A 44,004-nucleotide genomic window follows, 5' to 3' on the forward strand; every position below is an offset into this window, starting at 1 on the left:
CTCTTGCTCCTGTTGGGGCTGCGTCCGCAGCCGTTCGTGGGGGCAAGGCTACCACTTATCCTCCTGTCTGAATTTCCGGGGCCACCTCTCTTTTACAACTGTAGTACAGTGCCTGATTACAACTTTGCCCCCTTCCCCCCCAAACTTATCCCGAACAGACGTTAATTTACCCTGTCCAGTACCCCAAGCCTACTGTCACCCCTTGCATTTTCGTGATAATCTGTATGGAGATACAGTTCCAACAATGGAAGGCCACAGCCATGCTCAAAGTTTCACCACTTACCCCGCGACAGAGGGAAATACTCGACTTTATCCGCGATACACTGGAGAACCTTGGTGCGCCGCCGACGCGGGCCGAGATTGCCCATGCCTTTGGCTTTGCCTCGCATAATGCGGCTGAAGAACACCTCAGGGCGCTCGCCAAGAAAGGCATCATCATGCTTGAGTCGGGCTCGGCGCGAGGCATTCGGCTGGTCGAACAACTTGGACTGCCATTGATCGGCAGTGTGGCTGCCGGCAGTCCGATACTGGCCATAGAAAACATTCAACGTCGTTATACTATTGATTCCGCCCTGTTCAGCCCGCGTGCCGATTTTCTTTTGCGCGTCCGCGGCATGTCGATGCAAAACGCCGGGATTATGGATGGTGACCTACTCGCCGTGCACCGCAGCAGTGAAGCGCACCACGGCCAGATTGTCGTGGCTAGGTTGGATGACGAGGTGACGGTGAAGCGTTTCCACCAACAGGGCGACATCATCCAACTGATCGCCGAGCATCCCGATTTTGCACCGATCACCGTCAGCACGGGCGCCCGTACACTGGCCATCGAAGGCGTGGTGGTCGGCCTGATCCGCGGCGGTTAATCGATCTGAGTGCAGCCTGTTTAGGCTTCAGTCTGCTTAAGAAAATGCTGATTTGTCTGGAATTGTTCGCACTCTTTTTTTATACTGTATCGAGAGAATAGTTGACCCTTTCCTGGAGAGCCTGTTGTGATGGAGATCAATTCTACCGGTTTGCTCCCGGAGGCCTTAGTGATCGATCTCCCGGAAATTGATGCACAGCACGAAGAGATCTTTCAGCGAATTGAATCACTCAAGGGAGCGTGCTTCGGAACCGAACCGGTTCGTTTCTCTACGTTCGACAGCCTGCTTGATTATCTGGAGCACCATTTCACCACCGAAAAGCGCATTGCCCGGGAAGTCGGCATAGACTTCCTCGATCACGATGCCGTGCACCGAGAGAATCTGCAGTCGCTGCGCAAAGCCTTCGACGAAGTACGCAATGGTGCGCGCGATGTCCATTCCTTCCTGCGCTATGCCGAGTACTGGTTCGAACGCCATATCTCCGAGGAAGACAAACCCTTCGCAGCCAGCGTGCGCAGCCGCAAGGCGAGGCCTGCCAATGGCATTCCTGCCGTAGCGCCTATCATCTGAATCCCTTTTGGCCGTTCCCAGTGCGCGCCGATGATCCGGCCAGCATCCCGTCAACAGAGCCCATAGTGACCAGCAAGGGTCAAACTCGCCAGGGAAAGTCTCGCCAGGTGTTTCGCAAAGTCCGTCCATCATTCTTTTTTGCGTTCTTCCGAGCATTCTGGCAAGCTGATAACCGGAACGGCATATCCTGTCATATTTCCTCTCCCCCCTCCACGGGCCGTTAATTACCGGCCTGATCACTCCTCCATGAGCTTCCATCGACCATGAACATCACCGCCTCAGCCTCCTGGAAGGCTATCGAAGCGCACCGGCTTTCGCTCTCTCCGGTGCATCTCAGACAATTTTTTGCCAACGATCCTGGGCGTGTGGCATCACTCTCGCTGAGCTACGACGGCATCTATTACGATTTCTCGAAGCAACGCATCGATTCGACAACGCTTGCCCTGCTGGTCGCACTGGCCCACGAAGCCCGACTTGACGAATTGACGTCCCGCATGTTCAGTGGGGAAAAAATCAATGCCAGCGAAGATCGATCGGTCCTGCATGTTGCCCTGCGGCGATCGATCAGTCCCTTCCCCAGCACCGATCTAGACGTAATGCCCGAGGTTATCGCCACGCGCCAGCGGATGGCTGCCTTTGCCGACCGTATTCGCTCCGGGCAAGCACTTGGTTTCACGGGCATGCCGATCCGGCATGTCGTCAATATCGGCATCGGTGGGTCTGACCTCGGACCGAAGATGCTCGATTACGCCTTACGTTCCATCTCGCATCCGGCACTTGGCGTACATTACGTCTCTAATCTCGATGGGGCTCAACTGGCGCCGCTCCTGCAAACGCTCGACCCACGCACGACCTTGTTCCTGGTTGCCAGCAAGACTTTCACCACGCAGGAAACCATGCTCAATGCACAGACGGCACGCGACTGGCTGGTGGCCAACCTCGGCGATGCTGCTGCCGTATCCCGTCACTTTGCGGCACTGACGGCCAAACCCGAGCGTGCGGTCAAATTCGGAATCATGGCAGATGCCGTATTTCCCCTCTGGGACTGGGTAGGTGGACGTTTCTCATTGTGGTCGGCGGTTGGGCTGGCACTGATGATCGCCATTGGTCCGCACGCTTTCGCCGATCTGCTGGCGGGTGCTGAACGCATGGATGAACATTTCCGCAGCACGCCCTACGAGCGCAACCTGCCGGTGGTGATGGCTCTGATCGGCATCTGGAACACCAATTTCCTGGGTGCAACGAGCAATGCGGTGTTGCCCTATAACGAGTCGTTGAAATATTTCCCGTCGTTCCTGCAACAACTCGAAATGGAAAGCAATGGCAAGTCGGTCGGTAGCGACGGGCAGCCACTTGCCTGTGCATCGAACCCCATCGTCTGGGGTGAACTGGGCAATAATGGCCAGCATGCCTTCTTTCAGCTGCTGCACCAGGGCGGACGACTGGTACCCTGTGATTTCATCGCTGCCGTACGCTCTGACTACCCTCTCCCAGGTCATCAGGAAGCTTTGCTTGCCAACTGTTTTGCACAAAGCGCGGCCCTGGCGTTCGGCAAGACAGCCGAAGAGGCACGTAGCGAATTGCAGGGCACGATGCCGGCCACGGCGCTTGAGTCCCTCTTGCCGCACAAGGTGTTTGCCGGCAATCAGCCATCATCGACACTGCTGCTTTCCCGCCTTGATCCGCAAACACTTGGCGCGCTGATCGCACTGTACGAGCACAAGGTATTTGTACAAGGCGCCATCTGGGGGCTCAACTCTTTCGACCAGTGGGGCGTCGAGCTTGGCAAGGCCGTTGCCAGCAGCATCCTGCCGGCAATTGCCAATCCGCCCCTGGCAGAGAAGTTCGACGCATCGACGCAGGGACTGTTGGCGTTCAGCCGGCAGCATCTGGCATGAATCCGGGTCTCTCCAGCAGTGATTCAAGGTTTTCATATTAGTGACTAGTGACGAGGCATGAAATGACTATGCAGGTGATCAGCGTTCCCAGTACACCTTTCTCCGGTCAGAAGCCGGGAACATCCGGACTGCGAAAGAAAGTGACCGTATTTCGGCAAGCGCGCTATCTCGAGAATTTCGTACAAGCCATCTTCGATACCTTGTCTGGCCAGCAGGGCCAGACGCTGGTCCTTGGGGGCGATGGCCGCTATTACAACGATGTCGCCATCCAAACCATCCTGCGCATGGCTGCGGCGACCGGTTTTGGTCGCGTACTGGTGGGTCGCAACGGCATACTATCCACCCCGGCGGCCAGCGCCGTCATCCGCAAATGGCAGGCTTTTGGCGGTATCATCCTGTCGGCCAGTCACAACTCGGGCGGTCCGGACGGGGATTTCGGCATCAAGTACAACCTTGGCAATGGCGGACCCGCCAACGAAAGTTTTACCGATGCCGTTTATTTGCGCACCCAGGAAATCAGGGCCTATGATACCGTCGAGTCCCCGGATATCGACCTGAGCAAGGTTGGCGAGACGTGCATCGGTGACATGGTCGTCAGCATCATCGATCCGGTAGCCGACTACGCTGAACTCCTCGAATCCCTGTTCGACTTCGATCGCATTGCTCGTCTGCTGGCTCGCCCGGACTTTCGCATGCGTTTCGACGCCATGCACGCAGTGACTGGCCCCTATGCGCTTGAAATTCTCGAGAATCGTCTAGGTGCCCCCCCCGGTACGGTAGTCAACTGCATACCGCTACCCGATTTCGCAGGTGGCCACCCCGACCCTAACCCGGTATATGCTGCTGATCTGGTCGCGGCACTAGCCGACAGCCGTTCGGGCCTATCCTTTGGCGCAGCCTCTGATGGGGACGGCGACCGCAATATGATCGTCGGCCGGAATTTCGTGGTGAGTCCAAGCGATAGTCTGGCCGTTCTCGCCGCCAACCATGCGCTGGTTCCGGCTTACGCCAGCGGCCTGGCGGGTGTCGCACGCTCAATGCCGACGAGTTGTGCCGTCGACCGCGTCGCCGAGGCTCTCGGAATTCCTTGCTATGAAACACCGACCGGCTGGAAGTACTTCGGGTCACTGCTGGATGCTGGCCGGTGCACCCTGTGCGGCGAAGAGAGCGCGGGTACCGGCTCCAATCATGTGCGCGAGAAGGATGGCCTGTGGGCGGTACTCTACTGGCTCAACATTCTGGCCGTGCGCGACCTGCCTGCCGACGTGATTGTTCGTGAACACTGGCGACGCTTTGGGCGCAATGTCTACTCCCGCCACGATTACGAAGGCATCGAGATTGCACAAGGTGATCGCCTGATGAATGATTTGCGGGCTCGTCTCTCGCAACTACCGGGTTCGGAGTACGGAGGCCTACGCATCGCGACGGCCGATGATTTCGCCTATGTCGATCCAGTGGATGGCTCACGTTCTGAGCGTCAGGGTATCCGCATCCTGCTAGATGATGGTTCGCGGGCAGTATTTCGTTTGTCGGGTACAGGTACCGAGGGAGCCACCTTGCGCGTCTATCTCGAACGTTTTATCGCCGACCCCGGCCAACACGAAATTCCCACACAGGAAGCATTGGCGCCACTGGTTGGCTTGGCCGATGCGGTGGCACGGATTGCCGCGATCACGGGCAGAAAAGTGCCGAATGTGATCAGTTAGTTCATGTGAAAGTCGAGTCAGCGACTCACGAATCTCCCCTCCCCATGCAGAGGAGGGTTTGGAAAGAAGGAAACGGTCACGACTTTCATGATTGTGGGTGTACCCGGAAAAGTCATGACCGTTAGGACCGGCTACGCAACAAAGAATGGGTGACGAGCGCCACCTGATGCGATGAATCAATTTCAGAAGGGGATAGCAAAATGGTTGATAGAAAGACATTCCAGTTGCCGCGCAAGGCGATTGCCCTGGTCCTTGCTGGCGGACGCGGCAGCCGGTTGCACGAACTGACGGATCGCCGCGCCAAGCCGGCGGTCCACTTCGGGGGCAAGTTCCGGATTATTGACTTCGCCTTGTCCAACTGCGTCAACTCGCAGATCAGGCGAATTGGCGTGGTCACCCAATACAAGTCACACAGCCTCTTGCGCCACCTGCAGCGCGGCTGGAACTTCCTGCATGGTGAGGTTAACGAGTTCGTCGACCTGCTTCCGGCACAACAGCGTATCGACGAAGAGTCCTGGTATCGGGGGACGGCCGACGCCGTATACCAGAACATCGACATTCTCGAGACCTATCGGCCCAAACCAGAGTTCGTCGTGATCCTGGCGGGCGACCATGTTTACAAAATGAACTACGCCGTGATGCTGGTTGACCACGTCGAGAGCGGTGCCGAATGTACGGTGGCCTGTATCGAAGTCCCGCGTCACGAAGCCAGTGGCTTCGGAGTCATGGACGTCGATGAAAACGGCATGATCACCGATTTCATCGAAAAACCTGCCGACCCACCGGCGATGCCGGGCAAGCCAAATATGTCGTTGTGTAGCATGGGGGTTTACGTATTCAACGCACAATACCTGTATGCCGAGCTGGCGCGCGACATCAACGATCCAGCCTCTGATCACGATTTCGGGAAGAACATCATTCCGCATGCCGTAAAAAACCGCGTGGCCGCAGCGCACTCCTTCTCACGCAGTTGCATCGTCGCACCGGACGAGCAGTTCAGAGAGTATTATTGGCGTGACGCAGGAACGATTGATTCCTACTGGGATGCGAATATCGATCTGACGGCGACGGTACCGGCACTAAATCTCTACGACCGCAACTGGCCAGTGTGGACTTACCAACAACAATTCCCCCCCGCCAAGTTCGTGCATAACCATCTCGACCGGCGCGGTAATGCCATCGAGTCTTCGGTCTCCAGCGGCTGTATCGTTTCCGGGGAAGTCAACAGATCGCTGCTTTTCTCCGGTTGTCGTGTTCATTCCTATTCACGGGTCAATCTATCGGTTATCCTCCCTGATTCGACGATCGGCAGCCGAGCCCGCCTCAGCCACTGCGTCGTAGACAGCGATTGCAATATCCCAGCGAACATGGTCATTGGAGAAGACCCCGCTGAAGATGCGCGTCGCTTCCGCCGTACCGAGAATGGCATCACGCTGGTTACCCGGAAAATGCTCGAACAGCTCACCTGACAAGGAAATATAGTACCTCTTGCGCATCCTGCACGTTGCCGCCGAAATCTTTCCGCTGGTCAAGACCGGCGGCCTTGCTGACGTCGTCGCTGCCTTGCCCGTCGCGCTTGCTGCACGCGGTCTGGATGTCCGCGTGCTGCTGCCCGGAATGCCGGCGATTCTCAACGGCGTCAGGGACCAAAAGCCACTGATCCGCCTCGGACCAGCGTTCGGGGCGGCGGTCATCACGCTCCAACTGGGTCGACTTCCAGACAACGGCCTGCTAGCCTATGTCATCGACGCCCCCTTCCTATACCGGCGTGACGGCGATCCGTATCTTGGGCCAGACGGTCGCGACTGGAATGACAATCATCGGCGCTATGCCCTCCTCGGCTGGATTGCAGCGCATCTGGCTGCCGGCGAGCTCGACGAAACCTGGCAGCCGGAGGTGGTTCATGCGCACGACTGGCACGCCGGACTGGCGCCCGCCTATATTGCACAAAACCCTGCGCTGAATACCGCAACGGTGTTCACGATTCACAATCTCGCATTCCGTGGGCTGTTTCCTCTCGACCACCATACGGACCTCGGCTTACTGATTTCCGGTGCCGATCAAAGCGCACTCGAATTTTACGGACACCTGTCGTTCATGAAATCGGCGCTCGTGCACGCCAAGCGAGTAAACACGGTCAGCCCAACCTATGCCCATGAGATCTGCACGCCAAAGCACGGCTGGGGGCTGGATGGGTTGCTACGTGATCGTGGCGACCATCTGTCTGGTATTCTCAACGGAGTGGATTATTCGGTATGGGATCCGACCAGAGATCCGGCACTACCCAAGGGCTACAGCGCCGACAAGCTGCGTGGCAAAAAGGTTTGCAAGCTCAAACTGCAAGCTGAAATGGGCTTTGCGGTCCGGGGGAAAACACCCCTGTTCGCCGTGGTCAGTCGACTGACATCGCAGAAAGGCATGGATCTGGTTCTCGCGTGCCTGCACGAACTGCGAACCGAGGGAGGACAACTGGTCGTGATCGGCAGTGGCGAAGCGGAAATCGAAGCGGGTTTCAGGGCCGCAGCGGCGGCACATCCCCATACCGTATCGGTATATCTCGGCTATGATGAAGCGCTGGCGCATCGCATCATCGCCGCTGCCGACGTCCTTCTGGTTCCCTCGCGTTTCGAGCCGTGCGGCCTGACCCAGTTGTATGCCCTGCGCTATGGCACCTTGCCGCTGGTGCGGCGGGTTGGCGGCCTGGCCGATACCGTCACGGATGCCACGCCGGGCAACCTCAAGGACGGCACAGCCAACGGATTCGTCTTTGATGATCCCAGCAGTCGGGCCCTGGCTACTCGCCTGAGCGAGGCCTGTGCGCTCTACCGAGACCACCAGTCGACGTGGCACCAATTGCAACGGCGCGGCATGGCGCAGGATTTCTCCTGGGCCGATTCGGCGGCGCGCTATGAGGCGCTGTACCGGAGTATCTGAACAACCCCGGGTATCCGAGCGTCTTCGACTGACCGGCGCCATGCCCTGTGCGATGGGCAAGCCGGTCACTTCCAGAAACAAGCTCCCACAGGAGAATCTCGTGTCCCTTGATCATTGCCTGATTCGACCCTTCGCCGGCCTACGTCCGCGCCGCACAGACGCTGCCGCAGTCGCTGCGCCGCCTTATGATGTTCTCTCCAGTGCAGAGGCCCGGCAGGCGGTGATCGGCAAACCGCTGTCCTTTCTGCATGTCTCCAGAGCGGAAATCGACCTGCCACCAGAGGTCGATCAGTATTCACCAGCGGTATATGCCAGGTCAGCCGAAAATTTTCAGCGGATGATCGCTGATGGAGTTCTTTGCCGTGACCCGCACGCCTGTTATTACGCCTATCGACTGGTCATGGGCGAGCACGTTCAGACCGGGCTGGTCGCCGCCGCGTCGGTCGCCGCCTACGACAGTCACCGTATCCGCAGACACGAGTTTACGAGGCCGGACAAGGAGGATGACCGGGTACGCCAGATCGAGGCCCTGAATGCACAGACCGGACCGGTGCTGCTCGTGCACCCGGACAGCGTGAAGGCAGAGCAGCTGCTCGCGCTCGCTACCGACAGCCCACCGAGCATCGATTTGATCGCCGACGATGGCATCAGGCATACGCTGTGGACAATCCATGACCCGGCAAGCATTGCACAGATCAGTGCGGTGTTTGGTGCCATGCCCAATCTCTACATCGCCGATGGTCACCATCGCTCGGCAGCTGCCGCGCGGGTTGCCGCGACTCGGCGTCAACAGAACCATGCGGCTGACAGTGCAGAGTTCTTTCTCTCGGTCATCTTCCCGGCTTCACAGATGCTGATCATGGATTACAACCGAATGGTGCGGGACCTCAACGGTCTGACCGAGGAAGCCTTCCTGGCAGAGGTCAGCAAATGCTACACCGTCGGCGCGTCCACCACGCCGGTCAAACCGGAACGTCGCGGCGTTTGCGGCATGTACCTTGGCAACCGGTGGTATCGGCTGGAGATTCTGTCCGGACAGGTTCCAGTCTCGGACCCGGTGCGCCAGCTCGATGTCTCGGTACTTGCCGAGCAACTTCTCGGTCCGTTGCTCGGGATCACCGACCTGCGCCGAGACACCCGCATCGACTTCGTCGGCGGCATGCGTGGCCTGTCGGAACTCGAACGGCGGGTGAACAGCGGCGAAATGGCCGTCGCTTTTGCCATGTATCCGACGCAGATGGCCGATCTGATCGCCGTTGCCGACACCGGCCAGGTCATGCCCCCCAAGTCGACCTGGTTTGAACCCAAGCTCGCTGACGGACTGGTATCGTACCTCCTCGATCCGGATTAGCCCAACCGGCCGTCAGGGCCCCAATGCCTTGCAACCGGAGAATATGTCCCCCTGCTGAAATTCGAGAAGGCTCCTCCATGTTGATGCAGCACTATCTGACCTCACTGTTCGAACCCAAATCGGTCGCCGTTATCGGCGCGTCAGATCGGGAGAAATCGGTTGGCAACATCATATTCAAGAACATCCTGCATTCGCGCTACCGGGGACAGGTCTACGCGGTCAATCCCCAGCACGAGTTGATTCAGGGGCAGCCTGCATACAAATCGGTCGAACGGATCGGTGGCCGAATCGACTTGGCGATCATCGCCACCCGACCACAGACCGTCCCCCGCATCATGGAGCAATGTGGGCGCTGCGGCGTACGTAATACGATCGTCATCGCCTCCGGCTTTTCCGAAGCCGGCAGCAGCGGCGCGGCCTTGGAGCGAAAGGTGGTGGAAATCGCGCACACCTACAACGTGCGGGTCCTGGGACCGAACTGCCTAGGAATCATTCGCCCCGACATCGGTCTGAACGCAACCTTTACCAAGGTGAGCGCCGAACCTGGCGATCTGGCTCTGGTTGCACAGTCCGGCGCCATGTGTTCAGCGGTCCTTGATTGGGCCGAGACGAGTCGGATCGGATTCTCTTCGGTGATTTCCCTGGGCGTGACCGTGGACGTCGATTTTGGCGAGATTCTCGATTATCTGATCTATGACGACAAAACGCGTTACATCCTGATGTACGTCGAAGGTATCCGCAATGCCCGACGTTTCATGAGCGCTCTACGCTCGGCAGCGCGGATCAAGCCGATCATCCTCCTGAAAGCGGGACGGCACGAACTGGGAGCGCAGGCAGCGGTCGCGCATTCCGGAATGGCCGCGGTTCCCGACACTGTATTCGACGCAGCGCTGCGCCGTACAGGGGCGGTGCGCGTGCAAAATATCGGACAGTTGTTCTATGCGGCTAAGGCCCTGTCGTCGAAGTTCCATCCTCGCGGCGACCGTCTGGCCATCGTCACCAACGGCGGCGGTCCAGGGGCCGTCGCGGCCGACCGTGCCGGCGATCTGGGCATTCCTCTCGCCAGCCTGTCGCCTGAGACCTGCAACAAGCTGAAACAGATCCTGCCCGCCGATTGCTCATACCTCAACCCGATCGACATCGGTGGCGACGCCACACCCGAGCGCTATCGTGAAACGATTCTGGCGGTGGCTGTCGACGAGAATGTGGACAGCACACTGGTCATGCTCTCGCCACAGGCGATGACCGAGCCGATGGAGGTCGCCCAGGCAATAATTGATGTCGCCGAAGAAGTGAGCCTGACCATTTCCTGCTGCTGGATGGGTGGCCGGCAGGTTGCCAAAGCCCGCCGACTGCTGGAAGAGGCAGGGATTCCAGTATTCCGTACGCCAGAAACGGTGATCGAACTGTTCCACACGATTTCCAAGTACTTCCGTAACCAGAAATTGCTCCTGCAGACGCCCGGCCCGACCCGTCAGTCCGGGCTGACCGGCGAGCGCGGCGGCCGCATGCTGATCGAAACTCTGTTGGGCGAGCGCCGCAAGGTCTTGTCAGAGATGGAATCGAAAGCCATTCTGCGTACTTTCAACGTCCCCGTCGCACAAACGATGATGGCACGCAGTGCCAGTGAAGCGCTCTTTGTTGCCGAGCAAATCGGCTTTCCAGTCGCCATGAAGATCGATTCTCCAGATCTGACGCGAAAATCGGAAGCCGGTGGCGTGCGCCTGAACATTGCCAATACCCAAGCCGTTTGGAACGCGTACCACGACATCGTCAACACGGTGCAACTGCGTTACCCGGAGGCGGCGGTGAATGGAGTCTCGATCGAACCTTACCTTTCGCGGCCACATGGTCGTGAATTGATGATCGGGGTATTTCGTGATCCGCTTTTCGGTCCGCTGATCTGTTTTGGCGCAGGTGGCTTCGATGCAGAGATCTTCAACGAACGTTCGCTGGCGATTCCACCCTTGAACCGCTTCCTGGCCAGGGATCTGATCGAGTCGAATTGTGCGTCGAGGATGCTCGGAAAGTTCCACAACCATCCGGCAGTAAAACACGATGCACTGGAAGAGGTACTGGTGTGCATTTCCGAATTGGTCTGCGACCTGCCATGGATCAAGGAGCTTGATCTGAATCCGCTGATAGTCGATGAAAACGGGGCAATCGTGGTCGATGCCCGGATTGTCATCGACCACGCCCTCGGTACCGGTAGCGAGCGCTATGCGCACATGGCGATTCATCCTTACCCGGTGCACCTGATACAGAAGTGGCAGATGCCCAACGGCAGCACTGTCACCATTCGTCCGGTTCGCCCCGAAGATGCCGACCTGGAACGTGAATTCGTCAGGAACCTGTCCGAAGAATCACGATACTTCCGTTTCATGGAATCGATCATCGATCTGCCGCTGCCGGTGGTCGTACGCTTTACGCAGATCGACTATGATCGCGAACTCGCGATGATCGCCACGACAATCGACGACACGGGCCGCGAGACGCAGATCGGCAGCGCCCGCTACGTCCTCACTCCAGACGGCGAGTCGGTGGAGTTCGCCGTCGCCATCGACGACAAATGGCAGCAGTTCGGGCTGGGCCGCCGCCTGATCGCGGTATTGATCGACTATGCCCGAACCAAGGGTTATCGAGCCCTGGTCGGCGATCTGCTGGGTACCAATCACAAGATGCTGCGCATGATGCGAAGGCTCGGCTTCACGATCCATCCGCATCCGGAACTCCCGGGCGTGAAGCGCGCCATCAAGCCCCTGCACGGCTGAGACGAGCAGCACAACCAGCGCTATGCGAGCCGGCATCCAGTCTCTGGGTGATCGTCTTCATCGCTGGCCCTCCCGAGTTCAAGCACTTATTCCGGCGCAAAGGGCGCTTGCCATTCATTCGGCAAGGAACGAGTAGAATGGACAATTGTAAACTTGTCGCCTCCAACGCATCCGCGCCGGGGCATTCTGAACGAATGGGGAAGCAAATGAAACTGGCAACGGCATCGCAATACCGATTCCTGATCACTGCCGTCATAGTCACCTTGACGGCCTCCTGCAACCAGACACCGCCTGAACAAGCCGCTGCGAAGAGCGAGGCGCAAGCGCCACCAGTGGCCACCCCCGAGGGCAGCAAGGCGGCTCTCAGCGGGCTTTCGCTCGTTGACGCAAAGATTGCCCGCAACAGCGCAGGAACGCTGGTGGTCCAGGGACGGGTCAATAATGCATCGAAGCAGGCGATTGGACACGCTGCAGCCGAACTCAGGCTCTTCGACAAGAATGGCGAAGCCATCGGCACCGTCACCCCGACCGTCAACAACCTGCAGGCAGGTTTTGCATGGAATTTCGAAACCGAAATTGAACAGCAAAACGCGGTCAGCGCGAAGCTGGTCGGCTTTACTGGCAAGTAGCAGCGGGACTCAGGCTTTCAGAGCTTGTGGACGAGGTACAAAGAGCCTCTTCTCTAATACCCTCTTCCGGAAACGCCTGCGCCTCGGTTGAAGGGAACGAACTGCACCTCCACCGCCATCTGGCTCTTGACCGCACGGCCATGGTGCATGCCTGGCGAGAAGCGCGCTGTCGCGAATGCCGTCAGTGCTGCCTCCTCGAAAAATCCGCTCGGTAACGCGCGGACGACGACGAGTTCATCCACATCGCCACTAGCGCTGATGAAGAGCCGCAAGACGACCGTCCCTTGTTGATTCCCCGCCGACTCCGGATACTCTGGTTGAATGTCTGACAAAGGCACCGGCGGCACATCCAGCAGGCTGGCAAGCCCATAGCTTGCGTGCCGGGCGAGGCGAGCTGCTTCCTCGTCGGCCCGGGCATGCTCGGCGCTCGCGGAGGGCCGCGCCGCAGTCGAAACCGCTTCCGCACGCGCCGAAGACTCCGGTGACCCAGATGAGTTCACCGAACCCTGGCGATCAGGAGAAGACATCTCCTTCGGCACCTCCTGTGCGATGGTCGGGGCGACCCTGGCTGGCGTTTTCTGGATCTGCGGTAAAGGTTCAAGAACCTCGGAGACAGGCTGTTCTGTAGACACTGAAACGCTTGTCCGACGGAATTCCGAAAAACTCGCCATCAGAACGACCGGGACCGAACGAGCGGTACCAGGAGGAAACAGGCTTACCCCGTCCGAGCGTTCGGCGCCGCTGGTGAACAGCATCAACAGGATGTGCAGGCCGAACGAGCAAGCCAGCGCTGCCCACAGATAACGGTTCTCTGGTGCCCGGATTTCCGAACGCCAGCACTCAAGCAATCCATTCATCGAGATCCTGACCATCAAACTCGCACGCCAACGGTCATGACTTCTCCAAGCCTCTCTGCTCGGGAAAGTAATGACGGTTTCCCCTCACTGCCTGACCCCTCCCACGGCCCGCGCTGCAGCGCGGGCCGGCTCCTGTAGCGCACAGCAGTGCGCAGCAAAATCCCGTCTGAGCTCCCGCAGGTGCGAAGGGGGATCTTGAGTCGTTAAGGCTCATCCGATCTCAATTGATGACCTCACGCCAACTCACGCGTTTGCCTGCCGGAGGCGGCGTCAGCACCGGCAGTTCCACAACCTCGGGGGGTTTGTCTCCGGAACCGATCACGTCAACCACGATCCGCCCGTCAGTCAGACGAACAAAGTTGAGACCCACCGCCAGAGTTTCATTCAAACGTCTTGAGGCTGCCAGGTTCGGTGAGGTGGGCACTGCCAGACCCGTACGGAAGTCCAGGAAATTCAGCCAACTATGGCCTCCGATACTGCACGCGGAGTTGCTCGGCACGTTACTGGCAAAGGTTAGCGTACCCAATTGCAGTTTGGGATCGATATTGACCCTCTCGCCAGATTCGGGCAAATCGACCACCCAGCCATTGGTGCCTGCACAATCTGCTTCGGACCCACTACAGGCAATGGTCCGGTAAAGCTCGCCTGCGGGTTGCGTCATCTGCAAGGGATTCAAGACGCTGCGCAGGTCGGCATAGACCGGTGAGCCGGTGAGCGGGTCCTTGAAACCATACGTCGACTGGGTACTGGTATCAGGCAGGTCGCCAAGCCCGAGCAAACGCCCGGTGCCAATGAAGACCCACGGCTTTCCTTCGATTTCCGCCAGTTCGGGACGTGTCGTGATCGGCTGCGGATTCCCCGCCGAGTCCTTCGCCGTTCCCAACAGCGTCGCTTCCAGACCATCGGGATCGAGATTGTCATTGATATCGAAGCGCCAGACGTTGCCCAGCAGATCCACCCCGTATACCTGCAGCGAAGTGTTGTTGAGCAGCACGTTATCAACGAAATTATTGATCTGGTTGAGTCCGCTGGGCGTCTCTGCGTCGCCAGCACCAGTGGCGATCTTGGCGATCAGCTTGCCAGTGTCGGCATTGAGCACGTACAGATAGCCGTTGCCATCGCCTGCCTTGGCCGGGCTATTGACATTGTTTACACCCGAGGTCACAAAGACCACCCAGGTGCCATTCTGGAGCTTGGAGATGATCGGGCGGCCAAAGGTATAGCCGAGATGGCAGTCGGACCCGACCCCGGTGGTCACGCCATCCCAGCACGCATCGCTCCAGCCGAATTCCCACAAGGCTTTCGGAACCGCCGGATCGGTCACGTCCAGGGCATAATAGCCCTTGCCGCCCTTGTTGAGTCCGCCGACCAGAATCGTTTTCCAGGTGGAACTCGCATAGATGTCCCCCACTGTCGGCGAACCGTCGACGTAGAACTGGTGCGTATTGGCATAGTTGTTGTCGGCCAGCTTGAAGAGATTGGGCAACACCAGTCTCGGAATGAATGCCCAGGACTCTGCCCCGTTTGATGCGACAAAGGCATGCAGCATGCCATCATTGGCGCCTGCGTAGATCATTGGCGTACGCCCGGCATGGTCGCTCTTGAACGTGGCATAACCGCTATCCGCGTAGGAGGCGAAGGGCCCCTTGACGAAAGCCGGCTGGGAGTTCACGAAATCCCCCAGAACATGCGTGCGGGCACGGTAAAGCTTGGTCAGATCATTGGTCGTAAACAGCGCCGTTCCCTCGTGCGTGTGCTGACCGCGCAGATAGTTCACCAGATTCGCACCGGCAGCGGCCGTCCGCTGGTCGACCGTGCCACCGCTGCCATCCGACATGCTGGGATACTGACTGAACTGCGCCACGCTGGCCGCCCCGAAATAGGCTTGTTCGGCCGCCACCAGTCCGGTCGTGGGGTCACCGGTCGGTAGGCCGGCAACATCACAGGCCCGCGTGTCCCAGGTGAAGGGAGTGAGATTGTTGCTTGCACCGGAGCGGAACAGATAGATGGTCCGCCTGTCGCAAGCCGATCCGATCGTGGCATCCATCAAGGGCTGCGATCGCCACTCCGTGGTCGTGCTCATGACACCGGTCGCCGGGTTGATCTCATAGGCGGCTAGATCGCCCACCCACTCCTGCGAAACGTAGCTGGTGCGGTAGGCGGCATTGTCTCCGGCCACTGGCGACAGGGTCGAGGTCGCTGCTGCCGAACCGGCGCCGAGCCGCGACTGAATGCCTGCCAGCGCCTGCTGGAGCCCGCTGACCACCGAATTCGGGTCGTCGGCGCTGAAATAAAGCCCGCGGCCGTTGACTGCGGTGTGCCAGAAATCGTCGATCGACCGCGGGTCGCTATAGCGCGTGGCGTCAGAGTAATCGAGAGTCGGATCGGGCCACACCGGCCAGGACTTCGGCGTGCAGTACGGGAAGCTTGGATCGGTCGCCGGGCAAGTATTGTTGCAGCCGCCGCTCAGCGGATTGCAGCGAATCCGTGCAAAATCCCCGACCGTGTCGATTTTATAGGTCGGACTGTATTTGAGAGTCCCGGACACGCCGAGCGCCAGGGTGAAGGTCGTCATGTGCTGGTGAGTGGCACGATCCGATTCGGCACCGATGGTTGCCGCAACCCGTACGTCGTTGGTCAACTCCGGACGCAAGTCGGTGACATAGTAGTACTGGGCCACGTCAGCCAGAGAATTGCTGCTACCTCCAGTAATGGTCGAATCCACGACACAGGGCCATTCACTGCAAGGACTCGGCGGCGGCGCGTCATCGCTGCTCGCACGTGCGGAGTCCGGGACAGGATCCAAAGGCGCCGCCAGTGTCGAGGCATCGGGATGACAAACACCGTCGACATCGACGTAATCCGGATCGTCGGTGCTCGTCGATCGGCTGATTTCGAAACCGCTGATGCCGCCGTTCAGGAAGATCGAGGTTACGCCGGTCTGAATGCGCTTCTGTAATTTGTGGCCCGTCAGATAGTCGCAAGTGGTGGTTTCGTAATCCGGTGCAATGGGCGAGATCGGCGTACAGGATGCTACTTCGGTCGGACCGGTCTCGACCAGCGAACATGTTGTTGTTACCCAACTATTGTCCGCGCTTGCCGGTGCCGATGTACACGAAGCCACCGGAGTGGGTCCGCTGGTCGCGGTCGTGCAGGTCGTGGCCGTATAGCTGTTACCGGCAGACGCAGTCGCCGGTGTGCAGGTGGCCACGGCAGTTGGTCCAGTGGTCGCGGTAGTGCAGGTGGTGGTGGTATACCCATTGCCTGCGGTAGGCGAGATTGGTGTACAGGTGGCCACCGGAGTGGGTCCGGTATTCGCGGTCGAGCAGGTCGTGGCCGTATAGCTGTTGCCGGAAGAAGCCGCCGACGGCGTACAGGTGGCCACCGGGGTAGGTCCGGTCGCCACGGTCGAACAGGTCGTGGCTGTATAGCTGTTGCCGGAAGAAGCCGCCGACGGCGTACAGGCAGCCACTGGACTAGGTCCGGTGGTTACAGTATTGCACGTGGTGGTCGTGTAGCCGTTGCTGGAAGACGCGGTTGCCGGCGTACACGACGACACGCCGGTGGGACCGCTGGTGACGGTGTTGCAGGTCGTCGCCGTATAGCTGTTGCCGGAAGAGGCAGCCACCGGCGTACACGACGACACGCCGGTCGGCCCGCTGGTCGCGGTGGCGCAAGTGGTGGCCGTATAGCTGTTGCCGGAAGAAGCGGTCACCGGCGTACAGGAGGCGACCGGGGTCGGCCCGGTGGCCACGGTCGAGCAGGTCGTGGTCGTATAGCTGTTGCTGGAAGAAGCGGTCGCGGCCGTACACGACGCCACCGCAGTAGGTCCGGTAGTCACGGTGTTACAGGTCGTGGTCGTATAGCTGTTGCTGGCCGAAGCGGTCGCGGGCGTACACGATGCCACGCCGGTGGGTCCGGTGGTGACGGTGTTGCAGGTCGTTGCCGTGTAGCCGTTGCCGGCAGACGCTGCCACTGGCGTACATGTCGCCACGCCGATTGGCCCGGTGGTCGCGGTCGAACAGGTGGTGGCCGTGTAACTGTTGCCAGCAGACGCAGACACCGGAGTACAGGTGGCCACCGGGGTCGGTCCGGTGGTCACATTGTTGCAGGTCGTGGTCGTATAGCTGTTGCTGGAAGAAGCGGTCGCGGCCGTACACGACGCGACCGCAGTGGGCCCGGTGGTCACGGTGTTGCAGGTCGTGGTCGTATAGCTGTTGCCGGAAGAAGCGCTTGCCGGCGTACACGATGACACGCCGGTGGGTCCGGTGGTCACGGTGTTGCAGGTGGTGGCCGTATAGCTGTTGCCGGAGGACGCCGCCACCGGCGTACACGATGACACGCCGGTGGGTCCGGTGGTCACGGTGTTGCAGGTGGTGGCCGTATAGCTGTTGCCGGAAGACGCCGAGACCGGCGTACAGCTGGCCACCGGGGTGGGTCCGGTGGTAGCAGTGGAACAGGTCGTCGTTGTATAGCTGTTTCCGGAAGAGGCTGACGCCGGCGTACACGAGGCCACCGCAGTGGGTCCGGTGGTCACGGTATTGCAGGTGGTGGCCGTATAGCTGTTGCCGGAAGAAGCGGCCGCGGGCGTACACGAGGCCACGCCGGTGGGCCCGGTGGTCACCGTATTGCAAGTTGTCGCTGTATAGCTGTTGCCGGCACTCGCAGACACCGGCGTACATGACGCCACGCCTGTCGGCCCGGTGGTCACGGTGTTGCAGGTCGTCGCTGTGTAGCTGTTGCCGGAAGAAGCGGTCACGGGCGTACACGAGGCCACGCCGGTGGGCCCGGTAGTTGCGGTCGAACAGGTCGTGGCCGTATAGCTGTTTCCGGAAGAGGCTGACGCCGGCGTACAGGTCGCCACCGGGGTCGGCCCGGTGGTCACGGTGTTGCAGGTCGTGGTCGTATAGCTGTTGCCGGCACCGGCAGCCGCTGGCGTGCAACTGGCCACTGGAGTGGGCCCGCTGGTCACGGTGTTGCAGGTGGTAGTCGTGTAGCCATTGCCTGCGGAAGCACTTGCTGGCGTACATGAAGCCGCAGGGGTCGGCCCGGTGGTCGAAGAGGAGCAGGTCGTTGCCGTATACAGGTTGCCCGCCGCAGCTGCCACGGGCGTGCACGAAGCCACCAGGGTCGGACCGGTGGTTACCGTCGTACAGGAAATGTTGCCACCGGGTGTGCAGCTTGCCACGGGTGTGGTCAGTTCAGTTGTAGCGTCATATTGGAGGATCTGGCTGGTCGACTGATAGGCCTTGAGCGTGCTGACCGTGATCTGCGAAGTGCTCTGCGTGAGCTGAGACGTGCTTCGCAGGTTCTGCAGAGTACTTTGTGTGATCTGCGACGTGCTTTGCGTAACCTGCGAAGTGCTCCGAGTGATCTGCGAAGTGCTTCTCAAGTTCTGCAGCGTACTTTGCGTTTTCTGCGACGTGCTTTTCGTCAGCTGCGAGGTACTCCGGGTGAGTTGCGAGGTGCTCTTGAATTTTTGCACTGTACTTTGCAGATTCTGCAAGGTACTTTGCGTGAGCTGCGTGGTACTCCGGGTCAGTTGCGAGGTGCTCTTCAGTTTCTGAGACGTGCTTTGCAGATTCTGCAGCGTACTTTGCGTGATCTGCGAGGTACTTTTCGTCAATTGCGAGGTACTCTTCAGATTCTGCAGCGTGCTTTGCAGGTTCTGTGAGGTGCTCTGCAGATTCTGCGTGGTGCTCTGCAAATTCTGCGAAGTGCTCTGCAGGTTCTGGGATGTGGTTCGGTTGGCGTAAGGGCTGACGCAGGCCACCGAACGATACTGGGTGGTCTTGTCGGTAATCACGCGCAAGGTGTCGGCCCCCCCGTCCCACATCGGGCGCTGGGTCCAGTGGGTATTGTCGACCACGGTGTCAAGCGTGCCATCCTGCTGACCGACCTGCGTCACCCCGTCTACCTTCACCGGACCAGCGGTTTCGGCCGCCACGTTCCAGTAGCCGTCGGTGGTCATGATGGTAAAGTTCTGCTGGCATGAAAACTGGATCGGATCACCGCTCATGCCACTGTTGATGCTGTCCTGCTTGCCGGCAAAGTGACGACCTACCCGCGCCAGTCCCTCACGCGAAGGAGAAGATCCGCCCGGCACCTGGCTGAACAGCTTGCTATACCAGTTGCTTCGCTGCGTCGCATTGAAATCGGCGATCGGCAGGTAGTTGGCGCTGCCGCTCAGATCGGGATTGACGGTGATGAAACCGACTCGACTGCTGTCCGTCAAGGGCATGAAGGCGAGGCTGACGGCGCTCTTGATCAGACTGATCCGGGTTCGGTAGAAGGTATACCAGTTGGCAAAATTCTGCCGTTCATCGACCCCACCGGGTCCCGATGTCGATGACACCAGTACCCGCGTCCACGTGCCGCCGTCGCCGGCGGGAACCGTCGCCCCGACATCCGCATCGGTACAGGGAGTGTCCAGATAGTTCTTCGTACCGGCAACCGAATGCAGATAGTAATAGGCGGCTTGTGCGGGGTCCGAAACCGTCAGATACTGCCGGGTCGATGTGTCATAAGCCTGGAAGCTGGAGGATAGATTGACCAGGCTCGCATCGGTCGAGAAATAATTGTAGGGTGCGGCGGTGAAACTGGGAGTCGGCAAAGAGCTTCCCGAGCTATCCTTGGGAATCTCATACACCCGGTTCGGATTGTAATAGAGGACGTTGCACTGATAACTCTTGTAACCGATGGGCATCAAGCCACTATTGGTTCCCTCGATCTGGTCCGGCATGTGCGAGAAACGCATCGAGTTGGATGTGTCCATGAGCAGCATGATGTTCGGCTTGAGCTGCGAGGAGGTGGAATTGTAGAACGGGGCATCGGACACATCGGTCAATGCGGCATCAGCCACGCCCAACGCAACCATCAGGGACAGACCCGCAAGAACACGGAATACGCCTGGCAAGAGACCAAGCACCCTCAATTTCCTGAAATCGCCCATGACAGTTCTCCTTGGCAGCAACGATCCTTGCCACTACCGAACCCGAAGCCCGGCGGGATCCGACCTGATGCTTGTTAAACTCGCGGCAACCCACGATAGGGCCACCTGTACTTCCTAATACATGATCACCTGGATATAGCTGACCGTATTTCGCGGCCCCCGGACCCGTGACGTTATCCGGTAATAGGGTTGAATCGAGGCGAGCAGTGAGCTGCCATCGCCTCCCTTCGAACTGTTGGCTCCGGGGGTGGTCACCGTCGCGCATTTCTGGAGAATGGCGTTCGGGGCCAGACCGGCCGTCTCGCACAAACGATGAATGACGTATCGGACTTCATTTCCCAAACCGTCATCGGCGGTGAGCAATTTCGAATTCGCCCAGTCATAGGTGATGGGCGAAAAGTCGGTTCCCCATGACGAGTAATATCCGGCGGCCGTGTCGTCGGCCTTGAGAATCTCGGAGGTACGCAGAGGGTCGGTCAGCCAGGCAATCGCATTTTCCACGCCGACATCCGCCACCGAAGTCGCCGTCTGCTTGAAAGCCAGATTGCCGGCAATCCCAAGACCGGTCCCGGTCCCGCGCATCATGGTCAGACCGGCCATGGTCATGGCGACCAGCATGATCAGTGCAATCAGAACCACCATGCCTTGCTGACGGCCAGGCAAACCAGCACGGATGGCAATCGGTCTTGCCAGCGTGCTCATGGCGATATGCCCCAGACCATGTTGCGTAGGGAAATCACCCCACCATAGACCCGGTAGCGATAATTTCGCCAGTCGTTGTCGTTGTCGGGGTTATCGTCAGCCGTACCGTCCACATTTTTCATGGTGAAGGGAATGGCGGCATTGCTGCTGTCCAGCCAGGACAAAACAGGCGCCGTGGCAGTGACATAAACGGGGCCGGCGCGTGAAGGCTCATACTGCTGGCTGCGTGTCAGGATAGACACGCGTACCGCCAGCAGACGTGTCCAGTCGGCCGGATCGGCATCCTGCCAAGTATCGACCTTGTAGTCGCCATCGCTGTCGATGCCATACTGTGCCTGCAGATCAATCACCCCATCGGCGACCGAGATGGTGGTATTGCGATACAAGCCATCGGTCAGCACCAGGGTCCCATTGGACACCTGCCAGGTGTTGAGCTGGGGCCCCTGGCCCATGTTGAACAGGAGGCCAGAACTGAAGGCTGCTCCTGGACCGGGTTTGAAGCGTAACAGCCCGTTGTGGTCGATGGTCAGCAAGTCGGCATTGGTATCGCTGGAAACTTCGATCAACGCACAATTCGACGCACCGTCAGAAACGACGATCACGTCCCCTACCTTGAAACCATTTCGCGACTCGGTTTTCTTGCTGGTGCTGGTGGAGGCCTTGAAGGGTTGCTCGGCGGTGAAGAAGGCAGAATTTCCATAAAACACCTGTAAGCCGTCGGGCGCACCACTTGCCCCCTGAATGATCCTGACGGGCACCAATGGGAACGTGAATGCAGCCCGTGCCGTCGTCGTGGCCGTTTCATTAACGACTGTGGAAACGTTACAACCCATCACCGGACTCTTGGCCATGCCAAAGCCCATGCCCCCCTGCTTGACATCGCGCTCCAGGCGGAAAAACCCCACCGCCCCGGCAATCTGTGCATCGCTCCCGGCCGCGGTCGTCCGCTTCGTTTTGTCCCACGTCGACAGGACATGGAACATGGCGATGATGCCAATCAATCCGATCGCCACGCCGACCAGTACCTCGGTCAGGGTGAAGCCCCTGCCAAAACGCATCGGCGCAATCTCTTGCGCCAGAATGCGTCGCAGCGGGGAGTCAGTTGACATAGCTCACCAGGGTGTAGTGGCGCACCTTGTTATCCGAAGGTGTCTGCCAGCAAATCGTGATGCTGACCTGGTTATTGTTCGCAGGAACCACCTTGATTTGCTGTCTTCCCGCGGTGGAGCCGGGCAGCGGGGAAGGCTTGTCGGTAGGCATCAAGGTGGCGACCCAGTCAACAACCGCCGGCATGGTCGAAGCCGACCCGGTGAAAACGCAGTTGTCCCCATTGCTGAAGTGCTGGTAGTTGTTGAGGGAGCTTGCGCTCACCACGGACATGACTACTCCGTTGATGGTTTCCTGGGTCCGGTCGACTCCGGTCCAGATCTGGCTCAAGATTCGCTCGGCCAGATTCATCGCCTCGGTGCGATACTGTGCATCGGCCTGCACGTTGACTGCCGTGGCTCCCAGCGCCACCATCGACAGGATACCCAGAGAAAAGATCAGGATGCCGATCAGCGCCTCCAGCAACACGCTGCCGGCTTGAGAACGTTCAAGAGTCTTCATCATGGACATGCCCTCGTATCACCCGCTGCTTTTTGAGCTGCGGTCAGGCCGGGGTCGCACAGGCGAGCCCCGCCACCCGTGGTTATAAAAACATTCAGGCAGCGTATCGGGCCACCATCCGCATGGCAGGCCCCGGCAGCCGGGTTGGTGAAGGTGTACACCGCGGTAGACGCCAGGGTGGTTCCACCGAACGGAGTGAACACGAGATCATGCCCACCGCTACTGTCGTTCACGCTGCTGGCGATCACGATCGAAGCTGGCGTCTCGGCGGGAAGGAACGGCGCGGAATTGCTGTTCAGGCGAATGGCTTCGCTGCGGGCCCTCTGCAGATCGGCAAGGACCGTTTCCGCAGCCGTCCGCAGACGGACATTTCCCATATAGGTACTGAGAGCCGGCACGCCAAACGCCAGGAGAACGCTCAGGATGGTAATGACCACCAGAACTTCTACCATGGTGAATCCACGCGAACGGCCCAACATCGCTCAACACCCCCCGGCTTTATTCAGCGCAAAGCAGGTATTCGGACTCGGGAGAGTCCAGCCACTCGGCAAGGCAACCGTGCTTTTGCCAGCCGCTGTAATCCGGTATTGGAAGCCCGCCATGCTGCTCTTCCCGGTGGCATCCACCTGATAAGCCGCTGCGCCGAGACCGGAGCACGTAAACGTGAAATTGCTGGTATTGGCCGGCAAGGGTGCCACCGTGCCGGCCACACAGGCCCCAACATAGGTTCGCTCATCGAGGAAATGCTGTTGCATCCTGACCTCCATACTGGCGAGCGCACCAACCGCCTCGGTAATGCGCCCCTTGGTCAGATAATCGATGTAATTTGGAACGGCAATCGCCGCAAGAATGCTGATCATCACGATGACGACCATCACCTCGATCAGGGTGAATCCGGAATTCGCTTTCATATTGTTGGCCAGAGCTGCTTAAATGGTAAGCATGAGGGCAAGCTGCCGAAGGGTATGCTTGAATCAACGGCACGCAAGCCGCCCAACTTGAGGGTGGAAACCTTGCAAATTGTGGCGTGGATGGCGGCGAGCCCACCGACTTCACCCAGTCGCCCCAGCAACCGGGCCACGTGTGTCCGCACTTCAACAGGCTGCTGGAAACAATCAGGACCGGCAATCGAGCGATTGCCACAGAGGGAGCTGCTTACCTTGTCGAATCGAAATGCCATCGCTGGTTTTCCTTGTCGCTAGCGCAAAAAAGACGCACGGTGTAGCCGCAAAAACTGCGGGCTGGCACAAGGTCAACCGTTGGGCAGGGATGAAACTAGTTGGAGATCCGACGGGCTGGTGGTGAATCGACTGCGACCAAGACTGGGGAATTTGTCCGGAAGCTGTCTCCGTTAGCCTGGCGGCCCCGCCATCCTGGGAAACATGCTGTTTCCGTTAGATCGGTGACTTTGCGTCCCCGCCTTTCGACGGGTTTGCCTTTTTCAGTGAGACTATGGGACTTAGCATACACTTCAAATTTCAATAATTCAAGCCTGTTTCTGATTTCGGTGGAATGCCGCTCCAGCTGGCCAGCAGCTACGAGCGCAGTTTGCCAAGCGCCTCGCGCAACGGTTTGATTCCTGGGTGGTGCCGGAGTGGGCGGAACTCGTCGGCGATCAGCCCTTGAGCGATGTGCTGTCCAAGCTTGCGATAGCTTTCGAACTGCGATTCGTCGAACCACTGATCGAGCGTCGACACGTGCGGAAAATCCTGGTGCTGGGATTTGTACTGCAACAGGTCGACCGATTCATCGTCAGTCAGCGACGGCTTGATGTAATACAGCAGGCCTTCGGCGGCCGGGCGCTCCTCGGTCTCCGGGTAGTGGATCAGACCGATCGCAGAGTGACAGGCTGACACGCTGCTGGCATCGGGAATGATGCTGCGAGGGTCGATGTCGATCTCGACTCCGAAGTCTGTTCGACACTTGCGGACCGCGTTGCCGAGATCCTCGAAGGTATAGTCGCCGTCCTGAGAGGCGTCGGAGGCGATGATTACCCGACAGCGCCGCCGGACGAGTTCATAGAGTCCGAGGTTCTCGAAATGGCCACCGTCGCTGAGGTAGACCAGATCCTTGCGGTCGGAGGACAGACCAAGCAACTCGAGAAGCAGCATTCGGCCGCTAAAGCTTCGGGAGTCTTTGCACCAGCATATCGGCTTGCGCGGATTCGGCAGCCACCAGCCCAGCCGGGCGTTGAAGACGGTCATCAGGAAAGCGGTGGCGGCATTGGTATGGTAGCCCCAGTTGGGGCTCGCCGCCGCGCCGGAAATCGTAATGGCCATCGCCAGTGGCAGACGTTCTTTCCTGCCGACAGCCTTGACGGCGAAATCGTCGGTCTTCTGGAAAGCGTCGATGCCGCGTTCGCCGAACGCCAGTCGGTAGCCACAGTGGAGTGGGCTGAAAAGGAACGATGCCGCCTTGCGTTCCTGCCAGCCCAGGCGGTCGGTGGCCCCTGCGACCGGATCGTGAGTGATGTTGAGTGCACAGTTGATCAGCGGATAAGGCCGCACCCCGGCCAAGTCACAGAGCAATGGCGAATCCTTGTCGGTCATGCCGGTGTACAGGTTGGGCCGGCGTTTGCTGTTGGATGCCCCGAGGTAGCAGCGCGCGAGCCGGTTGCGATAAAAGAAATGCAGCGAGAAGATGTTGATGTCCAGCCGCCAGGCAAGCATGATGACCACCCAGAAAAGCAGCGCGAATACGGTGAACCATTGCCCGGCGGTGATGGCGCGCGCCCTGTGCAGAGAAAGATTGGCGTAATCTGCAAAGGGCGTCACTAGCCAGCAGTCGATGGTCGCTGAAGGACTCTCGACCTGGGCTGCCGTTTCGCGGTCGACGATCCGATAGGCCAGGTTCCAGCCGCTGCTCTTTTCCGGGCATACTTCGCCAGTCTGCGGCGAGGCACTTGGCGTTGCCTGGTCGGCCACTGCCGTGACGGCCGCCACCGGCGCACCGAGCTTCTTGACAGCCCAATGAACGCCGAGCGCGACCAGCCCGAGCAGGCCAACGATGAATGCGTAAGGCGCCGCTCGCGCCAGCCATTCGCGCCAGTTCGGCTTGCGTTCGGTGCCGCTGCACTGGGCGCTGGTCGCCGACAAGGCCCCCATCGCAGTGGTCGCCAGCCAGGCAATGCCCCCGGCCGTCATCAAGTAATCCCACGACAGGTGCCATAGGAAGGGCGTGCCGAAAGTGATGCCGCTGGCCGCCAACCAGACAACTGTCGTATGCAGCAGACGGCCGTTGCAGCGTGCCCACCACTCGCGATACATCTCGCCGCCAAGCTGATGAAAAACCGCGAGCAGCAAGGAGCCCGCCGAGAAGGCCGCCAACAACGTCACCGGCGGCGCCAGCACGATGAACAGCAGCAGGTGCGCGGACTCGGTCAGGCCAAGCGCCTTGCTGAACGCCGGCCAGATGAGCAGGAGCAGGAAGGGCAGGGTCACCCACAGCAGGCAGAAGAGCGAAGCCACGACGAGACTGGCCCCCACCCGGCCTGATAGGCATCGGTCGGCCGATCGACTTTCGGAATACGCGGCGAGAAAGGTCAGCAGGAGAATCAGCGCCCACGGACCCAGACCCGACACCAGGGAGAGCACGGGCCCCGTCGATCCCGTGTCCGGCAGGGCAGCGATCAGGAACCAGGCAAGGAATAGAACCAGGGCCAGGGCGCTGACCAGCAGTAACTGGTTGACCAGGGTGTTGCGCAACCAGGTGGCCAGGGCGGTCAGCGTGTCGGCGCTGAACAGCCCCGCACGGGGTGTCAGGTAATTGCTGAAGCGCCTGAGCCAGGTCACCTCGCGCGGTTCTCCAGCGTCGTTGAACTTCTCGGCCCCTTGCCGTTGGGTGCCACCCAGGCGTGCAGCAACGGTCTCGACCGCGTCGACCGCGGTCAGATCGGGGGTGTCGCCGGTGCTCTGGCCGGTACGGTAGAGCCAGGCGGTCAGCCATGCCCCAATGTAGCCACCGCCGGAGACCGTCGACAGATAATCGATGCGCGGTAGAACACCGCCACCGGCCAGTGCCTGCAGCACACCGAGGTTGAAGGTCGCGCTGCGGATGCCGCCACCGGACAAGGCCAGACCGACACACTGCGGTTCGGGGGAGGTTGGTCGAGTGCTTTCTGGCGGCGACGGCGACTGGTCGGCAAAATCTTCCCGGGGGCTTGGCGGCTGCACTGCCGCGCCTTCGGTGTCCTTTTCCTGCGCGGCCAGGGGGCCACTGGGTAGCCGCTGGAGGGCCTGCCACTCGGCCCAGATCACCTGGCGCGATGGCACGGCCTGCAGCTTCTCGGCGGTGAACGAGCGATTATTTTCGAGCAGGGCGATGTATTTGGCGATGTCGTGATCGGCGATCAGAGAGAAGTGCTTGACGTCCTTGCTGTCCCCAACTTGACTGAGGGCATCCTCGCATTTCTGGAGGGCCGCCTTGATCCTTGGGCCGACCAGGTCGGCGGCGCGATCGCGTTCCTCAAGCACCCCCCTGTGATCGAAGTAGAAGCGGCGGCCGACGTGGCGAAAACCCGTGCTCGCCAGCGGCACGCGCGGGACGACATCATCGCGATTGACGAAGCGGAAGGTCTTCAGACCAAGCGCGTCTTCGTAGGCTGCGGCGAATTGCCAGTCGCCGACCCGCGGCTGACCGTAAGTGTAGACGCCACGGACCGTGAGCCCACTTTCGGGCCGCCCCTCTCCGGTAGACAAATCGCCGAGCACGCAACGCGCCGCTGCCAGCACCGCCAGCGCGCCACCCAGACTGTGGCCGGTGATCCAGAGATCACGCACCGCATGTGCTTTGAGCCGCGCGCGGATGCGCGTCCATACGGCATCGAGTGCATCCCGGAATCCCCGGTGTACGAAGCCACCCGGACCATCGCTGCGGCTGGTGCTGAAGTTGACCAGCCAGTCGTTCAACTGTTGTTCGGAACCCCGGAAGACCAGTAGCCCGGTTCCATCCGCTGCGACGACGAAGGCCTGCGTGCCGATCCTGTCGTCAGTAACGAAGTCCGTCTGCGGGTCGAAAACCCACGCTTTGTCTGCCTGCTCGGTCAGGCCACTGGCAAACTCCGGTGCCGCCTGGTAAGCCTGCGCACTCAGCCTGGCAAGATCCAGCGCCACGTCGAACGAGTAGCCGTCGGTACCGGCCGAGAAGTGCTCCGGACTGATCCTGCTGGTGTTGCGATCAGCGCTGCCGTTCATCGGGTTCTCCTGAATCTGTCGCCAGGCGGAACACCGCCTCCGGCTTTTCCGCCACCCACACCAGTACACGGAAGAACACCAGAGGCTCTTGACCTTTACCGGCCGCCGCCGGCGGGTTTGCCGACGTGGCCCAAACCAAACGTCACGCCGGCGCGTCAGTCATCCACATTGCCCGGCAGTCGCCGTTCAAACTGTTTCGATCGGATTGCCGGGTGGGGGATTGTTGTGCACCAGGCGGCCGGCATCGGGCCGCGCCGACACCGTGTGATGGATGAGGTCGGTAGCTTTTATCCTGCGCGCCGGATCAAGCTGCGGATCGAAATTTTTCGAGATCGGCGCGGTCGCATCGCACCGCGATGCATAGCTGGCCAGCTTCTGTACGTCGAAGGACAGCCCCGCGGCTTCTGCCTGCCGGATCATCCAGCACAGCGAGATATGCGACAGACCGACGCTCTGGCCGCCGCCGACGTCGGAGTGCACTCCTCGAAACCAGACCTCCCTGAGGGTTTCGAGCGGCGGTACGCTCCCGTCAGCACGTTTGATCCGGGTCGGCCGAAAGTTCTCCCGGCGTTCGTCTAGTGCCAGTGCATGACAGCATTTCTCGACGTTATCCGGCAGGGTCAGGTGCCAGCCGATGTTGATCGGATTGCCGGGAATGCCGAACGAGGCGACCAGATCCCAGATCCCCAGGAAGCGGATGCGAACCTCCGGAAAGTTCTCCTTGACCTCGTTGGCGAAGTGGACCGCCAGCGCCGAACCCCGACTGAATCCGACGATGTCGATCGTCCGGTCACCCTCGGCAAAGTTCCTTTCAAGCGCCTCGATCGCCTCGCGAATTCGCAGTCTGCCGCCGGCTCCAGTGACACCGCCCAACACCTTGCCGATGAATCCGAGGCGAGTGCCGACCCCCTCGAGGTAGTAGATGTGGCCCTGGTAGGCATCGCGAAAGCGGACGACATTGCTGTCCCTGGCTTCGTCCTCCTCGTCTTCGTTCCAGGTGCCATCAAACGCATAGAGTGCCATTGCTCGATCTCCCATCTGAAGGACTGACTTCGGACCCGGCCTTGCCGACCGGCTGCTTGCGCGCAAGTTTCGTCCATTAAATTAGGGGAGTCAACGTAGATCAGCGAATTTCCCAGATAACACAGGGAACACATGCGCGTCAGCTTTTCACCTGCCCGGGCTTCTGTTGCCGTAGCGCTGCGCTCACGGCGCGCGCGCGGGCAGATGATTCTGCTGCTGCGTCCTGCTCAGCCAGTAACCCAGCGCGAGCGCGATGGCGAGTGCGGCCGTCGCGTAGACGTATTCCGGGCTGATCTCCTTGTAATCGAGGATGATGATCTTGCGCAGGACGGCCATATAGGCTGTCGCCAGAACGATGTCGAGTTGCAGCCCGCCTTCGTCCAGGTAACTGATGATGTTGACGAAGACCTCGATGGCGATCAGCACGGCCATGAAGGCGCCGAAGGTGGCGAGGATGTCGCTGATTTCGAGCAGGTAATAGGGGTGCGTGCTGACTCGCGAGTACAGCACATAAACGACATCGGCGACACCCCACCAGATCACCAGCACCATCAGTACCGCCAGGATGCGGGCAGCATGGCGGATGCTGGCCTGCAGGCGGCGAACGAGCGGATCGTCGGAGACGCGATGGATTGACGATTCAGTAGCATTTTCGTGGTCGTTCATGGCTTCCTTTTCCTGGCGTTCGAGAAGAGTCGGTGACGCGACGTGTCGGTATCGATGATTGGCAGCGCCGCCCCCACAATGCACCACCAGCACCTGCAGCGCGAACATGGCGGCGAGCGCCTGCCAGAGCTTGCCGTTGGCAAAGCAGGAGACGTTGAAGGCGCTGCCTTATTCTGCACGCGCGTTGAAGACGTTGAAGAACTGAAACAGGAGAAAGGCAGTAAAGGCGAGCGTCAGCGCGTACTGCGGGTCGTGCGCAGCAAGCCCGTGGCGAAACATGGACAGGGTCCCGACCAGTATGCCAGGGGCGAATTCGGAGTTCATGATGGCCTCTCACGAGGGGAGCCGGTTTCATGCGAACCATGCGAAGATGAAGACGGCCAGCATCGTTACGGCGGTCGCCAGCTTGGCGACCATGGCGACGAGAAAACCGATGCCGGCGGCAATGCCTGCGCGCGTCGCAGTGCCGTGGTCACGGCGCGCGAGGTACTCGCCGCAGACGGCGCCGACGATCGGGCCGAGAATCAGCCCCGGCGGCCCGGCAAAAATGCCGAGAATGGCACCGACGCCGGCACCGGCGATTGCCAGACCGCTGGCGCCGGCCCGCTTGACGCCCCAAACCGACGCGAGAGTCTCGAACAGCCAGGCGGCAATACCCAGCACGGCCAGTATCGCCAGCGTCGGCACACCGACGCGCACGAAGTTGTCAAGCCAAGCGGCCAGCAGCATGCCGGCAAAGAGCAGCGGCACACCGGGCAACAGCGGCAGAAAGACGCCGAGCAGGCCAAGCAGCATGGCGGCAATGGCAACGAACCAGAGCACTTCGGTCATCGCATGACGCCCGAGCCGCTCGCGCCTTGCCGGCCGTTGCACAAGTTCGTCATCATGGACTGTCGTCGGCGCCGACGGTGCGCTCTTCCTTGCACCGCAAGGGAATGACCGCAGTGGTTGTGGTCGAAGCGACGATGACCACCCACATCCATTCCATACTCATGGTCTTCAAGTTGATTGAAGCAGACTACCACGCCATCAAAGCAGCTATTTGCGTGTTAACAAAATATCTAGGCAGTTATTGTATAGTTATTCGGCACGCCCCGGCATGCGATGAAACTTAGCCATAATTACCAGCGGTTGGCAGGCCAAGCAACAGCAGGTGATTATCTTCATGACAAATAGGAGAACAAGAATGTACTATCTGAGAAAGATGGCCCTGTTTCTGATTTCTCAACTGTTGTTCATGGGTCTTGCCTTCGCGCAGACACATGGTACGGCGGCGGAAGCCAAGGCACTTGCGGAAAAGGCGGTTGCTTATGTGAAATCGGCGGGTGCCGATAAAGCGTTTGAGGAGTTTTCGAATCGGGATCCGAAATGGGTGGACAAGGATCTCTATGTCTTCGCCGTAAAAACCGATGGAATCGTGTTAGCCCATGGTGGCAACAAGGCGCTGGTCGGAAAGAGTCTGATCGATATGAAGGACGCCAACGGAAAATTGTTCATCAAGGAAATGTCTGATCTGGCGAAGGCCAAGGGTAACGGCTGGGTCGACTACCTATTCACCAATCCGCAGACGAAAAAGACCGAACCCAAATCCAGCTTCGTCATCGCGATCCCAGGATCCGACGGCTTTCTCGGCGTCGGAATCTACAAATAGCAGACTGGTCTGAAATCTTGAATCGCAGACCCATACTGCGATTCAAGCGATAGCGGAGGTCGACATGCGGTTTCTGGATCGATTGAGTATTGGCGCCAAGCTGTTGCTGGCACCGATGACCATATTGACCTTGCTGTTGCTGCTGGCAGCCAGTTCCTACTACGCACTGACGCTGCAGCAAAGTGCCTTGCGCAATATCTTCCAAGTACGCTTCCAAAATTTCAAGCTGGCATCCGAGAGCGCCACCAAATCCCAAGAAACCTTCGCCGACAGCTACCAGCTCCTTTCTGCAGCAGCGGCAAACTTTCCCGCTGATCGCCTGAAGGAGATGAGCAGGGCTCAGGAAATCGCACTGAGTGAGATGGGCATTCAGATCGGGGAAATCGGCAAGACTGGTTCGCTCACGGCGGAAGAGAAGGAAATTATCGACAAGCTGACCAAGCAACTGGGGATCTATCGCAAGGCATCAATGGATCTCGTCGACGTTTCGCTGACCGATTACAGCATGGGCGCAACCATGATCTCGGTGGTAGAGAAAGAGTTTGTCGCGCTCACCACCCAGATGACGGCACTTCTCGCTCTGGAACAGCGCTTGAGTAATGAGGCCTACGAACAAGCCCGAGCGACCTCGGAGTGGGTGATCAAACTGCTGATCGGCTTGCTGGTGTTGTCGATCGTGCTTGCCCTCTGGGTCAGCTTCATCGTACGGGCACGGATCGTTGCCACAGTCGGGCAGATCAAGTCCGCAGCGACCAATCTCCAGGGTGGAGACTTGACGCACCGGGTACAGGCCGCTGGCCGTGACGAAATCGCCCAGACCGCACAGGCCTTCAACGAACTGATCGACAGTTTTCAAAAGGCAGTGCGCCAGGTACTCGGCGAGGCGGATGCCGTGTCAAACGCATCGCAGAAACTCTCGGCCAGTTCGCACACCGTGGCCAACGGTTCGACACGTCAGGCAGACGCAGCATCGGCAGTTGCCGCGACCATGGAACAGATGGCGGTCAGTGTGTCCTCGATTGCTGACAACGCGCAGAATGTCAAGGAGACCTCGCGCCAGAGCCTCGACAACACGCAGGCCGGCAACGCATCGCTGAACCGTCTGCAGCAGGAAGTCGAGAACGTCCGCCAGGCATTCGTCGCCATCAATTCCTCCGTCGGGGAGTTTGTCCAAAGCACGCGTTCGATCGCCAACCTGACCCAGCAGGTCAAGGAGCTGGCGGATCAGACCAACCTACTCGCCCTCAATGCAGCCATAGAAGCGGCGCGCGCAGGCGAACAGGGAAGAGGCTTCGCCGTGGTCGCGGACGAGGTAAGGAAACTCGCCGAGCGTTCTGCGGCGGCAGCCAACAGTATTGATGGTGTCACCAGAACCCTGGAGCAGCAGGCGGTCGTGGTGGAAGGTTCACTGAGTGAAGGGACCAGTTCGCTGAGCCACAGTGACTCTCACTTGCAAGAACTTGAACGCCTCATCGATGCTGCACACCAATCGGTTTCCGATGCCAGTCGTGGAATTGACGAAATCGCCAATGCCGTACACGAACAAAGCGCCGCTAGTGCCGACATTGCGCGAAACCTCGACGAAATCGTTCGGATGGTGGAGGAAAACAACGCAGCACTCCAACAGGCATCGACAACGACCGAGGAACTCGAAATCCATGCCAGCAATCTTCAGAAGGCAGTGGGAATTTTCCATGCCTGATGGCTGGTCGAACGGGTCTCTCGCCCGGAGGAAGAGCAACCGCTTGCCGTGATTTTGTCGTTACGACGATCCACTGGTGTCTCGATACGATCGGCGCAGCACCCCGGTGGCCAGCGCGGTACCCAGGACGACGACGACGCCACCGGAGAGCATGCTGGCGTCAAGTCTTTCGCCGAGGAAAGCGCTGCCCCAGAGAACCCCGAAGAGCGGGATCAGAAAGGTCACGGTCACGGCACGCGAAGCGCCGACGTTGGCAATCAGGCGAAAGAACAGCAGGAAGGCAAGCGCCGTACAGCCGAGGCCAAGGACTATCGCCGCCGCCCACGCCATGCCGCCGGGTGGCACGCTCGGCCAGAAACAGAGCGCGAAAGGCAGCAGGATGATGGCAGCGACGAGTTGCGATCCAGCCGCACTGACTAGCGCAGGAACACCACCGAGCAACTGCCGGGTCAGATTGGCGGCCAAGCCATAGGAAAGCGTTGCCAGCAACATCGCGACGATTGCCCAGCCGCTGCCGCCAGGCTTGAAATCGGCCTGGCCGGCGGCGAGCAGTAGGACGCCCGCGAAACCGACTGCCAGGCCGGTCTTGCGCCAGGCACCGAGTTGCTCACGGAACCAGAGGGCACCAATCAACGCGGTGAAGATCGGCACCGTGGCATTGAGAATCGAGGCCAGACCTGCAGTGATCGACAACATCGCCCAGGCTATCAGCACGAACGGTAGTGCCGATCCAAACAGGCCCATCACCGCGATGCCTGGTGCGTGCTCGCGCAGCACCCTGCCCTGCTGACGCAGCATCAGCAGAGGCACCAGAAACACCGCAGCAATCGCAACGCGCAGCCAGATCAGCGCTAGCGGCCCAAAAGCCGGCGCAGCGTAACGCATGAAGAGAAAGGAGCCTCCCCAAAGCGCTGCCAGCAGAATCAGATCGCCGAGATCACGCAGTCGCATTGGCTCGCAAGTCCCCGGACAACAACCAGCAACGCCAGAGCGAGATCGATCAGCCGCATGCGTTCAAGCCGAAAACCGGTCGACCGCCACGATTCAAGGATGCTCGTGTGTCGGGGGTGCCTGGAGAAGTCGTGGCCGTTAATGTGATTTTTCTAGAGCAAGGACTGCCCATTGTACCAGCGTTCCTCGGCGCCCGGCTCGGCAAGCGCCGTCAGGACGGCTGCTACCAGTTCATGCGGCGAAGCTGGCAAGTTGAGCTCGCGGTAGGCCTCTGCGGTGCCAAGCATCAGCGCCTCCGAGTGTAGGAGAAGGTAGAGGTTTTGAGGCAACTCAAGGGCAAGCATCTGACACTTTCGAACCGAGAGGGAGTGAGCCTTCCGACAAGTTGCCGGCCTGACTTCATAGATCGTACAGAGTTTGTTCTCAAGAAATGGACAGTCTTGCCTCTCCTGGCCCTGCACAGCACCGGCCTGTGCAAGGTGTGAGCGCAGCCTGTCGACAAGCGCAGAGAACTGCACGGGAGGAAGTACGCCGAGCATTTGCGATATGCGAAAGATTTCAGGCTCGGTCGCTTCAACGCGAACACGGCAGCAATAGGCACACCCTGCCCTGCACTCCGGTGTTGGCCCGGCCTTTGCAGCTCGCATGGCAACCATATCCACACCCCGATGCAGGTTGGCCACAAAGGCAATTGCGTGGGACGAGTTCGGAAGCTGACGAAGAGCGCGGACAGCCACGTCGCGAACTCGCTGAACAGACTCGAGAAGCGCATTTTTCTCTTCCTCGGTCAGCATGCCCATGGCACGTCGTGTGAGGTCTGTCATCGGGAGGCGGTGTTGTAAAAGCATGCGCACAGTATCACGGAGTCACGCCGAAGCATGCTCGAACCCTGGGATCACGTCTGTCCTTTTTTCGCCGCATCTGTTCGGCGAGGCTTAAATGCGGCGGCGAGTGTCCGCGCCAGAACATCTGGATCACGATCCTGAAGAACCGGCTAGCTGTCGGCATGGCCAGCAACTTTCTCGAAAAACGCGGGCACCCCTGGATGCGGTGTGCAGGTTTCTTGGAGCAGATCGGTCGGTGACCCGATTTGTACCGTTGCAGGCGGCTTTCACATTAACGGTCGTCAAGTGCGACTATCCGGCGCTGGCTGTCGTGCGGATATCGCCGCCGCAGGAACTCGAAAACCGATTCGACACTGACAACATAAATTCGGTCACTCCAGCGGTACTCACCGGGATGGTCGTCGAAAGCGATATTGGCCTTGAACATGCGGCCACCGAGGCGGGTCATGGGGGTCAGTTGCAGCAAAGTCGGCTGATAACCCTCCTGCTGCAGCCATCCCTGCGCTTCCGCACGCGTCACAACGTCGCCTTCGGGCGCCATGGCACCGGCCAGGGTTTCCAGACACCATTGGTTCGAGTTCTGATAGACCGTGTTGAACGGATACGCGACCGCGCTGTAGCGCTCCTCGTGAAAGCGTCGGAGCTGCACCGGCGAGGCGAGCACCTTCTCCAGACGCGCTTGCAACTCCGATGGCAAGAGCAGGATGGCGGCTTCGTAGGCAAACACGTCGTCCGCAAAGAAGTTGCCCATTCCCTGCACGTAAAGCCCGGCCTTGGCAGTGCCGCAATGGTTGAGACTATGCACGACAGACCACCGGCCCTCGGCATGGTCGCGCACGGCAAAAGCGAAATGCGAATAACGCAGCTTGTACCTGGAGAGATCCTGTCCGACCCGCGCGACCAGTGCGACGCGCACACCGGTACCATCGAGCAGGGCGACCACCTTCTGCGCCAAAGCAAGCCCCTGCGATATCGTGCCGGCAGCGGCAGCATTTTCCGCGCAGGCCGTGCCCGCGTGTCCGTGCAGCGCCCACGCCAGAAGCACGATGCCGGCGACAAGTCGCAGCGTTGCGGCCGGCAGCACGGTCATTTCAGCGCTTTGCTGTGAAGCAGAGCGTCGCTGCCCCTGGCAGGAATGTACGCGATCTGTTGTCCTTCGATCTGCAGCATGTGCCCATTGGGATCAGCCACCAATGCGGCCTTCTGCCCGGGCTTGATTCCCTTGCCTTCGATCGCCTGATCGGGGACACGAACCGTACACGCCTTCTGCGTACTCCGTTGTCGCACCTCGACATCGGTCATCCCGTTGCCGGCTGGTTTGACACTGGCAACTGCCGCGTCCATGAGAGACTGCATCGCCATGAGCGGCAGGGCGGAAGCCATGACGACCACCGAACCGGTCACCAGCACGCTCACCTCCGACGCCTCCGAAATGCCACGCGCGTGAACAGGCCCAACCGTGCCGAAGATGAGACTCATGCAGCAGCAAGAAAGAAACGATTTCATTCTCCACACCTCCGATGAAAGACCCATGGTCCCATGACCATGATCCTGGCAACTTGCAGAAAATCGAACCGCCACCACCAGTTTTGCGGACAGACTATACTGGCCAAGGCACTGGAAGCAAGCACCACCTGGCCATGCAGGCTTGTCGAGCAATCGGACAAGGAATATCAGGAATCCGAAGGTCATCTCCTGTCGACATCGATCGAGGGAAGACGCGTCAACGATAATGCACTTCGTACGCCGCCCAGTGCAAGGCTCGATTGATACCGAAGAACTTACCGCACTGTATATATGCGACCGGGGTTGTCCAGGGCGCTCCGATCGCCCCGGTGAATCTTCGCCTCCTTCGGCCACGGCGTGTTTCGCGAGGAGTGCAGACGGCTCGTCGGGCCTTTTGCGCAGCGCTTCCGGACGCGGAGCATCGGCCTGCTTGAGCGGCTTCTGCCAGGGGCAGACTCCTGCGGGCCAGGGATCTGCCCACGATGCGAATTGACCGCTTCAGGCCGTCTACACGCTCGATCCGGCATACTCGCATTCGTATGCCCGCTGATACTCGGTGATCATATGCTCGGCTCCGAATTCCGACTCGGCAACACGCCGCCCTTCGGCACCGAAGGTCTGCTGGCGTCCCTCGTCATCGAGCAACTGGTCGAGGGCATTGGCCAGGGCATCGGCATCTCCAGGCGGCACAAGGAGTCCGGTCTTGCCATGCGCTACGAGTGTATCGACCGCACCCACCCGAGTCGCAACGACTGGGAGGCCTGTAGCCATCGCTTCCATGATCGACGTGGGCCGCCCTTCCGAGAGGCTCGGAAGGACGAAGAGGTTCATCGCGCGCAGCCGATCTCGTACGTTGTGGACTTCACCCACGAAGGTGACGCAATCCGTGATCTCGAGGAGGAACGAGAGACGCTCAAGCGTCGCACGGTACGGGCCGTCACCGATAATCACGACGCGCAAGCCGCTTCGCCCTTTGCCGCGCAGCCGAGCCACGGCTTGCAGAAGGTATTCGTGCCCCTTGCGCTGGCTCAGCCGTGCCACGCATCCGATGACGCAGTCGGCCGTCCTCCTCCAATCGGGTACTTCGCGAGGGCGAAAGAATTGCGTATCGACACCACTATGGATGACGCGAAAGCGGTCGCGAGAGATGCCCGATGCGGCGGCGAAAGCGTCCGCCGTTGCTGATGACACCGCGAGCAACGTCGATGTCGAACGTGCAATCCATCGGTACACGAAGACCCGGATGGGTGCGATCGCACCGTTCCAGTCCAGCCCGTGGATGCTGAAAACGAGTCTGCCCGGCGCACCGGCGAGCTTCCATGCGAACCAAGCGTAGATCCAGGCAGTACAATTACGAACGTGCACGACATCGGGATGAAACGCCCGAATCCGTTCTGCCAAATCCCGCATGGCGGCGAGTTTCGAACGACGATTGTCGGCCTCGCATGACCAGACCGGTATCGTCTGCAGCAGCTCGCTGCCCAGGGCGCCCATGTATTCCAGGCATGCGACGCCCTGCCTGTGGCCACGCGCATGGAGACCCAAGGCAATCGTGTGCACGCCTTTTTCCACGCCGCCGACACCCATGCCGAGAATGATGTGCAGGATACTCGGCTGGACGAGTCCTGCGGAACCGCTGCTGTTCCTCATATCGGCAGCATGCCCGGGATACTATGTCGCCCGATAGCGCGCCAGACTCGGTGCATGCCGCATGATCCGGTCGCCGGCTTCGCAGTGGCAGTTCGGGCAGTCGAGCGCAAATGCCTTGCGTGCCGCATCGAAGTGCGCGGGGGTGAAGAGCAGGTCACGCAGACGATGTTCGTGGAGATTGCCGAGATTGAAGGTCACGTAGCACAGTTGCACCGTGCCATCTGGTCCGATCCAAATGAGTTCGGCGGCCGTACAGGGCACGCGCATGCCCGGCCCCAACAGCAGCCAGTCCGGCATCGATCGGATCATCTCGGGTGTTGAGCCGATGATGTCGGGGTGTACGGCCTTCAGGCGGAGCAGCTCCTCGATCACTTCATCGATGCGGGGGCGATCTTCCGGCCGGAAGTAGAGTTCCTGCTCCTGACCCTTCGTAAAATAGGGAAGGGAATAGTGGATCAGATCCACCTGAAAACGCGCGCCGTACTTCTGTGAGAACGCGAAAGCCTCGTGCAAGGTTTCCAGGTTGCACGTGTCCCGTCGGAATAGCCAGTTCAACTGCATCGAAATCTTGCCGTTGTACTTGTGGTGCACCGCGGCCAATCCTCGTTCGAAACGGGCGAAGTGTCCCGGACGCTGGACATAGCTGTCCATCTCCGCACCTGTCCCGTAGAACCCGACCGAAATGTCGCGCAGCCCTGCTTCGTAAAGGTCGTCGATCTTGTGTTCCAGCAACGAAGCGTTGGTTGTGACGAAGGGCGTGATCTTGAGTTTGCGGCAGTGCGCAACGATCGCAGGCAGATCGGGGTGCAGAAGGGGTTCACCTCCGTAAAGGCGAACACGGTGAATGCCGGCGTCCCGCGCATCGTCGAGCACCTCCCTGATCATGTCGAACGAGAGTTGCTCTCCGACCATGAAGTCGCGTTCATAGCAGCAGCCGAGGCAGCGCCAGTTGCAGTGACCCGTCAATGCCAGAAAGAGCCGTGCGGGGCGAGGTCTGATGATCGACGGAAAGACGCCGCCGAGCATGTGACGCTGCTGCTCGACCCAATTCTCGGCCTGGACGAGCGCCCGACGAACCTCGGGTTTGTCGTCCGTCAGCCGGCCGACGGCCTTGCGTGCCTTGTTTTTGAGTCTGTTGATAGTTTCGGTGATCATGGTCATCTCCTCAGTCCCTACCAAGCCCCAGAGACGGCTGCAGTTGACTTGACTCGACTCGAAGAGCTCGCTTATCCAGTGTAGCACCGCATCAAGAGCGCCGGAGCGAGATTCTGCGATCTGTCCATGATGTCCGGGGAACAAGCATCGGCTTCACTCACTCGGACCGATGCCCGTGCATTTGCTATGGTGATCAAGCCAGAATGTCGTCGAGCAAGAAGCCATTCGCCGTCGCGCACCCGGTCGACCGTGTGCTCTGCGAGCATTGCACAGACGGATGCATCTCTGGGCAGAGAGTCGTTTTCGACCGGTAGAACCGGCACTTACCGGCCTTCCTTCCTGAGCTTGGCCAGCAGGGCCTGGATTTCCTGGCGGCGACCACTGTCGGCCAGTTCACGACCGGGACGGGGCGGCGCTTTGAGCGCCTTTTCGAGATGCGTGAGCGCCTCGACGGTCTTGCCGCGCTCGGCAAGATACTCACCGTAAAAGAAGTTCGGGTCAATGCCGTCCGGGTTGATCGCCAGCGCCTTCTTGAAATACTCCTCGGCGCGTTCCTTGTCACCGAAGCCAACCGGCCAACCCGGCACCTTGGCGTACAGCGTCGCCAGACTTGTGTACGCCGAACCGTTGAGCGCCTTGTCATTCAGCTTGAGGGCTTCGTCCAGACGCTGGCGCGCTTCCTTGGCCAGCGACAGCGCGCCGAGGCCGCCCTTGGCGCCCGCCTCGCTGGATAGAACGATGCCCTCCCAGATCAGCGGCTCGGACATCTTCGGGTTGCCATCGACGACCTTTCTTGCCTGGACGGCCAGCGCACGATAGCTGTCGGCCTGCTGCTTCTCCGGCTGACGATACTTGATTTCCGCCCATTGCTCCTGAATCGGGCGGATCAGATCTTCCGGCGTCGACGCCAGCGCCAGGTTCGTGCAAACGAGGAAGAACGGCAGCGCGAGGAGCCGGCGAGCCTGACAACACATGTTCATTGGGTGAATCCTTTTACTGGAAGAATCAAGAGGAGGAGCCATGCTGTTTGATGATCGCCAGCTTGCCGGCCAGTCCACGATCGATGAGCGATGGCGCGACGCCGTTGAGCCAGGCGAACAGTCGTTCGGGAAAGCCGAAATGATGCTCGCCGTGACCGCGGCGCAGGGCACGGACGACTTGCCGGGCGACTTCTTCGGCGCTGTCGCTGTGGTTCTTCAGCGCACGGTTCAGCGCCTTGACGGCATCGCTGTTGAGTGGCGTGTCGATGGCGCGGGGCGCAAGATGGATGACCGCCACCAGCGAATCGGCCAGTTCCCGACGCAAAGCCTGGGAAAACCCGCGCAGCCCGGCCTTGGCCGCCGAGTAGGCGGCGAAACCGGGAAATGGCAGGCTACCGAAGGTCGACCCGATGTTGACGATCGCCGCTTGCGGCTGCGCCTTGAGCCACGGCAGCAGTGCCTGGGTGAGATGGATCGGCGCCTCGAGATTGGTCGCCAGAACCTGCTCGATGGTCGCCCAATCCTGATGCTCGAAGAGGCCAAAAGCGCCGATACCGGCGTTGTTGATCAACACGTTGATGTCGAACTCGCGTGCCGCACCGGCAAGCGCCGCAATGCCGTCCGGCCGGCCGAGGTCAGCGCAGATGCTGGCCGCACCTGGCCCCAGCGATGCGACCAGGGAACCAAGGCGACCGCTGTCGCGCCCGGCAAGCAGCAGCGCGGCACCGGCGTCGGTCAACTGCTGGGCGAGTTCCTGGCCGAGTCCGCCGCTGGCGCCCGTCAACAGAATGCGTGCATTTTCTAGTTGCATGACCGTTCCCCGACGCTTGACAGGGCTCGGAATACGTCCCCGTAGAGTTTGTAGAAGACCCGCGCACTGTGCACGACATCGTCCTGATCGGCGGGTGTCATCCTTTCGAGCAGCGCCGCCAGATGACGGGTGTGCTCCTGGTCCAGAGTGCCGTGAGAACGCAGATAGGTGAAAGCGGCATTGGGCAGCGCCAGCGCCTGCTGAATGCGGTCGGCTGCCTGCAAGGCCAGAGCCACGCTGGTCCCCTCAAGAACGAAGACCATCCCGAAGAACGCCGCTGGATTGCCACGACTGAGCAGGTCGTAGGCGTAAGCGATCATCACCTCGGCCGGAAGATCGGGCCGACTCATGCGCACGGCGGCGGCGTCACCACCGGCGGCAGTGATGTCGCTGAGGATCCATTCCTCGTGGCCAATTTCCTCGTCGATGTACTCGGCAACCGCTCGCCGCAGCCAGGACAAACGTTCGGGCAGGCGCCCACCGAGGGTCATCAGCAGGGGCGTCGTATGCCGGACGTGGTGATAGGCCTGTCCGAGGAAGGCAAGGTAGCTCTCCAGACGCACGCGGCCCTGCAGGCAATCGGCGATCACCGGCGCGGCCAGAAAATGCGCACGCTCCGCAGCCGTGGCGTCGATCAATTGTTCATGAAACGACATCGGCTGCTTCCCTCTCGCGATACAGCGCCGCCAACTCGGCAGCGTGGTGACTCAAAATTGCACTACGAATCGGACGGCCGTTACCGGTGGCCAGGCCATTGGTGGTGCTGAACGGCGCGGCGGCAAGCCAGCGCCCGATACGCGTGTAGTCCGGCAGCGCATTGTTGGCCCGCTGTACCGCAGCCTCAAGACTGGCGCGGTCGACCCCGGGCGATGCGACGAGCACGGCACTGAGCCAGGGTTTGCCGTCACCGGTGACGACCGCTTGCGCGATGGCCGGCTGCGCCAGCAGGATCGATTCGACCCACTCGGGCGCGATGTTGCGGCCCCAGGAAGTAATCAGGACATTCTTGCGCCGCCCCGACAAATGGAGATGGCCGTCAGCGCCGAAGCGACCCAGGTCTCCCGTGGCAAACTCTCGCACGGGCGCGATGATCCCGGCCTGCCCGGTTGAGCGATCACCGACATAGCCGAGAAAACCACGCCCCTCGACCCGAATTTCGCCATCGTCGATACGCACGGCGAGATGATCGAGCGGGCGTCCGACATTGATGCCGTCATCACCCGGGCGATTGAGGCTGACCACCGAGCCACACTCGGTCAGCCCGTAGCCCTCGTAAACCGGCAGACCCCATTCACGTGCCTGAAAAAGGAGATCCGGGGAGACCCGGGCACCACCGACGGCGACGTAGCTGAGTCCCGATGGCGCACGTTGTTGCGTGGTCGCCAGGAATATAGTCCAGGCCTTGAGCAACTCGGGAACAAGGATCAGACTGTCCGCAGCCGCTGCACAAACTGCACGCTGCAGCGCCGCCGGAGTGAACGCGGCCATACCGTGCCAGCCCAGGGAGGACAGATCGGGTAAACAGATCCGGGCGGCGCGCAGCAGTGGCGCGTAGATGCCCGCGCAGTTCTCGAGCAGCAAGGACAAGGGCAGGACTGCCAGATGAGTGCAAATCGGCAGATCAGCCAGTCGATTCACAAGCGCTCGGGCGGTAGCCATCAGGCCGGCAGCGCTCAGACAGACGCCTCTCGGTGCCCCCGTGCTACCCGAAGTGAAGGAAATCTTGGCGGTGCCGGCGGGCAGGAATACTGCCGACAACGATCGCTGCATCCAGGTTAGCCCGTTCCATTCGCCGCTGCTGACAAAACCGAGATCCAGTTCGGCAATACGTGCAGGCTGGTCGGTCAACAGCGTATCGGCTGCACTCTGCTCCAGGGCGTGCGCCAGTTGCGGCTGGCTGAAGAAACCGGGTAGCGGCAGATGAACGGCGCCGGCACGCAAGGCAGCGAGGTCGGCGATCGCCCACGCTGGCCCATTGTCGGCGAGGACGGCGAGGACGCGCGTGCCCGCCAGCCGCCCGGCCAGATCCTCGATCTCCAACCGCAACTCGGCAGCGCACCAGGTTTTTGTGACCCCCTGCAGGACGACCTCGTCGGGCGCCCGTTCGGCCAGAGCGGCAAACAGGATTCCGGCGCTCATGTGTGCTGGCCGATCCGCTCGATCGCCATGCGGATTCGCCCGGCGACAACGATCGGCTGCGAGTCGTAATAGTGGCCCCAGGCGCCGGCAGCATCACCGAGACGGGCAGGGTCGGCCGGGGCCAATGCCAGCAAGGGAAGGCCCAGGCGGGTAAAGATGCCGATCAGCTCACGCGTGGCGGTGAACACGACCCACTCGTAACCCAATCGGTCGAGGTGAGTTGCGAGGGCCAGAACCACCTGTATGGTGCCGCCGGCCTTTTCGGCAGCGAGATGGCCCACTTCGACGATGCGCTCACGACCAACTCGCTGGTCGGCCAGTTGCGCCATTGCCTCTTCAACAGGCTGGTCAAGGTAGCGCTCGAGAAACAACACTTCGCTACGAGCGGCGCGCCAGCCGGTGGCGGCCACGATCCGTTGCTGCTCCTCGATGAGCAGCAGATTGGGGGCAAACGACGATACCTGGGCGCCGTGGTGGCGCGCGAAGTTCATTCTGATGAAAGCTTCGGTTTCTCCGCGCCGCGGCGAATCGACGACACTGTGAGTGACGGTGAGCGGGCAGGAACGGTTTTGAAATATGTCGCGTTTTGCGGTCTGCATGGCAGATCCCCGGTAAGGAAGCGCGGCAGTTTATGAGCCGTTGCTTAACTTCCCCTTAATGGCCGCAGCAATTTGAGACACCACCGACTTTGAAAGTAGTGAAGGCCAAGACAGGATTAGCCTTGCCGGTCATGCTCGCGATGGCGCTTCGGTACATCCTGCGGTGCATGCTCACCAAATGTGCTCACTGGTCCAGACTCCCCGACCAGTCAGTGCTTGGCGCCACCAGGCAACTCCCGAGGAAGTGCTCTCAATTGGACGACAGAAATATGCCTAAGCCGGCGAAGCCGGAA

General features: G+C 60.2%; 35 protein-coding genes and 1 riboswitch. Of the genes, 12 read left to right on the top strand and 23 right to left on the bottom strand.

The annotated features are described in order from the left end of the window. Nucleotides 1-260 precede the first annotated feature (260 nt). The 9 genes from lexA to AW06_RS05400 all read left to right on the top strand — a co-directional run bounded on the left by lexA (nt 261) and on the right by AW06_RS05400 (nt 12,722). Nucleotides 261-863, top strand: coding sequence for a transcriptional repressor LexA (gene lexA, locus AW06_RS05360; RefSeq protein ID WP_034946791.1), 603 nt, complete (start codon nt 261-263; stop codon nt 861-863). A 129-nt stretch (nt 864-992) separates the two neighbouring features. Further along, on the top strand, nt 993-1,433 hold the full coding sequence (locus tag AW06_RS05365) for a hemerythrin family protein (protein WP_034946793.1): 441 nt from the start codon (nt 993-995) through the stop codon (nt 1,431-1,433). Between the two features lie 263 nt (nt 1,434-1,696). Beyond that, nucleotides 1,697-3,331 carry a glucose-6-phosphate isomerase gene (gene pgi / locus AW06_RS05370; protein WP_034946796.1) on the top strand — a complete coding sequence of 545 codons (1,635 nt, stop codon included), beginning with the start codon at nt 1,697-1,699 and terminating at the stop codon, nt 3,329-3,331. Between the two features lie 68 nt (nt 3,332-3,399). Continuing rightward, complete coding sequence (locus tag AW06_RS05375; protein ID WP_034946799.1) at nt 3,400-5,037, top strand: alpha-D-glucose phosphate-specific phosphoglucomutase; 1,638 nt, start codon at nt 3,400-3,402, stop codon at nt 5,035-5,037. Nucleotides 5,038-5,237: 200 nt separating this feature from the next. After that, nucleotides 5,238-6,506 carry a glucose-1-phosphate adenylyltransferase gene (glgC, locus tag AW06_RS05380; protein ID WP_034946801.1) on the top strand — a complete coding sequence of 423 codons (1,269 nt, stop codon included), beginning with the start codon at nt 5,238-5,240 and terminating at the stop codon, nt 6,504-6,506. A gap of 19 nt (nt 6,507-6,525) precedes the next feature. After that, the gene (glgA, locus tag AW06_RS05385) at nt 6,526-7,971 is read left to right on the top strand and encodes a glycogen synthase GlgA (protein ID WP_034946804.1); all 1,446 of its coding nucleotides are present in this window, start codon (nt 6,526-6,528) and stop codon (nt 7,969-7,971) included. A 100-nt stretch (nt 7,972-8,071) separates the two neighbouring features. Continuing rightward, nucleotides 8,072-9,322: a DUF1015 family protein gene (locus AW06_RS05390; RefSeq protein ID WP_273704408.1), complete on the top strand. Its 1,251-nt coding sequence runs from the start codon at nt 8,072-8,074 to the stop codon at nt 9,320-9,322. A gap of 77 nt (nt 9,323-9,399) precedes the next feature. Beyond that, the gene (locus tag AW06_RS05395; protein ID WP_034946807.1) at nt 9,400-12,093 is read left to right on the top strand and encodes a GNAT family N-acetyltransferase; all 2,694 of its coding nucleotides are present in this window, start codon (nt 9,400-9,402) and stop codon (nt 12,091-12,093) included. A gap of 206 nt (nt 12,094-12,299) precedes the next feature. Further along, a complete protein-coding gene (locus AW06_RS05400) occupies nt 12,300-12,722 on the top strand; it encodes an FxLYD domain-containing protein (RefSeq protein ID WP_034946810.1) in 423 nt (140 codons plus the stop codon). Nucleotides 12,723-12,775: 53 nt separating this feature from the next. On the opposite strand, the gene AW06_RS19945 is transcribed toward AW06_RS05400, so the two are convergent. From AW06_RS19945 to AW06_RS05455, 12 genes are all read right to left on the bottom strand, one after another. Beyond that, on the bottom strand, nt 12,776-13,579 hold the full coding sequence (locus AW06_RS19945) for an energy transducer TonB (protein WP_171047355.1): 804 nt from the start codon (nt 13,577-13,579) through the stop codon (nt 12,776-12,778). A gap of 220 nt (nt 13,580-13,799) precedes the next feature. Next, a complete protein-coding gene (locus tag AW06_RS05410; RefSeq protein ID WP_034946813.1) occupies nt 13,800-20,531 on the bottom strand; it encodes a PilC/PilY family type IV pilus protein in 6,732 nt (2,243 codons plus the stop codon). A gap of 114 nt (nt 20,532-20,645) precedes the next feature. Further along, on the bottom strand, nt 20,646-21,233 hold the full coding sequence (locus AW06_RS05415; RefSeq protein ID WP_034946816.1) for a hypothetical protein: 588 nt from the start codon (nt 21,231-21,233) through the stop codon (nt 20,646-20,648). Continuing rightward, nucleotides 21,230-22,342, bottom strand: coding sequence for a PilW family protein (locus AW06_RS05420; protein ID WP_034946820.1), 1,113 nt, complete (start codon nt 22,340-22,342; stop codon nt 21,230-21,232). The genes AW06_RS05415 and AW06_RS05420 overlap by 4 nt, the downstream gene beginning before the upstream one ends. After that, nucleotides 22,332-22,844, bottom strand: a complete 513-nt coding sequence (locus tag AW06_RS19950) for a hypothetical protein (RefSeq protein WP_138678388.1) — start codon at nt 22,842-22,844, stop codon at nt 22,332-22,334. Before AW06_RS19950 ends, AW06_RS05420 begins: the two co-directional genes overlap by 11 nt. Then, on the bottom strand, nt 22,841-23,320 hold the full coding sequence (locus AW06_RS19955; protein WP_138678387.1) for a prepilin-type N-terminal cleavage/methylation domain-containing protein: 480 nt from the start codon (nt 23,318-23,320) through the stop codon (nt 22,841-22,843). The genes AW06_RS19950 and AW06_RS19955 overlap by 4 nt, the downstream gene beginning before the upstream one ends. A gap of 3 nt (nt 23,321-23,323) precedes the next feature. Beyond that, nucleotides 23,324-23,752, bottom strand: a complete 429-nt coding sequence (locus AW06_RS05435) for a type IV pilin protein (protein WP_034946823.1) — start codon at nt 23,750-23,752, stop codon at nt 23,324-23,326. Nucleotides 23,753-24,196: 444 nt separating this feature from the next. After that, nucleotides 24,197-24,288, bottom strand: a riboswitch (cyclic di-GMP riboswitch). 88 nt (nt 24,289-24,376) lie between these two features. After that, nucleotides 24,377-28,033 carry a patatin-like phospholipase family protein gene (locus tag AW06_RS19960; RefSeq protein ID WP_273704409.1) on the bottom strand — a complete coding sequence of 1,219 codons (3,657 nt, stop codon included), beginning with the start codon at nt 28,031-28,033 and terminating at the stop codon, nt 24,377-24,379. 186 nt (nt 28,034-28,219) lie between these two features. Beyond that, nucleotides 28,220-29,056 carry a DUF2235 domain-containing protein gene (locus AW06_RS05445; RefSeq protein WP_046536313.1) on the bottom strand — a complete coding sequence of 279 codons (837 nt, stop codon included), beginning with the start codon at nt 29,054-29,056 and terminating at the stop codon, nt 28,220-28,222. 183 nt (nt 29,057-29,239) lie between these two features. After that, entirely contained in the window at nt 29,240-29,830 is a 591-nt protein-coding gene (locus AW06_RS05450) for a phosphate-starvation-inducible PsiE family protein (RefSeq protein WP_337958749.1), read from the bottom strand. 60 nt (nt 29,831-29,890) lie between these two features. Beyond that, entirely contained in the window at nt 29,891-30,046 is a 156-nt protein-coding gene (locus AW06_RS21460; protein ID WP_337958750.1) for a hypothetical protein, read from the bottom strand. Between the two features lie 27 nt (nt 30,047-30,073). After that, nucleotides 30,074-30,553: a DUF456 domain-containing protein gene (locus AW06_RS05455; protein WP_034946826.1), complete on the bottom strand. Its 480-nt coding sequence runs from the start codon at nt 30,551-30,553 to the stop codon at nt 30,074-30,076. A gap of 355 nt (nt 30,554-30,908) precedes the next feature. Here AW06_RS05455 and AW06_RS05460 point away from each other — a divergent pair, with 355 nt between their 5' ends. Then, entirely contained in the window at nt 30,909-31,373 is a 465-nt protein-coding gene (locus tag AW06_RS05460; protein WP_034946829.1) for a cache domain-containing protein, read from the top strand. A 64-nt stretch (nt 31,374-31,437) separates the two neighbouring features. Then, nucleotides 31,438-33,075, top strand: a complete 1,638-nt coding sequence (locus AW06_RS05465) for a methyl-accepting chemotaxis protein (RefSeq protein ID WP_046536956.1) — start codon at nt 31,438-31,440, stop codon at nt 33,073-33,075. A gap of 60 nt (nt 33,076-33,135) precedes the next feature. On the opposite strand, the gene AW06_RS05470 is transcribed toward AW06_RS05465, so the two are convergent. The 4 genes from AW06_RS05470 to AW06_RS05485 form a co-directional block, all read right to left on the bottom strand. Continuing rightward, entirely contained in the window at nt 33,136-34,026 is an 891-nt protein-coding gene (locus tag AW06_RS05470; RefSeq protein ID WP_034946835.1) for a DMT family transporter, read from the bottom strand. Between the two features lie 152 nt (nt 34,027-34,178). Next, nucleotides 34,179-34,826, bottom strand: a complete 648-nt coding sequence (locus tag AW06_RS05475; protein WP_273704410.1) for a YkgJ family cysteine cluster protein — start codon at nt 34,824-34,826, stop codon at nt 34,179-34,181. A gap of 316 nt (nt 34,827-35,142) precedes the next feature. Beyond that, nucleotides 35,143-35,961, bottom strand: a complete 819-nt coding sequence (locus AW06_RS05480) for a DUF2145 domain-containing protein (RefSeq protein ID WP_046536955.1) — start codon at nt 35,959-35,961, stop codon at nt 35,143-35,145. Then, entirely contained in the window at nt 35,958-36,377 is a 420-nt protein-coding gene (locus AW06_RS05485) for a hypothetical protein (RefSeq protein ID WP_273704411.1), read from the bottom strand. Before AW06_RS05485 ends, AW06_RS05480 begins: the two co-directional genes overlap by 4 nt. A gap of 33 nt (nt 36,378-36,410) precedes the next feature. Here AW06_RS05485 and AW06_RS05490 point away from each other — a divergent pair, with 33 nt between their 5' ends. Beyond that, nucleotides 36,411-36,641, top strand: coding sequence for a hypothetical protein (locus AW06_RS05490; RefSeq protein WP_034946840.1), 231 nt, complete (start codon nt 36,411-36,413; stop codon nt 36,639-36,641). 243 nt (nt 36,642-36,884) lie between these two features. Here AW06_RS05490 and AW06_RS05495 read toward each other — a convergent pair whose 3' ends face one another. The 7 genes from AW06_RS05495 to AW06_RS05525 all read right to left on the bottom strand — a co-directional run bounded on the left by AW06_RS05495 (nt 36,885) and on the right by AW06_RS05525 (nt 43,711). Then, nucleotides 36,885-38,027 carry a glycosyltransferase family 4 protein gene (locus AW06_RS05495; RefSeq protein WP_273704412.1) on the bottom strand — a complete coding sequence of 381 codons (1,143 nt, stop codon included), beginning with the start codon at nt 38,025-38,027 and terminating at the stop codon, nt 36,885-36,887. Between the two features lie 21 nt (nt 38,028-38,048). Then, nucleotides 38,049-39,182, bottom strand: a complete 1,134-nt coding sequence (locus AW06_RS05500) for a radical SAM protein (protein ID WP_034946842.1) — start codon at nt 39,180-39,182, stop codon at nt 38,049-38,051. Between the two features lie 323 nt (nt 39,183-39,505). Continuing rightward, the gene (locus AW06_RS05505; protein WP_034946843.1) at nt 39,506-40,162 is read right to left on the bottom strand and encodes a hypothetical protein; all 657 of its coding nucleotides are present in this window, start codon (nt 40,160-40,162) and stop codon (nt 39,506-39,508) included. Between the two features lie 25 nt (nt 40,163-40,187). Next, complete coding sequence (locus tag AW06_RS05510; RefSeq protein ID WP_034946845.1) at nt 40,188-40,973, bottom strand: SDR family oxidoreductase; 786 nt, start codon at nt 40,971-40,973, stop codon at nt 40,188-40,190. Continuing rightward, the gene (locus tag AW06_RS05515) at nt 40,964-41,629 is read right to left on the bottom strand and encodes an iron-containing redox enzyme family protein (protein ID WP_034946849.1); all 666 of its coding nucleotides are present in this window, start codon (nt 41,627-41,629) and stop codon (nt 40,964-40,966) included. Before AW06_RS05515 ends, AW06_RS05510 begins: the two co-directional genes overlap by 10 nt. Further along, a complete protein-coding gene (locus AW06_RS05520; RefSeq protein WP_034946852.1) occupies nt 41,616-43,112 on the bottom strand; it encodes an AMP-binding protein in 1,497 nt (498 codons plus the stop codon). The genes AW06_RS05515 and AW06_RS05520 overlap by 14 nt, the downstream gene beginning before the upstream one ends. Continuing rightward, complete coding sequence (locus AW06_RS05525) at nt 43,109-43,711, bottom strand: thermostable hemolysin (RefSeq protein WP_034946855.1); 603 nt, start codon at nt 43,709-43,711, stop codon at nt 43,109-43,111. The genes AW06_RS05520 and AW06_RS05525 overlap by 4 nt, the downstream gene beginning before the upstream one ends. Nucleotides 43,712-44,004: the final 293 nt, after the last annotated feature.

The sequence above is a fragment of the Candidatus Accumulibacter cognatus genome, assembly GCF_000584975.1.
Taxonomy (GTDB): domain Bacteria; phylum Pseudomonadota; class Gammaproteobacteria; order Burkholderiales; family Rhodocyclaceae; genus Accumulibacter; species Accumulibacter cognatus.

Bases quoted from the DNA above. Each gene is read 5' to 3' on its own strand.
- AW06_RS05470 (WP_034946835.1), bottom strand. From the start codon at position 34,026: ATGCGACTGCGTGATCTCGGCGATCTGATTCTGCTGGCAGCGCTTTGG.
- AW06_RS05415 (WP_034946816.1), bottom strand. From the start codon at position 21,233: ATGAGCACGCTGGCAAGACCGATTGCCATCCGTGCTGGTTTGCCTGGC.
- glgC (WP_034946801.1), top strand. From the start codon at position 5,238: ATGGTTGATAGAAAGACATTCCAGTTGCCGCGCAAGGCGATTGCCCTG.
- AW06_RS05510 (WP_034946845.1), bottom strand. From the start codon at position 40,973: ATGCAACTAGAAAATGCACGCATTCTGTTGACGGGCGCCAGCGGCGGA.
- AW06_RS05455 (WP_034946826.1), bottom strand. From the start codon at position 30,553: ATGACCGAAGTGCTCTGGTTCGTTGCCATTGCCGCCATGCTGCTTGGC.
- AW06_RS05480 (WP_046536955.1), bottom strand. From the start codon at position 35,961: ATGACCGTGCTGCCGGCCGCAACGCTGCGACTTGTCGCCGGCATCGTG.
- AW06_RS05525 (WP_034946855.1), bottom strand. From the start codon at position 43,711: ATGCAGACCGCAAAACGCGACATATTTCAAAACCGTTCCTGCCCGCTC.
- AW06_RS05515 (WP_034946849.1), bottom strand. From the start codon at position 41,629: ATGTCGTTTCATGAACAATTGATCGACGCCACGGCTGCGGAGCGTGCG.
- AW06_RS05475 (WP_273704410.1), bottom strand. From the start codon at position 34,826: ATGGGCATGCTGACCGAGGAAGAGAAAAATGCGCTTCTCGAGTCTGTT.
- AW06_RS21460 (WP_337958750.1), bottom strand. From the start codon at position 30,046: ATGAACTCCGAATTCGCCCCTGGCATACTGGTCGGGACCCTGTCCATG.
- AW06_RS05435 (WP_034946823.1), bottom strand. From the start codon at position 23,752: ATGAAAGCGAATTCCGGATTCACCCTGATCGAGGTGATGGTCGTCATC.
- lexA (WP_034946791.1), top strand. From the start codon at position 261: ATGCTCAAAGTTTCACCACTTACCCCGCGACAGAGGGAAATACTCGAC.
- AW06_RS19960 (WP_273704409.1), bottom strand. From the start codon at position 28,033: ATGAACGGCAGCGCTGATCGCAACACCAGCAGGATCAGTCCGGAGCAC.
- AW06_RS05450 (WP_337958749.1), bottom strand. From the start codon at position 29,830: ATGTTCGCGCTGCAGGTGCTGGTGGTGCATTGTGGGGGCGGCGCTGCC.
- AW06_RS05500 (WP_034946842.1), bottom strand. From the start codon at position 39,182: ATGATCACCGAAACTATCAACAGACTCAAAAACAAGGCACGCAAGGCC.
- AW06_RS19945 (WP_171047355.1), bottom strand. From the start codon at position 13,579: ATGAATGGATTGCTTGAGTGCTGGCGTTCGGAAATCCGGGCACCAGAG.
- AW06_RS05410 (WP_034946813.1), bottom strand. From the start codon at position 20,531: ATGGGCGATTTCAGGAAATTGAGGGTGCTTGGTCTCTTGCCAGGCGTA.
- AW06_RS05395 (WP_034946807.1), top strand. From the start codon at position 9,400: ATGTTGATGCAGCACTATCTGACCTCACTGTTCGAACCCAAATCGGTC.
- AW06_RS05400 (WP_034946810.1), top strand. From the start codon at position 12,300: ATGAAACTGGCAACGGCATCGCAATACCGATTCCTGATCACTGCCGTC.
- pgi (WP_034946796.1), top strand. From the start codon at position 1,697: ATGAACATCACCGCCTCAGCCTCCTGGAAGGCTATCGAAGCGCACCGG.
- AW06_RS05375 (WP_034946799.1), top strand. From the start codon at position 3,400: ATGCAGGTGATCAGCGTTCCCAGTACACCTTTCTCCGGTCAGAAGCCG.
- AW06_RS05465 (WP_046536956.1), top strand. From the start codon at position 31,438: ATGCGGTTTCTGGATCGATTGAGTATTGGCGCCAAGCTGTTGCTGGCA.
- AW06_RS05365 (WP_034946793.1), top strand. From the start codon at position 993: ATGGAGATCAATTCTACCGGTTTGCTCCCGGAGGCCTTAGTGATCGAT.
- AW06_RS05490 (WP_034946840.1), top strand. From the start codon at position 36,411: ATGACCATGATCCTGGCAACTTGCAGAAAATCGAACCGCCACCACCAG.
- AW06_RS05485 (WP_273704411.1), bottom strand. From the start codon at position 36,377: ATGAAATCGTTTCTTTCTTGCTGCTGCATGAGTCTCATCTTCGGCACG.
- AW06_RS05460 (WP_034946829.1), top strand. From the start codon at position 30,909: ATGTACTATCTGAGAAAGATGGCCCTGTTTCTGATTTCTCAACTGTTG.
- AW06_RS05495 (WP_273704412.1), bottom strand. From the start codon at position 38,027: ATGAGGAACAGCAGCGGTTCCGCAGGACTCGTCCAGCCGAGTATCCTG.
- AW06_RS05520 (WP_034946852.1), bottom strand. From the start codon at position 43,112: ATGAGCGCCGGAATCCTGTTTGCCGCTCTGGCCGAACGGGCGCCCGAC.
- AW06_RS05505 (WP_034946843.1), bottom strand. From the start codon at position 40,162: ATGAACATGTGTTGTCAGGCTCGCCGGCTCCTCGCGCTGCCGTTCTTC.
- AW06_RS19955 (WP_138678387.1), bottom strand. From the start codon at position 23,320: ATGTTGGGCCGTTCGCGTGGATTCACCATGGTAGAAGTTCTGGTGGTC.
- AW06_RS05420 (WP_034946820.1), bottom strand. From the start codon at position 22,342: ATGTCAACTGACTCCCCGCTGCGACGCATTCTGGCGCAAGAGATTGCG.
- AW06_RS05445 (WP_046536313.1), bottom strand. From the start codon at position 29,056: ATGGCACTCTATGCGTTTGATGGCACCTGGAACGAAGACGAGGAGGAC.
- AW06_RS19950 (WP_138678388.1), bottom strand. From the start codon at position 22,844: ATGATGAAGACTCTTGAACGTTCTCAAGCCGGCAGCGTGTTGCTGGAG.